General features: G+C 64.0%; 55 protein-coding genes, 1 tRNA gene and 3 pseudogenes (1 of these 59 running past the window's edge). 18 read left to right on the top strand and 41 right to left on the bottom strand.

Going from position 1 to position 55722, the window contains the following annotated elements; translation table 11 throughout:
• Positions 1 to 292: the 5' portion of a thioesterase family protein gene (locus FHX60_RS00530; protein ID WP_018006295.1), read on the bottom strand. 152 nt of this gene lie to the left of the window's left edge; only the first 292 of its 444 coding nucleotides appear in the window; the start codon lies at positions 290 to 292; the stop codon falls past the left edge of the window.
• A gap of 278 nt (positions 293 to 570) precedes the next feature.
• Between FHX60_RS00530 and FHX60_RS00525 the strand changes: the two genes are divergently transcribed.
• Complete coding sequence (locus tag FHX60_RS00525) at positions 571 to 1563, top strand: Bug family tripartite tricarboxylate transporter substrate binding protein (RefSeq protein WP_183282261.1); 993 nt, start codon at positions 571 to 573, stop codon at positions 1561 to 1563.
• A 23-nt stretch (positions 1564 to 1586) separates the two neighbouring features.
• Here FHX60_RS00525 and FHX60_RS00520 read toward each other — a convergent pair whose 3' ends face one another.
• Positions 1587 to 1931, bottom strand: a complete 345-nt coding sequence (locus FHX60_RS00520) for a LysR substrate-binding domain-containing protein (protein WP_375790527.1) — start codon at positions 1929 to 1931, stop codon at positions 1587 to 1589.
• 15 nt (positions 1932 to 1946) lie between these two features.
• On the opposite strand from FHX60_RS00520, the pseudogene FHX60_RS28050 reads away from it, so the two are divergent.
• Together FHX60_RS28050 and FHX60_RS27890 are read left to right on the top strand one after the other, a co-directional pair.
• Positions 1947 to 2051, top strand: a pseudogene (locus tag FHX60_RS28050) (TauD/TfdA family dioxygenase); the annotation flags it as partial.
• Positions 2052 to 2426: 375 nt separating this feature from the next.
• Entirely contained in the window at positions 2427 to 3788 is a 1362-nt protein-coding gene (locus tag FHX60_RS27890) for a methyl-accepting chemotaxis protein (protein WP_221209879.1), read from the top strand.
• Positions 3789 to 3803: 15 nt separating this feature from the next.
• On the opposite strand, the gene FHX60_RS00505 is transcribed toward FHX60_RS27890, so the two are convergent.
• Together FHX60_RS00505 and FHX60_RS00500 are read right to left on the bottom strand one after the other, a co-directional pair.
• A complete protein-coding gene (locus FHX60_RS00505; RefSeq protein ID WP_183282260.1) occupies positions 3804 to 4511 on the bottom strand; it encodes a FadR/GntR family transcriptional regulator in 708 nt (235 codons plus the stop codon).
• A gap of 103 nt (positions 4512 to 4614) precedes the next feature.
• The gene (locus FHX60_RS00500; protein WP_112776826.1) at positions 4615 to 5949 is read right to left on the bottom strand and encodes an MFS transporter; all 1335 of its coding nucleotides are present in this window, start codon (positions 5947 to 5949) and stop codon (positions 4615 to 4617) included.
• A 317-nt stretch (positions 5950 to 6266) separates the two neighbouring features.
• On the opposite strand from FHX60_RS00500, the gene FHX60_RS00495 reads away from it, so the two are divergent.
• Together FHX60_RS00495 and FHX60_RS27955 are read left to right on the top strand one after the other, a co-directional pair.
• The gene (locus FHX60_RS00495; protein ID WP_183282259.1) at positions 6267 to 6803 is read left to right on the top strand and encodes an ureidoglycolate lyase; all 537 of its coding nucleotides are present in this window, start codon (positions 6267 to 6269) and stop codon (positions 6801 to 6803) included.
• Positions 6739 to 7044 (top strand): annotated as a pseudogene (locus FHX60_RS27955) (hypothetical protein); the annotation flags it as partial. The gene FHX60_RS00495 and the pseudogene FHX60_RS27955, both read left to right, overlap by 65 nt.
• A 44-nt stretch (positions 7045 to 7088) precedes the next feature.
• Here the strand turns inward: FHX60_RS27955 and FHX60_RS00490 are convergent.
• Positions 7089 to 8636: a methyl-accepting chemotaxis protein gene (locus FHX60_RS00490; RefSeq protein WP_112776829.1), complete on the bottom strand. Its 1548-nt coding sequence runs from the start codon at positions 8634 to 8636 to the stop codon at positions 7089 to 7091.
• 165 nt (positions 8637 to 8801) lie between these two features.
• On the opposite strand from FHX60_RS00490, the gene FHX60_RS00485 reads away from it, so the two are divergent.
• Positions 8802 to 9320, top strand: coding sequence for a GNAT family N-acetyltransferase (locus tag FHX60_RS00485; protein ID WP_183282258.1), 519 nt, complete (start codon positions 8802 to 8804; stop codon positions 9318 to 9320).
• Between the two features lie 46 nt (positions 9321 to 9366).
• Here FHX60_RS00485 and FHX60_RS00480 read toward each other — a convergent pair whose 3' ends face one another.
• The 5 genes from FHX60_RS00480 to FHX60_RS00460 form a co-directional block, all read right to left on the bottom strand.
• A complete protein-coding gene (locus FHX60_RS00480) occupies positions 9367 to 10188 on the bottom strand; it encodes an enoyl-CoA hydratase/isomerase family protein (RefSeq protein WP_112776831.1) in 822 nt (273 codons plus the stop codon).
• Positions 10185 to 11447 (bottom strand): CaiB/BaiF CoA transferase family protein, encoded by a 1263-nt coding sequence (locus tag FHX60_RS00475; RefSeq protein ID WP_183282257.1) that lies wholly within the window; start codon positions 11445 to 11447, stop codon positions 10185 to 10187. Before FHX60_RS00475 ends, FHX60_RS00480 begins: the two co-directional genes overlap by 4 nt.
• A gap of 59 nt (positions 11448 to 11506) precedes the next feature.
• Positions 11507 to 12472 (bottom strand): Bug family tripartite tricarboxylate transporter substrate binding protein, encoded by a 966-nt coding sequence (locus FHX60_RS00470; protein ID WP_183282256.1) that lies wholly within the window; start codon positions 12470 to 12472, stop codon positions 11507 to 11509.
• A 61-nt stretch (positions 12473 to 12533) separates the two neighbouring features.
• On the bottom strand, positions 12534 to 13472 hold the full coding sequence (locus FHX60_RS00465; RefSeq protein ID WP_116600813.1) for a LysR family transcriptional regulator: 939 nt from the start codon (positions 13470 to 13472) through the stop codon (positions 12534 to 12536).
• A 919-nt stretch (positions 13473 to 14391) separates the two neighbouring features.
• Positions 14392 to 15906, bottom strand: coding sequence for an aminoacyl--tRNA ligase-related protein (locus tag FHX60_RS00460; RefSeq protein ID WP_183282255.1), 1515 nt, complete (start codon positions 15904 to 15906; stop codon positions 14392 to 14394).
• Positions 15907 to 16610: 704 nt separating this feature from the next.
• Between FHX60_RS00460 and FHX60_RS00455 the strand changes: the two genes are divergently transcribed.
• Positions 16611 to 16841 (top strand): OST-HTH/LOTUS domain-containing protein, encoded by a 231-nt coding sequence (locus tag FHX60_RS00455; protein ID WP_183282254.1) that lies wholly within the window; start codon positions 16611 to 16613, stop codon positions 16839 to 16841.
• A 100-nt stretch (positions 16842 to 16941) separates the two neighbouring features.
• Here FHX60_RS00455 and FHX60_RS00450 read toward each other — a convergent pair whose 3' ends face one another.
• The 6 genes from FHX60_RS00450 to FHX60_RS00425 all read right to left on the bottom strand — a co-directional run bounded on the left by FHX60_RS00450 (position 16942) and on the right by FHX60_RS00425 (position 19972).
• Entirely contained in the window at positions 16942 to 17616 is a 675-nt protein-coding gene (locus FHX60_RS00450; RefSeq protein WP_183282253.1) for an Imm52 family immunity protein, read from the bottom strand.
• A gap of 62 nt (positions 17617 to 17678) precedes the next feature.
• A complete protein-coding gene (locus FHX60_RS00445; protein WP_260163243.1) occupies positions 17679 to 18278 on the bottom strand; it encodes a restriction endonuclease fold toxin 5 domain-containing protein in 600 nt (199 codons plus the stop codon).
• Entirely contained in the window at positions 18278 to 18625 is a 348-nt protein-coding gene (locus FHX60_RS00440; RefSeq protein ID WP_183282251.1) for a hypothetical protein, read from the bottom strand. The genes FHX60_RS00445 and FHX60_RS00440 overlap by 1 nt, the downstream gene beginning before the upstream one ends.
• Positions 18609 to 19112, bottom strand: a complete 504-nt coding sequence (locus tag FHX60_RS00435) for a DUF4123 domain-containing protein (protein ID WP_183282250.1) — start codon at positions 19110 to 19112, stop codon at positions 18609 to 18611. The genes FHX60_RS00440 and FHX60_RS00435 overlap by 17 nt, the downstream gene beginning before the upstream one ends.
• 6 nt (positions 19113 to 19118) lie before the next feature.
• Positions 19119 to 19511 carry a PAAR domain-containing protein gene (locus tag FHX60_RS00430; RefSeq protein WP_183282249.1) on the bottom strand — a complete coding sequence of 131 codons (393 nt, stop codon included), beginning with the start codon at positions 19509 to 19511 and terminating at the stop codon, positions 19119 to 19121.
• 167 nt (positions 19512 to 19678) lie between these two features.
• On the bottom strand, positions 19679 to 19972 hold the full coding sequence (locus FHX60_RS00425) for a YciI family protein (RefSeq protein ID WP_183282248.1): 294 nt from the start codon (positions 19970 to 19972) through the stop codon (positions 19679 to 19681).
• Positions 19973 to 20246: 274 nt separating this feature from the next.
• Between FHX60_RS00425 and FHX60_RS00420 the strand changes: the two genes are divergently transcribed.
• Positions 20247 to 21965, top strand: a complete 1719-nt coding sequence (locus tag FHX60_RS00420) for an ATP-binding cassette domain-containing protein (protein WP_260163238.1) — start codon at positions 20247 to 20249, stop codon at positions 21963 to 21965.
• A gap of 715 nt (positions 21966 to 22680) precedes the next feature.
• Here FHX60_RS00420 and FHX60_RS00415 read toward each other — a convergent pair.
• Both FHX60_RS00415 and FHX60_RS00410 read right to left on the bottom strand, forming a co-directional pair.
• Complete coding sequence (locus FHX60_RS00415) at positions 22681 to 23859, bottom strand: MFS transporter (protein WP_183282246.1); 1179 nt, start codon at positions 23857 to 23859, stop codon at positions 22681 to 22683.
• A 126-nt stretch (positions 23860 to 23985) separates the two neighbouring features.
• Entirely contained in the window at positions 23986 to 24264 is a 279-nt protein-coding gene (locus FHX60_RS00410; RefSeq protein ID WP_183282245.1) for a hypothetical protein, read from the bottom strand.
• 357 nt (positions 24265 to 24621) lie between these two features.
• On the opposite strand from FHX60_RS00410, the gene FHX60_RS27950 reads away from it, so the two are divergent.
• Positions 24622 to 25140, top strand: a complete 519-nt coding sequence (locus FHX60_RS27950; RefSeq protein WP_183282817.1) for a GNAT family N-acetyltransferase — start codon at positions 24622 to 24624, stop codon at positions 25138 to 25140.
• Here FHX60_RS27950 and FHX60_RS27945 read toward each other — a convergent pair.
• Positions 25135 to 25341 (bottom strand): annotated as a pseudogene (locus FHX60_RS27945) (DNA-binding protein); the annotation flags it as partial. The gene FHX60_RS27950 and the pseudogene FHX60_RS27945 sit on opposite strands and share 6 nt — an antisense overlap.
• Before the next feature lie 39 nt (positions 25342 to 25380).
• On the opposite strand from FHX60_RS27945, the gene FHX60_RS00395 reads away from it, so the two are divergent.
• Positions 25381 to 26148 (top strand): NYN domain-containing protein, encoded by a 768-nt coding sequence (locus FHX60_RS00395; protein WP_183282244.1) that lies wholly within the window; start codon positions 25381 to 25383, stop codon positions 26146 to 26148.
• A 16-nt stretch (positions 26149 to 26164) separates the two neighbouring features.
• Here FHX60_RS00395 and FHX60_RS00390 read toward each other — a convergent pair whose 3' ends face one another.
• On the bottom strand, positions 26165 to 26374 hold the full coding sequence (locus FHX60_RS00390; protein ID WP_260163229.1) for an immunity 52 family protein: 210 nt from the start codon (positions 26372 to 26374) through the stop codon (positions 26165 to 26167).
• 537 nt (positions 26375 to 26911) lie between these two features.
• Between FHX60_RS00390 and FHX60_RS27940 the strand changes: the two genes are divergently transcribed.
• Positions 26912 to 27127: a SymE family type I addiction module toxin gene (locus tag FHX60_RS27940; protein ID WP_183282243.1), complete on the top strand. Its 216-nt coding sequence runs from the start codon at positions 26912 to 26914 to the stop codon at positions 27125 to 27127.
• A gap of 134 nt (positions 27128 to 27261) precedes the next feature.
• A complete protein-coding gene (locus FHX60_RS27935; protein ID WP_260163226.1) occupies positions 27262 to 27402 on the top strand; it encodes a SymE family type I addiction module toxin in 141 nt (46 codons plus the stop codon).
• Positions 27403 to 27541: 139 nt separating this feature from the next.
• On the opposite strand, the gene FHX60_RS00375 is transcribed toward FHX60_RS27935, so the two are convergent.
• The 10 genes from FHX60_RS00375 to FHX60_RS00330 form a co-directional block, all read right to left on the bottom strand.
• The gene (locus tag FHX60_RS00375; protein ID WP_221209878.1) at positions 27542 to 28402 is read right to left on the bottom strand and encodes a hypothetical protein; all 861 of its coding nucleotides are present in this window, start codon (positions 28400 to 28402) and stop codon (positions 27542 to 27544) included.
• Positions 28403 to 28426: 24 nt separating this feature from the next.
• Entirely contained in the window at positions 28427 to 29032 is a 606-nt protein-coding gene (locus FHX60_RS00370; RefSeq protein ID WP_183282242.1) for an SLATT domain-containing protein, read from the bottom strand.
• Positions 29029 to 30333 (bottom strand): SMODS domain-containing nucleotidyltransferase, encoded by a 1305-nt coding sequence (locus FHX60_RS27885; protein ID WP_183282241.1) that lies wholly within the window; start codon positions 30331 to 30333, stop codon positions 29029 to 29031. Before FHX60_RS27885 ends, FHX60_RS00370 begins: the two co-directional genes overlap by 4 nt.
• A 303-nt stretch (positions 30334 to 30636) precedes the next feature.
• Positions 30637 to 31836 carry a ribonucleotide-diphosphate reductase subunit beta gene (locus FHX60_RS00360; RefSeq protein WP_115688100.1) on the bottom strand — a complete coding sequence of 400 codons (1200 nt, stop codon included), beginning with the start codon at positions 31834 to 31836 and terminating at the stop codon, positions 30637 to 30639.
• Between the two features lie 161 nt (positions 31837 to 31997).
• Positions 31998 to 34937: a ribonucleoside-diphosphate reductase subunit alpha gene (locus FHX60_RS00355; RefSeq protein ID WP_183282240.1), complete on the bottom strand. Its 2940-nt coding sequence runs from the start codon at positions 34935 to 34937 to the stop codon at positions 31998 to 32000.
• Positions 34938 to 35443: 506 nt separating this feature from the next.
• Positions 35444 to 36052, bottom strand: a complete 609-nt coding sequence (gene ampD, locus FHX60_RS00350; protein ID WP_183282239.1) for a 1,6-anhydro-N-acetylmuramyl-L-alanine amidase AmpD — start codon at positions 36050 to 36052, stop codon at positions 35444 to 35446.
• Positions 36049 to 37680, bottom strand: a complete 1632-nt coding sequence (locus tag FHX60_RS00345; protein ID WP_183282238.1) for a sigma-54-dependent transcriptional regulator — start codon at positions 37678 to 37680, stop codon at positions 36049 to 36051. The genes ampD and FHX60_RS00345 overlap by 4 nt, the downstream gene beginning before the upstream one ends.
• 23 nt (positions 37681 to 37703) lie before the next feature.
• Positions 37704 to 39839 (bottom strand): sensor histidine kinase, encoded by a 2136-nt coding sequence (locus FHX60_RS00340; RefSeq protein WP_183282237.1) that lies wholly within the window; start codon positions 39837 to 39839, stop codon positions 37704 to 37706.
• Positions 39836 to 40159, bottom strand: a complete 324-nt coding sequence (locus FHX60_RS00335; RefSeq protein ID WP_183282236.1) for a PP0621 family protein — start codon at positions 40157 to 40159, stop codon at positions 39836 to 39838. Before FHX60_RS00335 ends, FHX60_RS00340 begins: the two co-directional genes overlap by 4 nt.
• Positions 40160 to 40165: 6 nt before the next feature.
• Entirely contained in the window at positions 40166 to 41113 is a 948-nt protein-coding gene (locus FHX60_RS00330; RefSeq protein WP_183282235.1) for a cytochrome C assembly family protein, read from the bottom strand.
• A gap of 141 nt (positions 41114 to 41254) precedes the next feature.
• On the opposite strand from FHX60_RS00330, the gene ffh reads away from it, so the two are divergent.
• The gene (gene ffh / locus FHX60_RS00325; RefSeq protein ID WP_092306270.1) at positions 41255 to 42649 is read left to right on the top strand and encodes a signal recognition particle protein; all 1395 of its coding nucleotides are present in this window, start codon (positions 41255 to 41257) and stop codon (positions 42647 to 42649) included.
• A gap of 53 nt (positions 42650 to 42702) precedes the next feature.
• Positions 42703 to 43245, top strand: a complete 543-nt coding sequence (locus FHX60_RS00320; protein ID WP_116309731.1) for a hypoxanthine-guanine phosphoribosyltransferase — start codon at positions 42703 to 42705, stop codon at positions 43243 to 43245.
• Positions 43246 to 43307: 62 nt separating this feature from the next.
• On the opposite strand, the gene FHX60_RS00315 is transcribed toward FHX60_RS00320, so the two are convergent.
• From FHX60_RS00315 to FHX60_RS00290, 6 genes are all read right to left on the bottom strand, one after another.
• A complete protein-coding gene (locus FHX60_RS00315; protein WP_112776867.1) occupies positions 43308 to 43931 on the bottom strand; it encodes a LysE family translocator in 624 nt (207 codons plus the stop codon).
• Between the two features lie 105 nt (positions 43932 to 44036).
• The gene (locus FHX60_RS00310) at positions 44037 to 44696 is read right to left on the bottom strand and encodes a LysE family translocator (protein WP_183282234.1); all 660 of its coding nucleotides are present in this window, start codon (positions 44694 to 44696) and stop codon (positions 44037 to 44039) included.
• A gap of 89 nt (positions 44697 to 44785) precedes the next feature.
• A complete protein-coding gene (locus FHX60_RS00305) occupies positions 44786 to 45616 on the bottom strand; it encodes an AraC family transcriptional regulator (protein ID WP_183282233.1) in 831 nt (276 codons plus the stop codon).
• Positions 45613 to 46509 carry a 2OG-Fe(II) oxygenase gene (locus tag FHX60_RS00300; RefSeq protein ID WP_183282232.1) on the bottom strand — a complete coding sequence of 299 codons (897 nt, stop codon included), beginning with the start codon at positions 46507 to 46509 and terminating at the stop codon, positions 45613 to 45615. Before FHX60_RS00300 ends, FHX60_RS00305 begins: the two co-directional genes overlap by 4 nt.
• The gene (locus FHX60_RS00295) at positions 46506 to 47279 is read right to left on the bottom strand and encodes a lytic transglycosylase domain-containing protein (RefSeq protein WP_112776871.1); all 774 of its coding nucleotides are present in this window, start codon (positions 47277 to 47279) and stop codon (positions 46506 to 46508) included. Before FHX60_RS00295 ends, FHX60_RS00300 begins: the two co-directional genes overlap by 4 nt.
• A gap of 5 nt (positions 47280 to 47284) precedes the next feature.
• Positions 47285 to 49006, bottom strand: a complete 1722-nt coding sequence (locus tag FHX60_RS00290; protein ID WP_092306256.1) for a proline--tRNA ligase — start codon at positions 49004 to 49006, stop codon at positions 47285 to 47287.
• Positions 49007 to 49199: 193 nt separating this feature from the next.
• On the opposite strand from FHX60_RS00290, the gene FHX60_RS00285 reads away from it, so the two are divergent.
• Positions 49200 to 49892: an RNA pyrophosphohydrolase gene (locus FHX60_RS00285; RefSeq protein ID WP_112776872.1), complete on the top strand. Its 693-nt coding sequence runs from the start codon at positions 49200 to 49202 to the stop codon at positions 49890 to 49892.
• Positions 49885 to 50466 carry a CNP1-like family protein gene (locus tag FHX60_RS00280; protein ID WP_112776873.1) on the top strand — a complete coding sequence of 194 codons (582 nt, stop codon included), beginning with the start codon at positions 49885 to 49887 and terminating at the stop codon, positions 50464 to 50466. Before FHX60_RS00285 ends, FHX60_RS00280 begins: the two co-directional genes overlap by 8 nt.
• A 70-nt stretch (positions 50467 to 50536) precedes the next feature.
• Here the strand turns inward: FHX60_RS00280 and proB are convergent, their stop codons facing one another.
• The 4 genes from proB to rplU all read right to left on the bottom strand — a co-directional run bounded on the left by proB (position 50537) and on the right by rplU (position 53573).
• Positions 50537 to 51655: a glutamate 5-kinase gene (gene proB / locus FHX60_RS00275; RefSeq protein WP_112776874.1), complete on the bottom strand. Its 1119-nt coding sequence runs from the start codon at positions 51653 to 51655 to the stop codon at positions 50537 to 50539.
• Positions 51656 to 51702: 47 nt separating this feature from the next.
• Positions 51703 to 52800, bottom strand: coding sequence for a GTPase ObgE (obgE, locus tag FHX60_RS00270; RefSeq protein ID WP_092306248.1), 1098 nt, complete (start codon positions 52798 to 52800; stop codon positions 51703 to 51705).
• Positions 52801 to 52961: 161 nt separating this feature from the next.
• A complete protein-coding gene (rpmA, locus tag FHX60_RS00265; protein ID WP_012353931.1) occupies positions 52962 to 53222 on the bottom strand; it encodes a 50S ribosomal protein L27 in 261 nt (86 codons plus the stop codon).
• Positions 53223 to 53261: 39 nt separating this feature from the next.
• Positions 53262 to 53573, bottom strand: a complete 312-nt coding sequence (gene rplU / locus FHX60_RS00260; protein WP_006576525.1) for a 50S ribosomal protein L21 — start codon at positions 53571 to 53573, stop codon at positions 53262 to 53264.
• Positions 53574 to 54061: 488 nt separating this feature from the next.
• Between rplU and ispB the strand changes: the two genes are divergently transcribed.
• Positions 54062 to 54991, top strand: coding sequence for an octaprenyl diphosphate synthase (gene ispB, locus FHX60_RS00255; protein WP_092306243.1), 930 nt, complete (start codon positions 54062 to 54064; stop codon positions 54989 to 54991).
• Positions 54992 to 55121: 130 nt separating this feature from the next.
• Positions 55122 to 55198: transfer RNA gene (locus FHX60_RS00250), tRNA-Pro, on the top strand.
• Between the two features lie 59 nt (positions 55199 to 55257).
• Here the strand turns inward: FHX60_RS00250 and FHX60_RS00245 are convergent.
• On the bottom strand, positions 55258 to 55569 hold the full coding sequence (locus tag FHX60_RS00245) for a helix-turn-helix domain-containing protein (protein ID WP_260163219.1): 312 nt from the start codon (positions 55567 to 55569) through the stop codon (positions 55258 to 55260).
• Between the last annotated feature and the right edge of the window lie 153 nt (positions 55570 to 55722).

The following is a 55722-nucleotide window of genomic DNA, read 5'->3' as shown; positions in this document are numbered from 1 at the left end:
CGCCGCCGTACTTGTTGAAGTCCATCACGCCCACCTCGAACAGCAGCTGGTCGCGCGCATGGGCCTCGTTGCGGTACATGGTGGCCAGGTCGGTGACGATGATCCCTACCCCTTCCTCGCGCACATCCTCGCTGCCGAATTCGAACAGGAACCGCGCCCGCGCCTCTGAAATCATTGAGATCATCGAATCATTGGCAAGGTGGTTGGCCGAATTGATGTCCGTCACGCGCACAGTGAGGTGCGTGGCGTAGCAAAGCTGGTCGGCGGGCAGGTCGAGTTTGAGGCGGGCCATGTTGGATCAAGCAGGAAATGGATCAAGCGCCGCACAGACCGGACTGACTGAACGCGCCGGCAGCGGCGGCGCCATCATAAGCGATGCCGTGGTTCGGATCGCGGCACGGCCGCATCCTCTTGCGCAAACCCGATCCGGGTAAGTACTCCCCACCGTTTTCGTCCATTCCGTCGATGCCGCAACGCGTCGTGGCCTCGTACGCTGCGCCTTGCCGTGGCCACTGGCGCACCGACGCCTGGCCGCATGCCGATACGACGTCAACCACTGGAGGACACACCATGCAAGCCGACCGCCGCAAGGCCCTGCACTGGCTGGGAGCCGGATCCCTGGCCGCCGCCGCTTCAACCCTGGGAATCGGATCGGCCCGGGCCCAGCAGTCCTGGCCGGCGCGTCCGGTGCGGCTGGTCGTGCCCTATCCGCCCGGCGGCGCCACCGACGTGCTGGCGCGCGCGCTGGGCGACCCGCTGGGCAAGCTGTGGCAGCGCCCGGTGATCGTCGAGAACCGTCCCGGCGTGGGCGGCATGATCGGCGCCGACGTGGTGGCCAAAGCGCAGCCGGACGGCTACACGCTGCTGCTGGGCCTGCCCAGCCTGGTGCAGACGCCCTATATGGTGGCCAAGCCGCCGTTCGACCCGCTGCGCGACCTCACCGCCATCGGCCAGCTGTGCACCACCAGCCTGGTGCTGACCGCCAGCAGCACCATGCCGCGCACGCTGCCGCAGATGGTGGCCCTGGCAAAGTCCCAGCCGGAAAAGTTCTCCTATGGCACCTATGGCATCGGCACCGGCGCCCATCTATACATGCAGGTCTTCCTCAAGGACGCCGGGGCCCAGCTCGTCCACGTGCCGTACAAGGGCGAAGCGCCGATCGCCACCGACCTGATCGGCGGCCAGATTTCGCTGGGCACGCTGTCGCCGATGACGGTGCGCCAGCATGCGCGCACCGGCAAGCTGCAGCCGCTGGCGGTGACCGGCAATACCCGCGCGCCGATGCTGCCCGACGTGCCGACCTTCCAGGAACTCGGCTTCAAGGGCCTGGACGGCCCGGCCTGGCTGGGCCTGTTCACCACGGCCGGCACGCCGCAGGCCATCGTCGACAAGATCGCGGCGGATGTGGAAACGGTGATGGCCGCGCCCGACATCCGCCAGCGGCTGGGGGATCTGGGCCTGATCGTCAAGACCACGCAGCCGGCGGCCTTCGCGGCGACGACACGTGCCGACCAGGCGTACTGGGGCAACGTGATCAAGGAAAACAATATCCGCCTCGACTGAGGTGCCGCGCCGCCGGCGCCTGTTCAGATGCCGGCTTGCGCGCACCAGCGCACCAGCGCATCGCGGAAATCCCGGCACAGCGGCGACAGGTAGGCGCTGGCTCGCCAGAACACGGCCAGCTCATACTGCCAGCACATGTCCTCGCCCTCGATGGTTTGCAGCCCCTGCCCCACCGCCTGTCGCAGCAGGCGCTGGGGCATGATGCCGAGCATGTCGGTGTTGCGCAGCAGGTCGGCAAACGACACCGATGAGCTGGTGCTTTCAACCGTCACGCGCGGTGGCGGCAGGCCACGGCTGGTGAAGCGCCCCTCAATGGCGAAGCGCTGACCGATGCGGAGCGCGCGCATATCGACCGGCTCTGCGACCAGTCCACCTATAGCTGGCCGTGGCGCGACGGCGATGTGATGGTGCTCGACAACCTGCAGGTCTGGCACGGCCGCAATCCTTACCAGGGCGCGCGCGACGTGCAGGTGGCGCTGATGGATTGAGCCGGCAGGGCCTGAGCCCGGCGCGATGGGCCCCCTATCGTAGCCGCTTGCGCAATCCCCGAACATCACTCAATTGCAGCAATTTGCCCGCGGTGTTGCGCGGCGGCGGCACGGCCCGCCGCGCGCCATGGGCGTCGATATAATCAGCCGCGCAATACCCAAGATAAAGACATTAAAACAATAACTTGCACGGACGGGGTGCAGCGTCTTCTCGAACCACGCTGCGGGGGAATTATGACCAGCGCTGACCACGCCCTGTCCGGACGCCTGTCCGCGACCATCCCTGCCCGCCGTGCCGCGGGCGGTTCCGTTTCCACCCCGGCCGCGCCGCACCCGCCATTGCTGCCAGGCGTGCACCGCCGCGCGGACCGGTTGATGACGGCGATGCTGTGGCTGCTGGGCCTGTTGTCGCTGGTGGTCGGCAATCACTATGGATCCACCGGCCTGACGCTGGCGCTGGGCCTGCCGATCGCGTTGCTCGGCACGCTGATGGCGGTCGCCCTGCCGGCCCGCCTGGCCACCCGGCTGGCGATGGCAGTGCTGATGATGGCCTTTGTGGCGCTGCTGATCCACCAGGCGCGCGGGCAGGTGGAATTCCACTTCCTGGTGTTCGTGTCGCTGTCGATGCTGCTGGCCTATCGCGACTTCCGCGTGATCCTGCTGGCGGCGCTGGTGATCGCGCTGCATCACCTGAGCTTCAACTTTTTCCAGCAATGGGGCTGGAACACCATCTGCTTCACCGATCCCAGCTTCAACATGGTGCTGTTCCATGCGGCCTTTGTCATCGCGCAGACCGCCGTGCTGTGCGTGATCGCCTGGCGGCTGGAACGCGACGCCCATTCCGCCGACGAACTGAGCGCGCTGGCCGCGGGCATCGGGCGCGAACCCGGCTACCTGACGCTGGCCGGCGACGGCACCGAGCCCGGCAGCGATTTCGCCCGCGCCTTTCGCAAGACCCTGGACACCGTGCGCCAGACCTTGCAGCAGGTGCGGGACACCGCCGGCACCGTGGCTGACGCCGCCGGCGAGATTCTCGACACCAGCGCCAGCGTGGCCCGCCGCACCGAGGCGCAGGCGCGCATCGTGGCCCAGACCATGCACGACATGCAGGCACTGACCCAGTCCGCCCGCGCCAGCGCGGACCAGGCCCGCGGCGCCTGCGAACTGGCCGGCGCCTCCAGCGCCGTGGTGGCGCGCGGCAGCGGCGAGATCCTGTCGGTGATCCAGACCATGGGCGAGATTGACGAGGCCTGCGGGCGCATCACCGAGATCATCGGCGTGATCGACAGCATTGCCTTCCAGACCAACATCCTGGCGCTGAACGCCGCCGTCGAAGCCGCGCGCGCCGGCGAGCACGGCAAGGGCTTCGCCGTGGTGGCCGGCGAGGTGCGGCAACTGGCGCATCGCTGCGGCGCCGCGGCGCGGGAAATCCGCGGGCTGATCAATACCTCGGTCGAGCGCGCCCACGCCGGCACGGAGCTGGTAGGCCATACCGGCGAGACCATGAATGAAGTGGTGGCCAGCATCGGCAGGCTGGCCGCGCTGGTGCAGGAACTGGCAACGCTGGGCGACCACCAGCGCAGCGGCATCGAGGGCATGGCGCAACGCGTTGCCGAGATCCAGGCGGCATTCGAAGAGAACGCCGAGCTGGTGGCCGGCGCGGCCGAAGCCGCGCGGGCACAACGGGTGCAGACCGAAGGGCTGAACCGGGCGGTGGGGGTGTTCCGGCTCGACTGAGGCCCGGCTGGGAGATCAATCTTCCTTTTCGTCGCCGGTGGGGAAATGCACGCCGGCCCGGCGCGCCGCCAGCATGATGTGGCGCTCCATCGCGCGTTGCGCCTGCTCCGGCTGGCGCGCGGCCAGCGCCTCGATGATGGCGCTGTGCTCGAGGAAGGTGGCGTTGCGCGCGCCGCGCCGGTAGTACGGCAGGCGCTGGCTTTCGCGCATCACCTCGGCGCTTTCGCGCAGGATCTCGCGGATGACCTGGTTGCCGGACACCGTGACGATCAGCGTGTGGAACTCATAATCCAGCTGCGAGGCTTCGTCATAGGCGTCGGCCTCGATCGCCTGCTGCATCGTGGCCGCGTTCTGGCGCAGCTGTTCGATCTCGCCGGCGGAGATGGCCAGCGCGGCCAGCCGCGCGGTCAGGCCTTCCAGCGCGAAGCGCAGCTGGTAGATATCGATCAGCGAATGCGTGGCGGCAAAGCGCCACGGCGGCGTGGCCGCCGCGCTGTCGCCGGCGGCAGTCACATAGACGCCCTTGCCCGGGCGCGACACCACCACGCCCATGCCCTGCAGGGTGGAGATCGCCTCGCGCAATGACGCGCGGCTGATGCCGACCTTCGCCGCCAGTTCCCGCTGCGCCGGCAGCAGCGTGCCTGCCGGGAACGTGCCGTCGCGCACCCATTGCTGGATAAGGCTGACGGCCTGGTTGGCGACGGAGGCGGAAGATCCAGTCATACGTGCGGGGGGACCAGTAAGAGTGAGGCGCAAGGGGCGACGCGCCATGGGCGCGGCGCCGGTTGCCGGAAATTCTAGCCGACAAACCCGCCCGCCCCGCCCCTTACTTGTTGACCAGCCTGGCCGGCACCGAGTACGTCAGCAGCGCGCCGCACAGCAGCACCGCCGCCAGCACGTACATCGCGGCGTCGGTGCTCTGGGTGGCATCCTTGATCAGCCCGATCATGTAAGGGCTGATAAAGCCGGCAAGGTTGGCGAACGAGTTGATCAGCGCAATGCCCGCGGCGGCGCCCACGCCCGACAGGATCGCGGTGGGCAGGCTCCAGAACAGCGGCGACGTGGCCAGGCTGCCGCCGGCGGCCAGCGCCAGCGCGGCGAGCGACAGCGCGGTGTTGTGGCTGAACAGGGCGCTCAGCACCAGGCCCGTGGCCGCGCAGCAGAACGGCACGATCAGGTGCCAGCGGCGTTCGCGCATGCGGTCCGAGCTGCGGCTGACCAGGATCATCGAACACACCGCCACGCCGAACGGGATTGCGGTCAGCAAACCCACGTCCAGCACGCTTTTCACGCCGGTCTGCTTGATCAGCGTGGGCAGCCAGAAGGTCAGCCCGTACTGGCCCATCACCGTGCAGAAGCAGATCATCGTCATTTTCAGCACGCGCGGGTCCGTCACCACGGTACGCAGCGACATATGGGCGGTCTTGTGCGCATTCTCGGCGGCGATATTGCGCGCCAGCAGCGCCTTCTCGTCCGCCGTCAGCCAGCGCGCGGACTCGATGTTGTTGTCCAGGTACCAGAGCACCGCCACGCCCACCAGCAGCGACGGCACCGCCTCGATCACGAACATCCACTGCCAGCCGCGCAGGCCGTTGACCCCGTGCATGGCCTCCATCACCCAGCCCGACAGCGGCCCGCCGAAGATGCCCGAGATCGGGATCGCGGCCATGAACAGCGCCACCATGCGCGCGCGCCGGTGCGAGGGGAACCAGTAGGTCAGGTACAGGATCATGCCGGGATAGAAGCCGGCCTCGGCCGCGCCCAGCAGGAAGCGCAGCACGTAGAACTGCGTGCTGGTCTGCACGAACATCATCGCCGCGGAGATCAGGCTCCACAGGATCATGATGCGCGAGATCGTGGCCTTGGCGCCGATGCGGTGCATCAGCAGGTTGCTGGGCACCTCGAAAAAGAAATAGCCGATAAAGAACAAGCCCGCGCCAAGGCCGTACACCGCCTCGCTGAACTGCAGGTCGGCCAGCATGTTCAGCTTGGCAAAGCCCACGTTGACCCGGTCCAGATAGGCCACCACGTAGCACAGCATCAGGAACGGCAGCAGCCGCCAGGCCACCTTGCGGTACACCGCGTCCTCCCGGGCCTGGGCCTGCGCCTGCGGCACAGCCATGCCATCGGGCCCGGCATGGGCGGTTTCAGTCGGAATCATGGAAGTCTCCCTTGGTTTATTCGCGTCATCGACAAGCTGCAGTCTGATCGCCGCCGGTCGTTAGTCATACCGGTCTGACCAGTAGATGCTGAATGGTAGGGAGGCGCCTGGCCGGTGTCAAGGCGGCGTCAACATGGGGAAAGCCCGGGTTTAACGCGGTTTAACGCGGTTACACGCACGGCCGCCGGTTGCAACGCTTGTGCTGCGCCACGACTTGCTGCAGAATCCGCCTCAACTGGTCAGACCAGTCAAGCCATGCGAAATCGCACGCCGGCATCGGGCCGCTTGCCGCGATTTTCAGTTCAGGAGACTTAGTGATGGAATCCACGCTTGCGCGCAGGGCATCCCCCCGGTTGCGCCTGCATCCGCAGCCGCTGAGCGCGGCCGCCTTTGCGCCCTTCGGCGACGTCATCGAGGCACGCCCCGCCGGCGACCCCAACGCCTTTCCGATCAACGGCGGCATGGTCATGCGCCACCATGACCTGGCCACGGTGGAACTGGGGGGCGGCCGGGCGCTGATCAACCTGTTCGAGGCCCGGCCCTACGCATTCCCGATGGAAATCACCATGCTGGAGCGCCATCCGCTCGGCAGCCAGGCGTTCATCCCGCTTTCGGACCGCCCTTTCCTGGTCGTGGTGGCGCCGCCCGGCGACACGCTGGAGGCCGAGTCGGTCTGTGCGTTCATTACCAACGGCAGGCAAGGCGTCAACTACCGCGCCGGCGTCTGGCATCACATGCTGCTGGCCGTGGACGCGCCCTCATCCTTCGCTGTGGTGGATCGCGGCGGCGATGGCAACAACTGCGAAGAGCGCTGCCTGGCGCAGCCGCTCTTGCTTGAACTGTCAGGTGCCTGACGACGCAAGGCAACGGTCCGGAACCCGCCCTGTGCTGCCTCAGGCAACCAGCTTGCGGATCCGGCGCTCCGAGGCGGCACCAGATCTGGTGGGACTGACGGACATTGCGGACACCGTTGGCATGTCTCGCCAGAACATGCGCAAGCTGATGCTGGGCCATCCGGCTTCGTTTCCGCCGCCGGTGCACGAGGGCGCAAGTTCTCTCTGGCATTTGCGGGAAGTGCTCTCGTGGTCAAACGCTCCGGCGTCGGCAACAAAGTGCGGCGCGGACGTGCACCTCCCCCCTCACGCCACCGCCATCGCCGCCCCGCCCAACCGGAACACCGCCACCGCCTCGCGCAGCGCACGCGCCTGCTCCGCCATCGATTGCGTGGCCGCCGAAGCCTGCTCGACCAGCGCCGCGTTCTGCTGCGTGACCTCGTCGAGCTGGCCGACCGCCGTGTTGACCTGCTCGATGCCCTGGCGCTGCTCGCCCGACGCGGCGGCAATCTCGTTCACGATGCGCGAGACCTGCGCCATCGCCGCCGTCATCTCTTCGATCGTGCCGCCGGCGCTGCCCACCAGCGCGTGGCCGGCCGCGACGCGCTCGACCGCCACGTCGATCAGCGCCTTGATTTCGCGCGAAGCCACCGCGCTGCGCTGCGCGAGCGTGCGCACCTCGTTGGCGACCACGGCGAATCCGCGTCCCTGTTCGCCGGCACGCGCGGCCTCGACCGCCGCGTTTAGCGCCAGCAGGTTGGTCTGGAAGGCGATGCCTTCGATCACGCCGACGATATCGCCCACCTTGGCCGAGCGCTCGGCGATCTCCTGCATGGTGGCGACGACATTGCCCATCACATCGGCGCTGCGCCCGGCGATATCGCGAGCCAGCGCTGTCTGCTGCGAGACCTGCTCGATGTTCTCGGCGTTGGCGCGTACGGTCAGCGTCAGTTCATCCATGCTCGCGGCGGTCTGCTCCAGCGACGCGGCCTGCTGCTCGGTGCGCGCCGACAGGTCGAAGTTGCCGTTCGCGATCTGCGCGCTGGCCGCCGCCACGCCTTCGGCATTGCGCCGGACCAGGCCGACGACATCGGACAGGCTGTGCTGCATGTCGTGCAGCGCCTGCATCAGCGCGGCGATCTCGTCCTTGCCGCGCGTATCGATCGGCGTCGAAAGATCCCCCCTGGCGACGGTCTGCGCCACATTCAGCGCACGAGACAGCGGTCGCGTCAGCGCGCGGCTGAACACCATCGCGCCGGCCAGTCCGCAGACGAATGCGGCAAACATCAGCGCATAGCTAAGCGTTGCAGCGCGGCTCGCGGTCGCAGCCGTCTGCGCCGACACGGCCGCGGCGTCCGCCGCAATGAGTCGTGCGGCTTCCTGCAGCAGCCGCGCCGGCTCGCGATCGACGCCGGCCACGACGCGGTCGCCCGCGGCAGGGTCAAAGTCCGCCGCCTTGAAGGCCTCGAAGCCGCGCCGATAGCCCTCGCCCATGGCGGCATGCGCGCTGGCGAACTGCGCGGCCAGCTCCTTCGACTTGCCATCGGGCAGGCGCCCGGCCAGCACCGCGCCGCGCTCGCGGATCGCCGCCTCGCGCGCCGCGAAGGCGGCCCAGTGCTTGTCCAGCCGCGCCGTCTCGCGACCGCGCAGGATCGTGTTCTTCCACTCCTGGATCTGTTCCTTGAAATCGACGAGCATCGCCGTGACCAACCGCTCCTCCTCGACCCGCTCGAGCACGACATGGTTGTAGTCGTCGAGCGAGCGGTTCAGGGTACTCAGGCCGTACAGCGCGCCGGCGAACATGACAATAAGCGCCGCGGCGAAGGCGAGCGGGAGTTTGACTGCGATCTTCATTACGGATTTCCGATGGGCATGGGGACACGCCAGCGCAGGGGCTGGTATGGCATGGCTCTTATCGGCAACGGGATCCGTAAATTGAGTTACCGCTAGTCGAAGAACCGGCAGGCGTACACTGCGGCGTAACAGGTTCGCACCTGTTTGACCGACCCAGCCCCGCCCATGCCCACGTTCTCCCTGCCGATCCAATCCGACCGCCTGACCCTGTCGCCCTTCTGCGAGAACGACGCGGCCGAGGCCTGGCCCTGCATCACCCCCACGCTCGCCCGCTACATGGAATGGGACCCCGCCCCGTCGCCCGAGGCGTTTCGCGAGGTCTGGCAGGCATGGCTGCCGGCCATGGAGGAAGGGACCGACTTCGTCTTTGCCGTGCGTCGGACCGGCGATGGACATTTCCTCGGCCTGGCGGGCCTGCATCATGCCGACACGCCGGCACCCGAGTTCGGCATCTGGATCCGCGAGGACGCCCACGGGCACGGCTATGGCAAGGAAGCGGTGCTGGCGGTGGCAGCCTGGGCGACGGCCACCTTGCGCCCGGCACGGTTTGTGTATCCGGCCGCGGAGCAGAACTGGGCGAGCCGCCGGATTGCCGAAGCGATGGGCGGCGTGGTGGTGGACCGGCAGCCGGCGCCCAAGTTTGTGCGGGTGGTTTATTCAGTCCCGGTGCAGTCGCAGGCTTGACCGAGCGGCAACTGCGACGGGGCGCGCGCCGCCCCGTAAAGCGGAATCAACGCCCCTGCCACTCCGGCGCACGCTTGCCGACGAACGCGTCCACCCCCTCCCGGAAGTCGTCGCTGCCATAACACTGTCGCACGAGATCATCGGTATCGGCCACCGCCGCCACGGTCTGGCGGCGCAACGACTCCTTGATGACCGTCTGCGTGACCGGCGCGAGCGCGCCGAGCCGCTCGCACAGCTTGGCGACTTCGGCTTCCAGCGCTTCGGGCGCATGCACCCCCTCGAGGAAGCCGCACGCCAGCGCCGCGTCGGCATCGAGCACCTGCGCCAGCAACAGCATGCGCCGCACCGGTTGCAACCCCCACGCCGCGCGCAGCTTGGCCAGGTTCAACGCGGATAGCGTATTGCCCAGCGTCCTGGCAATCGGCACGCCGAAGCGGGCCTTCGGCGTTGCCAGGCGGAAATCGCAGGCGGTGGCAATGGCCAGGCCACCGCCCACCGCCCAGCCCTCGATGACCGCGACCGCAGGCATCGGCAGCTGCTCGACCAGCGCGATGCCCTCGTCGATGCGCGCTTCGTACGCGACCCCGTCATCGCCGCCGCTGAACTGCTGGAACTGCGCGATGTCGGTCCCGGCAACAAAGGCCTCTCCGCCCGCGCCGCGCAGCACCACCACGCGCGCCCCGGCGGTACCCTCCGCGGCGAGCGTGCGGCAATGCGCGGCAAGCTGCCCGTACATCGCCCACGTCATCGCATTGCGCGCGGCCGGGCGGTCGAAAGTGAGCGTCGCGATCCGGCCCTGGCGCGTCAGCGTGACCTGTCCTTCGCCGGGCGGCGTGCCTGCGCCGGTTGCTGCCTGCGGGGCGCTCATGCGCCGAATGCGCCGGCCGCGGCCAGCGACTGCTGTTCGTTTTGCGACAGACCCAGCTCGGCGAGGATCTCGGCGGTGTGCTGGCCTAGCAGCGGCGGCGGGCGCCGCACCTGCTGCGGCGTACCGCCCATCTTCACCGCGAAGCCGATATTGGGCACCTTGCCTTCGATCGGATGATCGATCTCGATGCGCATCTGCCGGTGCTTGCCGTGCTCGCTGTCGAACGCCTGCGGGTAGGTCAGGATCGGCCCGGCCGGGATGCCGACCTCGAGCAGCTGCTCGATCCAGTAGTCGGCGCTCTGCTTGATAAAGCTCTCTTCCAGCGCGCCGATCAGTGCCTGGCGGTTGGCCAGGCGCAGCGCGACGGTGGCAAAGCGCTCGTCCGCAAGCAGGTCGGGCCGGTCGAGCGTACGGCACAGCAACTGCCACAGCTTCTGGTTGGTCGCGCCCATTACGAAGTAGCCATCCGCCGCCTTCATCGCCTGGTACGGCGCGCTCATGCGGTTGGCCGTGCCGAGCGGCTCGGGTTCGCGCCCGGTGCCCCAGTATTCGCAGGTGTCCCACACCGAGAACGCCAGCGCGGAATCGAACAGCGAGGCATCGACATACTGCCCCTTGCCGGTCTCCTTGGCGCCGATATAGGCGGAGAGCATGCCGTAGGTCGCGAACAGCGCGCAGCCGATATCGGCCACCGGCACTCCCGCCTTCACCGGCGCGCCGCCCGGGTAGCCGGTGACGCTCATCACGCCGGACATCGCCTGCGCCATCAGGTCGAAACCCGGCCGCGCGGCCCACGGCCCGCTCTGGCCGAAGCCCGAGATGCTGCAGTAGACCAGCTTCGGGTTGATCCGGCTGAGGGTCTCGTAGTCGATGCCGAGGCGCTTCATCACGCCTGGGCGGTAGTTCTCGACCAGGATGTCGGCGGTTTGCGCCAGCCGGTACAGCACCTCGCGGCCGGACTCGGTCTTCAGGTCCAGCGTAACGCTGCGCTTGTTACGGTTCATGTTCAGGAAGCCCATGCTGTCCGGGCCCTTCATCTTGAACCCCATCGAGCCGCGCGTCTGGTCGCCGCCATCCGGCGGTTCGATCTTGATCACGTCGGCGCCGAGGTCGGCCAGCAGCATGCAGGCGTAAGGGCCGGCCATGACCTGGCTGACGTCGAGCACACGCACGCCGGCCAGCGGCAGGGGCGCCGCGTTGGCCTGGGCGGCCTGGTTGACCTGGTTGGCGCGGGCGCCGGAGTCGCGGAAATCAGTCATCGGTTGCGTCCTGGGAAATTGGTTCGTGCTGCGTGCATCGGTGCGTCGGCGCTCGGCCATCAACTCTCCGCCTTCACGCCGGCGTCCTTGATCACCTTGGCCCACTTGGTCGATTCCGCGGTGATATAGGCGGCGAACTGCTGGTTCGATCCGCCCGAGTCCTCGGCGCCAAAGCTCTTCAGCCGCTCCGCCACGTCCGGCATGACCAGCACGCGGTTGACGTCTTCGTTCAGGCGCTGCGCCAGCGCCGGCGGCATGCCCTTCGGGCCCACCAGCCCGTACCACGACGCCGCGTCCAGGCCCGGGAAGCCCGACTCCGCCAGCGTCGGCACGCCCGGATGGCTGGGCGCGCGCTTCAGGCGCGTCTGCGCAATCGCGATCACCTTGCCCTGCTGGATAAAGGGCGTGGCCGCGGTCATGGTGTCGAAGGCATAGTCGATCTGGCCGCCGAGCAGGTCCGCCACCAGCGGGCCCGAGCCCTTGTACGGCACGTGCACCACGTCGATCTTGGCCTGCATCCGGAACAGTTCCAGCGCCAGGTGCTGCGCCGAGCCGATGCCAGACGAGCCAAATGAAATCTTGCCCGGGTTCTTGCGGCACAGCGCCACGATGTCCGCAACCGTGCGCACCTTCTGTTCCGGACGGCAGGTCAGCATATTCGGCGTGACCCCGACCATCGAGATCGGCGTAAAGTCCGCGCGCGGGTCGTACCTGACGTCCAGCAGCGCCGGCGCGATCGCGTGGCTGTTGACATGCGCCATCAGCAGCGTGGTGCCGTCGGGCGGCTGCTTGGCCACATATGCCGCGGCAATGGCGCCGGTGGCGCCCGGCTTGTTCTCCACCACCACGCTGGTGTTCCACATGACGCCCAGCTTCTGCCCGATCACGCGCGCCAGCACGTCCGTGCCGCCGCCGGGGGCAAAGCCCACCACGATGCGCACCGGCCCCGCCACATTTGCCGCGCGCGCCAGGCCCGGCACCGCCAGTCCGGCCGCCGCCGCCAGAAGAAATTGTCTGCGCCGCATTGCGTGTCTCCTCTCATCGTTATGGAGCCATCTTCCGCAATGCCCCCGCCCAGGGCTATCGCTATTTTCGGGATTCAGGTTTCGCGTTTTGCGCAAGCACCTGCAGCACGCTCAACGCCGCCGACGACAGCGCCCCCTCCGGCCGATGGCACAGCACAAAATGCCGCACCGCCCACTCCCCCGCGATCGGCAGGCGGACAAAGCGGCTGCCGCCCGCCACCTCGCGCGCGATCGCCTCCGGCATCACTCCGCCCCCCAGGTTCTGCGCCACCAGCGCCGCGATGCTGTCGAACCCGCTCACTCGCATGCGCATGCGCAGCAGCCGCCCCGCCTCCTCCGCCAGCCGCTCCAGCCCGACCGAGATCGCCGAGCTCTCGCCCAGCACGATCAGGTCGCAATCCAGCACGTCCTCCGTCGTCACCTTCTTGCGCTTCGCCAGCGCATGACCGCGCGCCACCACCAGCACCAGCCGGTCGCTGCGATACGGCGCGGTCGGCAGGTCGACCACGCCCAGGCTGCCCTCATAAATGCCGATGTCCACCGTGCCGCGGCGCAGCGACTGCTGGACTTCCTGGCTGTTCATTTCCTGCAGGTCGATGCGGACGCCCGGGCATTCGGTGGCGCAGCGCAGGATGTCGAACGGCAGGAACTGGATCACGGCCGACTTTGGCGCCGCCACCCGCACCACGCCCAGGTCTCCGCCGAGGAACGAAGCGGCGTCGTCCTGCATGCGCTGGACGGTGTGGGTGATGCCGCGGGCATGGGCCAGCAGGGCTCGTCCGGCTTCGGTGCAAGCCATGCCGTGAGGCAGCCGCTCGAACAGGGCGACACCGAGCTGGGATTCGAGCTCGAGGATGCGGCGGGAGGCGGCGGCGGGGGCCAGATGCAGGCGCTCGGCGCCGCGGGTGATGCTGCCCTGGTCGGCAACGGCGATGAAGAGCTGGATGGTGGTGAGGTCGAAATGGAGGCGGGGATTGCGTGAGGGGGCGGGGGACGTCACGGTGGATTGCGCTTTAGGCGTTTCGTTACAGGGGGACGAGTTGCCAACGGAAATGGATGTAGCCCTTACGGCCGCCCTGGAGTCAGGCACCGTATGACACCCCGATTTTCGCGTTGAGAAGCACGGTGTGCAATTGCGGGTTTCCCGCGCCAAACAGCCTGGAGGGAAGGGTTATTCGAAATACTCACTGAAAGGCTCGAAAGGCAAGTTGCAAGCAACTCATGATGCGTTGCAGATCAAGATGTGTGATCCACGATTCCACCGGCTCATGAAGGAGCACTTGACCGACGAGGGTCGCCACTACGGATATTTCCAGGCAGTGCTCAGCCACTTCGGAGTACGTGCTGAAGATCGGCAGCGTCAGGCAGCCAGCCGATCGCCACATCTCTCTTACAGTATTTGTTTCAGCATGAACAGGAATCCGTGTTCGATCCCCAATTGCTTGAATCTGTTGGACTCGGCCGCAATGAGGCAATTGAAGTCCAGCGTCAAACGCCACAAAGTAGAAGTGCCATGCTGCGTGAGGAGCGTGCGAGGCAGCGCATTCATATCAATCCAAAGGATAGAACGCAGGATGAGAAAAATTGGTGTTTCCCTGTCGCGTGCGCGACTAGTAAAGCGTGCGAATGAAGTAGTTCGCAAGAGCATTGCCACGCTCGAACTGATAGGCGTAGTTATGAGAATCGCCAGCTTTGGCGTAGTCAGCTGGTCGGGTTCAAATAGCCCATTCCTAGTCGTTTGGCTGGTCAACACAGTCGACGCCACATTGCTCACATGGTGCGCGATGCTCAAGAGGGACAAAGCCTACACGTTCCTCAATAGCTTCTGGTTGCTTGTTGGGACTATCGGCATGATCCGTGTATGGGTTAGCGTCACGTGACCACACTTGGACTATTCGCTAAGGCGCTTGATTTGCACCTCAGTACGCTTTAGCGATCACAACCTTGCTCGGTGTCGGCTTGCCGGTGAAGATGCACTTCGCGTTTGTACGGTCCAATGCCAGTGGAACACATCGGATGGTTGCACCAAGCTCGGCGAGGATAATCTGAACCTTCTCAGACGATTCAGCCTCAATGTCCATCGGGCAGACTGCCCAACCGAACGGCGCCCGCGTCCCAATGGCATCTTGCAGCGCGTCGAGCGTATCAGCCTTACGCATCAGCGAGGACTGCAAGGCTCTTGCACGCGAAAGCAAGGTTGACTGAATACTGGTGAGCAGGCGCGGCACTTGTTCGCCGAGATCGGGCAACGCGATGCTTTCGGCCTGGAATCCCTCGCTTAGACGACTGACGATGGAGACCGTGTTGCGCTCTATCTCTCGCTTGCCGACCTGCAGGATCAGCGGGACACCATCCTTGACCGCCTGCCAGAACATGGCGCCAGGGCGTCCTTCGACTGCAAGCACCTCGACGCGCACGCACAAGCCGGCCCAGCACAGCCCCTGCAGTGCTGGTTTCAGCCGAGAGGCGATGAACTCTTGCACCTGCCCCAAGTCGTGTGGGTTCGAGGCGATCGCGATGATGCGTACCTGTGCAGGTGCCACTCGCGGTGGCAGGACCAGTCCATTGTCATCGGAATGCATCATGATCATGCCGCCGATCATCCGGGTCGACATGCCCCATGAGGTCGTCCACGCGTGCTGCCTGGCCTGCCGCGCATCCATGAACGTGATGTTGTAGGCAAGGGCGAAGTTCTGACCCAGGAAGTGCGCTGTGCCCGCCTGCAGGGCCTTGCCATCCTGCAGGATGGCCTCGATGCAATAGGTGCATATGGCCCCGGGAAACCGCTCGAGCGGCGTCTTCTCGCCCTTTATCACCGGAAGGGCCATCACATCCTCTGCAAAATCCGCGTAGAGATCAAGGATGCGGCGGGCCTCGGCGTTCGCATCGCCGGCATCGGCATGCGCGGTGTGTCCTTCTTGCCAAAGAAATTCTGAGGTGCGCAGGAATACTCGCGTACGCAGTTCCCACCGCATGACGTTGCACCACTGATTGATCAGCAGCGGTAAATCGCGGTATGACGAGATCCATCTGGCGAAAGCCTCACCAATGATAGCCTCGCTAGTTGGGCGTATTACGAATGGTTCGTCCAGACGCGCGTCCGGTGACGGCACCAGGTGAGCGCCGTCAGACACCAGCCGATGGTGCGTGACGACCGCACACTCCTTGGCGAAGCCGCTGACATGAGCTGCCTCTCGCTCCAGGTACGACAGCGGAATCAGCAGAGGAAAGTAAACGTTCTTGTGGCCCGTAGCCTTCAGTGCAACGTCAAGAGCTTGCTGCATCAACTCCCAGACGCCATATCCCCAAGGCAAAATTGTCATGCACCCGCGGACCGGAGCGTGCTCGGCCAGCTTGGCGGCCCTGACGACTTGTTGATACCATTCGGCGAAATTTTCCGCTCGAGTAGGAGAAATAGCCATCGTCGGTTTCATGATGCTCAATCCCGTTCCGATTGATTCAAGACTCCGATATTCACGGAAATGGCAGGCTCCAGTCAATCGCAGGCGAGATTAGAAACTAGGAAATTCCTGATGACGGTGAATTCGAGCCGAAACTAACAGAGTAGTTCCGGCGCTCAAGCCGGTGTAAAAATCGCTTAACATAAATTATCCGGTTCAGTGCTTGTATATAGCGCTGCGCCCATTTTTATTACTCTCCGGCCACTTAAAAAGTAGTGAATCGGATTTGAGTTTCCCGAAAGCGACGGAAATATCAACCGGTTACTTTGGCGCTAACATGCTGCTGAGGAAACGCGTCGCCCTGCCCGTTAGCATGCCGCTTAATACTGGTTATGCCGAACTCCACTGCTGTAGCACCACGAATGGTCTCGCTGCGAAATGTGATCGGCCGCGATATCACGCCAACGCTGCATTCATTCGACAGCCGGCCCAGCCATTTGCGAACCTTCTGTTCGTGCGTGCCTCCATCCGTACTCTGACGACGTCATCGAGGCTGCAGCCTGCTTGGGCCAGCGCACGGCAATGCAAAGACGCCACAAGCCCTTCGCAATGCCAGTGACCAGTTCTTTGAATGGGTACCGGCGGCCACTTCGGCGGCGGAGACCGCCGCCGAAGTGCCAACGCAAGCGAAGTCTGAGCCCCCGAAGCCAGCCATACCCAAACGGCGCCCAAGGTTCGTGGTGAATGCCATCAGCCTCCTTGCGAGCAACACGTCAGAAGGGCGCGTCCATCTCAGCGCGCTGGGACAGTACCTCAACTCTTCTCCTGCCACCTACGGTCACTCTGGCTTGGTGGATATGTTGAAAACGTATGACCTGCTGGCGCTCAAGCGGGAGACAGGTGGTCACTACACCGTGGGACTGCAGAAGCCGGATTTAGCGAAGCAACGGGTTAACGACGATGGCTAGAGGTCGGCGTACCGGGGAAGGAGGTCTTCGTCGACAAGCCGCCCCCACTCCTTCAAAGTAGGACGGCACGATCATCTGGCATTTCCGTCCCTGCCACCCTCTACAGATCGATGTATCTCGGCAGCAAATCCTGATCAACAAGCCGAACTTCAATGGCATTGGCCGACCTGACGTGCTCCGGGTCAGTTCCTGAGAAGTGCCCGTCGGTTAAGCTCACGACAATCGTTCCCATCTGCTTGTTGTTCTCGTCCAGCACGCCGACCAGGGCACGCGCTTCCGGGACGTGCTGATCCGTGAGGATGGTGGGCAGATAGATCATCCAGCCCACCCCGGGGCGATCTGGGAAGACACGTTCATACTTCTGTGTATCGATGGTTGCGACTAGCGGGTGCCAGATCTTTACCGCCTCAGTCAAGACCTTGCAGACCGTGGTCCAAGAACCCAATCGACTCGCTGGAGGCTTAGACCCTAAGGTAAGACTCAATGCCGACGCTGCACCGTCAGCGCGATCAAAGTAGTAAGAAATGGATGCACCTTGCGATTTCGCCAGTTGCCCATTCCATATGACAAACGTTTTTATGACATCCTCCCCTTCCTGCTCTTGGGCCAGGACCGACAGTGCGGCCGTGGTGGGGCCTTGGCTGTCGAAGACCAAGTATCGGTAAGAGTCGTCTTTCGTGTTCCCTGCCAACAACCACGCGGATTCAGCGAGCAGCGCGTCTTGTGTCCCCAGGAATCGCGTCAGCTTCTGCACCAAGGACAGATGGTCTTTCAAAGTGAGTCGTGGGTCCTGTGAGAACCTGAACCGCAGCTTCAATTCATGTGACATAACCAGTATCAGGGGAAGTAGACCACCTCAATTAGGGGCGCTGCATCCCTGATCGCCTCTCGCATGTACGCGAATGAGATGGGCTCCATGAAATGCCACCGCAATCGCGTTGGTGGCATCGGTTGTGCTGCATGCTGCTGCCGTACAGCACTTGCAGTCATTAGCGCGAAGACCTTTCTTTGGAACGGGTAACGAAATTCCCCATCCTCATCAAAGAACTGGTCGTAAGTCGACTTCGCCTCTTTCAGGAGACACTGTCCGGATGCAAACCCATCGAACCGGACGCCGTTGAAGCTCCATTCGCACAAAAAGCCGGAAGGTGCTTCCGGCATACCAGAGACACGGCGCTGATACGCGATCGCGTCCGCACTCCACCCTGATGTCGGCTGAAGCGCAATCGCACCCTGATCAGGCGGACATTCTTCGCACCTTTCTTTTTCCTTTGACGGCGACTCAGCACGAGAGATCGGAGTGGTTCTCGAGTTCTCGGCTTCCTCCGTCCGTTGACGCGCCACTTCCGCTGCCGCGCCGGCTGCCGCCGCTGCCCCGAGCCACTGAACCACTCTCGAAGCAACCAACCGGATAGCAGGGATTGCAAGCGCCGCCATCAACCGTTCTCCTTGAAGACGAGCTTCATCACTGCTGACAGGTCGTCCAGTCGTTGTTCTGGCGTTGCGCCCGGCTTCAAGAGATACGCGCGGATCTGATGATCCGTTGCCATTTGCGGCGCATCGGCGCAGAGATAGAGCAACTTCACGATGTGTTGCGTTGAGAGCAGACCTGACTCCGCCGCCAGGCTATAACCCGCTTGCATTCGGCCGGAGATTTGCTCCCTGCCTAGCCTTTGCAACAGCTCCGGGCGATGAGCCAGAAACTGTTCGCAAACCGCGCCGACAAAGTTCTGCACCTCTGTGCGTCGCAGCGCCTGCCATTGCGCTTCACTGAGCGTCAGCATGCTGCCTCCCTATACAGACTCTGATGCCCTTGTCCAGCAAATGCCATTCATGGACATGACGGAAGAATTCCGTTCGTTGGTCACCTGCCATCAATTGAAAGAGGGATGCCAGCACACGTGGGTCCCAGAACCGCAAGAGCGCCGTTCTTCCGTCGGGCAGCTTGATGTCGAGTCGCAATTGCAGCAGTTGTGTGAGCCCGGTGAGATCGGCCTCAGCGATAAGCCAAGTGACGGCCGGCGCCGCCGTCTCCAGTGAGATCAAATCGCGCAGGACCGTTTCAGTCACCTGCGCCGCGTCAATCAGCCAAGGGCCTGCGTGCGCCAGCGCGTCATCCGCTGTACCGGAGAACAAGGCGACTATCCCCCCAGGCACATGTTCAAGCTGGCGCTCGCGATGCTGCTGATACAGCGCCCCATCCACCAGGGCATACAGGTTCAGCGTCTGCAAGCCCGTACGGAGTTGGCCGTATCGATCGAGGACATCCATCGTCAGCTACCCTCGGACGACGGTTGCTGCGCCTGCCATAGCCGCCTTCATCAGACAGTCCAGGCAGAGGCCAGACCCCGTTACCGCAGCTGCCCCTGCCGGTTCAAAGTCGGCGGCGACTGGCGCCTCTATGTCGCTTGCCAGCGTGGTGTCCTGGCTGGCCAACAACCTGGCACCGCAGGCGGTGCGGTCCATATGCCTGGCGTAGGGAACGCCATTGGGCGCAGTGATAATTCCGTTCCCTGCGAGGATCGGGAAAGTGCCCTTGCACTTGGGACAAATCGTCATGTCCCCTGCACGTGCCATGGCGCGATTGCCGATGATGCTGGTGGCATCGCCGGTAATGACCGTCCCTCCGTGCGTCGTCCGGTCGCCAACGCAAATGAGTCCGGAGATCAACTGACCCCTCCACCTTCGCTATGTTCGAGAAAGCCGCCTGACTGCCATGGCATGCTTGCTCAAGGTAGTTGGCGTAAGGGGGTCATCACAACAGACCTAATCTGCAAAGATATGCGTCTGTTTCTGCAAGGGTGAGGGAAAGGGCTGCATCAGGGCGAAGCCCTCAGTCAAAAGGTCACCGCTTCATCGAAGGCGCGGTGCCAGCTGTGGATCTCCACACGCTCACGTAGGCCTTGCGTCCAGAATGGATCCGTTTGAATGAGGGTCTCAACCTCCGCATGATCCCCGGCCCGGACAATCCAAGGCCCGCCAACCGCTCCCTGGTTCGGCGCTTCGCGCAGTGAGCCAGCGAGCAGGATCGCGTCGCGATGCAGAGCCAGCCAATCGAGATGGGCGTGCAGAAGGGCATTGCGCAGGGTGAGCTGGTCGGGCTTGTCGTGGAAGCGGACCGCAAAAATCATGGTGTTCCTCACCGGTGGAATGGCAACGATTTTGGTGGATCAGCCGCGAAGCATCGGCGCAAAAGCGCAGAACTTTCGCTGCGCCGCAAGCCCGCCCGTTGCTTGATGTCCGGCGAAGCGAAACCGCCAGAACTTTCTATTTGAATCTTCTGAATGCTCTGACGACCATTGCGTTGCAGCATACCTAACCTGTAAGCAGATGGGCCCGCTCGACACGGCACAACCAATCTGGTCCGTAGACCCCGCAAGACTTTGATGCCCGAAGGTGATGGCGATGAGGTTTCTTCTGGAGTTGTACAAGGATTGGATCTTCGCCTACCGCATCACGGTCAGGAAGTATCCATCCTTACCCATCCACTTCGGCGCAGCAACGCTATTTGTAGCGCTGTGCGCGGCTTTGTCGACGCTGGTCCCCTATCTCTTGCGGGAGGCCACCGATGCGCTGTCTGGAGATGCCTCGCATAGCGCTACGGGCGTTCCGCTGCTCCTGGCAGCCGCGTACGGACTGATCTGGACTGCCGCGCGCGCTTTCGATTGGCTGAAAGCCATACTTTCCGCGGCCGTTCTCGCGAGATGTGACGCTGCCTTCCATGACGCCATCTTTGCCCGACTGGTCAGGGTCGACTACCCGCGCCTGACTGCGGAAGACCCGGGCAAACTGGTCTCCGTCATCGCCCGAAGCCGCGCAGCCTTCAGTGCCATCACCTTTTCGATGTTCTGGACAATCGGACCGATGGTGCTGCAGTTGATGCTGTCCAGCCTCGTTCTGTGGCAACTGATCGGCGGCACCTTCGCGCTGGGATTTGCCGTCTCCATGATGCTTCTCTTTGCCGCGACATGGTTCCTCGCGGACAAGAGCAAGGGCGCCCATGAAGAGATTTTCAGCGGTGCCGACATGTTGTCGAGCCATCTTGTTGAGAAGCTCGGCTTCATGCTCGACATCAAACTCAACAACGCGTACGCCAGGGAAGATGCCGCGTTGCACCGCACGCTTGAGGTCTATATCGGCAAAGTGACCCATGGAAACACCCGGCTCGCCCTTTTGCTTGTGGCACAAGCCATTTGCACCGGCCTCTTGCTCACGCTGTTCACGGTGACTACCGCGTACGGCGTCATCCATTCAACATTCCGCGCCGGCGATTTCGTCATGATTGCCAGCTATATCGTGACGCTGGCAATCCCTTTCACGTATCTCGCGGGATCCCTGTCCGATTTGCGCCGCAACCATCTTGCACTGCGCGAGAGTTTCGGCCTTCTGGAACTGCCAATCGAGCGCACCGAATCCAGCGTGCACATCGACCGCACGGCGAATGAAGTCTGTCGCATCGAGAACGCAGTGGTGATCCAAGGCGGGAAGCAGATTCTGCAAGGCGTGAATATCACTGTCAGGCAGGGGGAGCTTGTCGCGCTCGTCGGGCCATCGGGTGCAGGCAAATCGAGTCTGGTCCACTTGATGCTCGGGCTCGCCTGCCCAGCGGCTGGCACTGTCTACCTGTTTGGCGTGGACGTCAGCAAGCTGGCCGTCAGCGATATCGCACGCGAGATCGCGGTAGCACCCCAAGCGCCGATGATTCTCACGGGCTCACTCAGGGAAAATCTGATCTACGGCTGCAGCAACGTGCCAGCCGACCATGCCCTGCATGAACTCGTAGCCTTGCTCGAATTGCAGGAGATTGCCGCGGACGGAAAAGGCGATATCCTGGATCGCCCGCTCGGCATTCAAGGCCGGGCGCTATCGGGAGGTGAGCGCCAGCGCGTCGCGCTGGGCCGTGCGCTCGCGCGCCGCCCAGCCGTAATCATTCTGGATGAGCCCACCTCATCGATCGATCCGGATCGCGAGGCGCGAATCTTTGCACGTGTCCGGCAGCGGGTACCAACGCTGATCGTGGTGACGCATCGCCATTCGCTGATCAAGACGGCAGAGCGCGTATATCGCGTTGCGAACGGCACCGTCCGGGAGCATTGTCCGGGCGTTGCGAATGCCGCGGGGTGACGCGGCAGTCGACCCGTTCCCAACGATCATCGCAGTGCCTGCTGCTCCTGCTTCAGGAGGTTCCCAGCAAAGAAGTCAGGGTCGATCAAGAGGAAATTTCCTCGACCACGCTCGGAAATCGCCCGATTGATTCCGTGCCCAATGCCTAGTTCCATGTCTTTGGAGGCATCCCAGCCATATTTTTCGTAACCAAAGATGGCCTCAGTTGAAAAGCACGATGCTTCACGCAGCAAACCGTGCAGACCCTTGTGTTACGGCGAATTTCGATTTGGCTTTTCCGGTTGTGAGTCGTCTTACCGTCTCTGCCGTCGCGGCCAGGCTTGGGCTGAGTGCCATGCCTATCCGCTAGCCATGGGGCCGGCCTTGCCCCATTTGGAAGGAGGTTCGCAATGTCCGAACTACACGGCCAATCTGGCGTACCAGCAGGTACGCTTATCACGATGTCGGAGCTGCATCGTCTGGCAATCTTCCTTGGCTGTCGTTACGACGTTGACGCTCGCCATGAAGCAAATGGCCATTGGGTGGTTATTTTCACAATCGCCGATCGTCGCTACGGCCTCAGTACAGTGCGGGGCCAGTTGCGGCGCTGGCGCCGGCTCGAGCCTCTTCTGACGTTCTTGAGCACGCATTGTCAGCACCACGACGCAATGCGCTTGCATACTGGTACTGGCTCATGGACCTTCTCTCGGTCGGCTGCGCCGGACAATTGACAAGGTCAATGCACGCGCCGCAGCGTCACAGCCGCGACAAGCGCGGAAATCGTACAGACCACCGCGACAGGCAGTGCCGAATCGTTGTAGGCAATACCCGCCAGGAACGCGACAGCGCCGCCGGTCAAGGTCTGCAGTCCGCCCAGCATGCCAGCGGCAAATGCCCGGTACTCGGCAGCGACATTCATCATCCATGCATTGGCGACGGGGACAACCAGGCAGTAACCCAGTTGGGCAGCGGCCAATGCCGCCAGGAACAGGTGAAGCGCGCGCACTTCCGTGATGGAGAGCAGCATTAGCCCAAGTGCCGAAAGGCATTGGAAGAAGATGCCGGCGGCAACCAGGCTGCGCTCCGACACGCGTGCCATCAGCGCCCCGGAGCAGAGATAGCCGATCACGCCGACCCCTGCAAAGCCGGCAAAAACGATCCCTATTGCAGTAACTGGCAAGCTAAAACGGCTTGCCAACAGGAATGGTTTGGCCACCAGTAAGGTGGTATAGCTGCCCTGCGTCGCGCACAGCAGAATCAGCGGAATCCTGGCCGTCATGCAAAGACTAGCCAACTCACCCCATGACATCGCCTGCCCGGATGGCCGGGCATCGCGAGTGGTCGGGGCGGCCGGCGGAGGAAACATTGCGAATAGCAGCGGCACCGCGAGCAGAGGCAAGCAGAACCCTGCAAACATTGCGCGCCACCCCCACGCAGCAGCGACCCATCCGCCAGCCAACGGCGCAACGATGCTGGTTGCTTGCAATGCGGCCTGGCCATAGGCAAATAGCCTCTTGTATCGCTCATGGGTCAAGAGGTCACGCATGAGGGCGCGGGTTCCGACTGCGCCTATTGCATTGACCGCAAACATTGCCAGCAGAGCGACGGCATAGGCCAGGTAGCTTTGTGCGGCCGCACTTAACAAGGCCAGCAAGCAGGTCGCCGCGGCGCTCACGGTTACTGTGCGCAGCCGGCCAATGTGATCGACCAGCCATGGCGCACAGATAAAGACAGCGGCCCCCACCATCAAGGTTGCCGAGAAAAAGGCTTGAAATCTCGCCTGGCTGACGCCAAGGTCGGCGCTGATCAAAGGAAGCGCGGGGCTGATCACATCGAATAGCGCCGCCACCAGTATTGTTCGGAAGACGAGGCACACATAGACGATTGTTGCTGCTGATCTCAGGCGGGCTGTCATTTGCGCTCACGGAAAATCATCGCCGCTGCTAACGGCATCGCTCTTTCTTCTTGGCCTCATATTGCAATATGAGCAGCGCCATGGCATGCAGAATCGTCTCGACATGCCATGGCTGATCGCCGCATCTCAAGCAGCTAAAGCCTCAAGCTTGTCGACGCGACAAAGTTTTCGTGACCTTCGTTTTTCGCTGCCGGCGCACCAAATCTCAATGATGTCCTTGTGCTCCGGATAGCGATGGGAGAAATAGTTGGAAAATTCCTCCCACTGGTTCTGATTGAGCATTTCATGCAACCTGTCGAAATCCTCCTTTGGAAATGGAAGGTCCATGTGCATTCTGAATGCCGACTCCTTTTCAGGGGTAGCATGGTCACAGAATACCTCGGCATTATATTGATATTGTCCCATCTTTAGTCTCTCCTGACGGTCAAAGTGAGCAGCACTATTGCCGCTCACCCTTAGCGTATGAGTGGATTTATGGAACGCCAAGTTATTGCGGCGAATATATTTCTATCCTAATTTCTAGGTCTTAAGTAACAGACGATGTCTCGGAATGACATAGGAAGACGGATACGGAAGAGCGCGGAGCAAAACGCATGCATGCGATCCGAGATTGACGATTGCTAGTGCGTGGGCCCGATGGCTATTGAAAATTGCTGACCCATCCAGAACGAAAGACGTTTAGCAGCCATCTTTGGAAATTTCTTATTTCCCCAAGCTAACCCACGAACTACCCTGTACGTTGGCCAAAAGCGAAGAACCATCATGTCCTGCCGAGCACGAAGTCCCCTATCAGAGACTGCCCAGCACGTTGATTCCATTTGGGAAAGAGAATGCTCTGAGGTCGAATACGGAACGTCGTGCGAACTGCCTGTACGGCGTTTCACTAGTGGTGACTTGAAACTGCTAGCCCCACTGACTTACGCCGCCTTCGCAGATACGGTAGATAGTGCGCCGCTGGAGCAATGGACGAGCAAGATCTCCGCTATCGTCAACGGCCGGTACGGGGCTTTTTTGCCAACGGCCTCCTTCGTTGCTGAGGCCCCCTCAGGTCAATTGACAGGCGTGGTACTCGCTACTGACTTTCCGCTCTATCAGGCTCCTGTCATCGCATTGATCGCTGTCGTCCCTTCCGCACAAGGTAGGGGCATGGGCTCCTACTTGCTGCTCCGGTGCATCGATGCTCTTGCTGCCGAGGGATTTGCTGTGTGCCGGGCCAGGATCTCGCTCGGCAATGAGGCTTCGCAGCGGCTGTTTCGGAAGAATGCCTTTAAGCTTCGCTAGCACCAAATTGCGCACATTCTGACGGGACATGCCGACGGCATCGGCGATATCGGTGAGCCCCACCAGATCGGGAACCGCTTCGATCAGCACAGCGGACGGCACGGCGCGGGAGGCATTGGGAAGGGCGCTCACTCGAGCCTTGGCAATTGCGGGTTTCCCGTGTCTCGGACAACCGCCGCCAAACGTTTCGGAATCTGCCATTATCATCGCGACATCCTCAGCCACTCTACGAAAAAACAGATGAGCGCAACCGTCCCTGCTTCCGAGTCTCGCGTTGCTGTATTGGTTGACTGCGATAACACGACGCCAGAGATACTGGACTACGCCCTCCGCGTCGTCGCCCAATTCGGGCGGGTGGTCCTGCGTCGAGGTTATGGCAACCAGAATACGTTGGGCAAGACATGGCAGGACGCGCTGGTGCGCCAGGCATTTACGCCATGCCTCCAGTATCAATACGCTGCCGGCAAGAACACCGCCGACATTGCACTAGCGCTGGATGCGCTGGAAGCTATGTTCGACCACCGCGCTGACAAGTTCTGCCTGGTCACCAGCGACTCTGACTTTGCCTATCTCTGCCGCAAGCTGCGGGAGCGTGGCGCGACGGTGTGCATCGTCGGGGAAGCAAAGACGCCACAAGCCCTTCGCAACGCCAGCGACCAGTTCTTTGAATGGGTACCGGCGGCCACAGCGGCGACGGAGACTGCCGCCGAAGTGCCAGGGCCAGCGAAGTCTGAGGCCCCGAAGCCAGCCATACCCAAACGGCGCCCAAGGTTCGTGGTGGATGCCATCAGCTTGCTTGCGAGCAATACGTCAGAAGGGCGCGTTCATCTCAGCGCGCTGGGACAGTACCTCAAGCGCACCGATCCGAGCTTTTCTCCTGCCACCTACGGTCACTCTGGCCTAGTGGATATGTTGAAGACGTATGACCTGCTGGCGCTCAAGCGGGAGACGGGTGGTCACTACACCGTGGGACTGGCGGAAGCCGGATTAAGCGAAACAACTGGTTGATGACGATGGCTAGAGGTCAGCGTATCGGGGGAAGGAGGTCTTGGTCGACAAGCCGCACCTCAATACTGTTCGCCAGCCTTACGTGATCAGGAAGCAAGTCCGAGAACACTTGATCGACGACACTGATGATGATGATCCCGACTTGCCACTGCTCTCTCACGACCAGAACGAGAGCACCCGCTTCCGGCACCTCACGTTGTGTGATTGAGCCCGGCAGATAGATCATGTTTCCGACGCCCCGGATGATCGCGAAACACCTTCTTCGTCATATACGACTGAGCGTGCGCGGTAATTGGCAAGGGTGACCAGATGACGGCGGCTTGTTAAGGGCGCGCCGATCGAGGCCGACGCCGAGGTGCGGTTCGATAGCAGTGCCGATGTCGCATGACCGCGGATCGGGCAAAAAAGGGGGGTGCAGCTCTAATGAGGCACGACAGAACGTGTTGACTGCCGCGTCGTCGGTCGATCCGACAGATAGCGAGGACTACGACTTCATCAAGGTGTGTGTTGCGAACTTAGACTCGTCTCATTCACCGGCGTGCAGGCGACGCGTAGGCTTGCCCATGGTGCTGAACACACCCCCGCAGCGTTGCCACGTCCGACAGTCGTGGCGTGTCTTCCATAGCATTCTGCTAAGGCCGGGCAGCGCGCATCGATACAAGACCCGAAAGGGGAAACATGCGGGCCGATCTGCGGGCGGTGTTCAAGTGCCCGGCCGCCCAGCTTGCAAGGGCGAATCCAAGTTTCGAATCAGGAGTTCGCTATGCGGAAGACATCTTCCACTGCGCACGTGCGCACATTCACGACCAGCTACAGGCATTTCCACGTCAAGCCAACGGAAGGTAACCGCTATAGTGGGATGCGAAGCGTTCCATGGATTCGATTGGGTGGGATATGGTTGGAACGGGCGGGCTTCAAGATCGGGCAGTCGCTCAAGGTTGAAGTACGGAACAAGGTTGTCGTAATTTCCTCGGAGTAGCTGCCGTGGGAAGGGATTCGTAGGTGTCTTGCTGCGCATCCCCAAAATCCTTGTCGGGACGAGACTAAGGGGACCTAGACTAAGGGGACGGAACGATTTCTGACCTAGATCTTGAAATAGATCTGTCCCCTTCCTTGCTTTCTCTGGTCTCTGGTCTGCGGACAAATCCGTGGATTCAGTTGCGGGGCGGGTGGTTGGAAAAGGCCGGATTTAGCGTCGGGCAATCGCGGAAGGTAAAGGTACAGCGCGGGCCTGTTGTTATTTGGGTGGGTTAGCGCAACGAGCGTGTTGCAGCGCACTGACCGCCGTTCATCCCTGTCGCGAGCGCGAATCATTGGACGCGGCGGAACTTCCCAAGAAAAATCAACAGGGAGCCTCGGATCCCTCGACCCCGGCTCCTCTAAACGACATACGCTATGCCTCCGCAGGTTGCGCTATCGCCTTTATCGACCGATGGATTCGCGACATCAAACGTCGAAAATGCGTATGATCAGCCTTATCTTCACACCGCATCATCACTTCCTCCGTTTCCCTTGCTAAGATGTCCAGCCTTTCCATACGCTCCGGTGCGGGCAGATTTTTGGCGTTCTGCAGCTTATCTAGGTTGGTTGCAATACGCTCATACTCGATAGCGGAGATCGACCCTCGTCGAGGGCTCGAGAGCCTGTCATAGGCTGCCATCTCCACAAGCTTTCGGATCTCTCGCATTTCCGCCTGCATTACACCAAATGCAAGCTCACCCTTATTACCCCCTTTTAGATCGGGGATCTTCGCAGATTCATTGAGAGCTAAGAGCTTCACAATTGAGTTGACATTTCCCGCCTCCAACCCAGCAGCCACTGTCGCCTCAATCGCGTCCTTCAACTCCCCTTGACTGTGCAGGACATCGTGGTATTTCATATCCCTTGAATACTCGAGATATCGGAGCGGCGCAATATCGAATATCTTCGGCGTCCCAGATTCCTGTATTAGCACCACAGGCCTATCGAAAGCCTGCCTTATACCGAGTTCAAATAAAACATTTGGATTTCTGCTACTGAGATCACATATCGCAACCGGCGCCTCGATAAGCTTCTTCAGAATATCCAGATGAATAAGATTCGTCGCCTTAACATCATCAGCCCGAACCGCCTGATATCCGGCCATCTCGCATGACGGCGCTATTATATTCTCATAAACATGCTTGAAATGCCCCGCAGGATATCCATCGACATCTGCGATCGGCATTATAATAAAGCAATCTTTAAAAACCCCCGCTTCCGCCATAGCAATCACCCGTTTTTCTTATAAAGAAAAATACTACCACAAGCCGCGAATACAGGAATATTCGATATTCCGCAATAACACAGCAACGACGCCCACAAAGGCAACCGCAACGAAGACAGCAAAGCTGAGCGGAACCTTATCGCGGAGCAACCCAAAGTTCTTTTGTTCGTTTACCCAGTCAATTTGGTGTTGCCAGAAGAATTTATAGTGGGCATACCAATCACTGAAGAGAATCTGCTTGCTTATGCAAGCAGCATAGTACGCCCCTTCCAACTCCGATAACTTCTCAACGTAGGCTGAAAGATCCGACTCGGACGTGGATTGCACTTGCCTATACAGATCACGGAGGCGATTGTACAACGTCGTTAGCTTAACACCGGCCTGCTCATATGAAGATTTTCGAGCATCATAGAAAGATATATAAAGAGCAATGATACCGAGGACAACAAATGTCGCCGACAAAAATTTGTGCGATAGCGCATCAAATGCCAAAGCATATACACCGAACGCCGTCGAGATGAAGCCAATGAGGCCTGGCATTTTCTCGACAATATCATATGTCGCAAAATGCTTCTTCGCACCAAAGCCAACATTATATCCAGTGGCAGCAATATTTTTAAGCAGACCGTCCTTGTTCATGCTGAAACTCGGCCCGCAATAGGCACATGAATTCTGTTCTTGGCCACGACCACACCGCACTTTACGGCATAACATTCCACGACGTGATCACCCGCAAAATCCGTGCGCTCCGAAATTGTGAGCCGCCCTGTATCTCGAAAAATCTGCCCTCTCACACAATTGCGCCGCTTTGCCTCGCCCCCTCGGTTCAAGACCTTCCAATACAAATCGAAATTTCCGGGAACATCGTGCCCTTCAACGTAGAAGCGCAGTCCTTTTTGCACCTGCAATGGAAGTCGTCCACGCAAAAATTCCCGAAGCCTATATTCTCGGAACCCATTCTGAGAAACATCGCAATTAATTTCGATGGAGAATCGAATATCGATGGGGTACAGATCCTCAACGAATTGCTCGGTACTGGAATACTCAAATTTTTCAATAGCAATAGATGTAACGCCACGCTTATCTGAAATCGGATAGGCGTTCCCAAATACCTTGCGCCAACGATCCCTACGCTTGCCCTCATCCGTCTCTTCTATTGCATCAAGACATAGTTTGTGTGCGTTCTTTGCTGCAGTCTGAAACTTGCTCTTGACCTTGACTCGCTGCCCACTACCTAGTGCAGCATGGTATTCCTGGGCCGGCAAGTCGGCGATGTATTCAAAAAAATCACGACTCATCCAATCGTAGTAAAGATAGCTTTTATCGTCGAACGCTGCCGTACACTTCAGGAAATTATGGGCAAGTGTGTCAATCAGGAGGCCACCCATTCCCACACCGTGCTTGTTTTTCCAAGCTCGAATCATTTTGCAGAGGCGCCGGAGATTGTCATTCTTCTCCGCATTAAACTCGGACATTGCCCGAATTTCATCACGCGGCTTAGTTATTTTCCAACTGCCACCTGAGTAAGTATCCGGATACTTGAAACTCCCGTCATCTTGTTCAAATACAGGTTGAACCTCGATATGAAAATCCTTGTACAGGACCCTGATAACCAGGCGGTCAACATAAACCTCTGTCTGTGGATATCGGGCCTTGATAGCCTCCTTAGTTCGCGTCAGCAACCTCGACTGGCCGCCAACACGATAATCGTCCCAGCAACGCTTGGGGACAAAATAAAGCATATCGAGATCAGAAATTCCCTTGATAGCAGTACCACGACCATAGGAGCCAACCTGCAAACTGTTCGCCGTCTTGGAATCGGTATCGCGGAACTCCTTATTCAGAGCCGCCGTAATCTCCCCATATCGCAGACTGATCTGCTCTGCATTATCAACCGCAAGGTTGGAAAGAAATCCCCGAAAATCTTCAGCTATACCCACAGCGAAACCTCACCAGAAGGCTACCCAAACTCGCAACCAAGTAAGAATTTGATTAAAGCGGTACAGAGAAAGCGATGACTCAAACTCCAAATCTTCCCATGTAACACGATCCGAACGAAGGCGATATGGGGATCAGCGCTACTTTGCGATCGACCGCCGAAATCTCAGAGAAAATTTTCGAATAAGATCGCCGGCGCCATTTCGAATCGAGCGGCCTATAAAATCTAGAAATGCAGCCGACCAAGGTCCAAAACTAGATGGGGCGCGCTTTCGCGCACCCCATTCCACATTGTTGCAGTTTATTCAATCCCAGCTCAACGCCCCACCCGTCTGATACTCAATAACCCGAGTCTCAAAGAAGTTCCGCTCCTTCTTAAGATCGATCATCTCGCTCATCCACGGGAACGGATTCTCCTCATTCGGGAACAGCTGATCCAAGCCAATCTGCTGGCACCGACGATTGCAAATAAACCGCAGGTAAGACTTAAACATCGGCGCATTCAGCCCCAGCACCCCACGCGGCATGGTGTCCTCAGCGTAGCGGTATTCAAGATCAACAGCCTTCTTGAACAACTCCGTAATCTCAGCCTTAAACTCCGCCGTCCAAAGATGCGGATTCTCCAGCTTGATCTGATTAATCAGGTCGATACCAAAATTGCAGTGCAGCGACTCATCCCGCAGGATGTACTGATACTGCTCCGCCGCCCCCGTCATCTTGTTCTGCCGCCCCATCGCCAGGATCTGCGTGAAGCCCACATAGAAGAACAGCCCTTCCATGATGCAGGCGAACACGATCAGCGACTTGAGCAGCTTCTGGTCGTTTTCCGGCGTGCCGGTCTTGAACGACGGGTCGGTCAGCGTGTCGATGAACGGGATCAGGAACTCGTCCTTGTCGCGGATCGACTGCACTTCGTGGTAGGCGTTGAAGATTTCGGCTTCGTTCAGGCCCAGCGATTCAACGATGTACTGGTAGGCGTGCGTGTGGATGGCCTCTTCAAAGGCCTGGCGCAGCAGGTACTGGCGGCATTCCGGCGCGGTGATCTGGCGGTAGGTGCCCAGCACGATGTTGTTGGCGGCCAGCGAGTCGGCGGTGACGAAGAAGCCGAGGTTGCGCTTGATGATGCGGCGCTCGTCTTCGGTCAGGCCATTGGGGTCTTTCCACGTCGCGATGTCGCGCGACATGTTGATTTCCTGCGGCATCCAGTGGTTGGCGCAGCCGGCCAGGTACTTTTCCCACGCCCACTTGTACTTGAACGGGACGAGCTGGTTGACGTCGGTCGAGCCGTTGATGACGCGCTTGTCGGCGGCGTTGACGCGGCGGTTGCTTTGCGCGGCGGCGGCGTTGGGGTTGTTGCCCAGGATGCCGGCTTGCGTGGCGCTCGGCGGCAGGACGCCTTGCTGGTCAGCGGTGGCAGCCGCGGGGTTGGAAACTGCAGCGGGTTGCAGGGCAGGCTGCGGTGCGGCCTGCGGGGTGGCTTGAACGTCGTCGTCCCAGCTCAGCATGATGTTGTTTCTCCGTGATTCGATTGGGGGGCGCGGTGGTCAATGATGACGGCTCACGTTGTGGTGGCGCCGGCCCTCTCCCCCGGCCCCTCTCCCGCATGCGGGAGAGGGGAGCAAACCCCGGGGGTGGTTGGTTACTACGCTATGTCGCTACTGCGGGATTACTGGCAGGCTTCGCACTCTTCAAAGCCGGGGTCGCCCGGGCGCATCGTGCAGACGGCGCCTTCCGCTTCCGGCATGGCCGGAGCCGAAGCAGCCGCCGCATCCAGTGCCGAACCACCATCACTACCCGACGACACCGCATTCAGCGAGCCGCGCGACACGGTGGACTTCTCCACGTGGGTGGCAGCCATGGTGCGCAGGTAGTACGTGGTCTTCAGGCCGCGCAGCCAGGCCAGCTTGTAGGTGTCGTCCAGCTTCTTGCCCGAGGCGCCGGCCATGTAGATGTTCAGGGATTGGGCCTGGTCGATCCACTTCTGGCGGCGGCTGGCGGCTTCGACCAGCCAGGTGGGCTCGACTTCGAACGCGGTGGCGTAGATGTCGCGCAGGTCTTGCGGAATGCGGTCGATGCGCGACAGCGAGCCGTCGAAGTACTTCAAATCGGCGACCATCACCTCGTCCCACAGGCCGCGTTCCTTCAGGTCGCGCACCAGGTAGTCATTGACCACGGTGAACTCGCCCGACAGGTTGGACTTGACGTACAGGTTCTGGAAGGTCGGCTCGATGCAGGCGGACACGCCGATGATGTTCGAGATCGTGGCCGTCGGCGCGATGGCGATGCAGTTCGAGTTGCGCATGCCGTGCTGCTTGATGCGGGCGCGCAGGCTGTCCCAGTCCATGGTGCTGGACAGGTCCACTTCCAGGTAGCCGCCGCGCTCTTCGGCCAGCAGCTTGAGCGAGTCCTGCGGCAGGATGCCGCGGTCCCACAGCGAGCCGGTGTAGGTCTCGTAGCGGCCACGCTCTTCGGCCAGCTCGGTGGAGGCCTGGTAGGCGTAGTAGCACACGGCTTCCATCGAGGTGTCGGCGAACTTCACCGCGGCTTCGCTGGCGTACGGGGTGCGCAGCACGTGCAGGCAGTCCTGGAAGCCCATGATGCCCATGCCGACCGGACGGTGGCGCATGTTGGAATTGCGGGCCTTCTCGACAGCGTAGTAGTTGATGTCGATGACGTTATCCAGCATCCGCATGGCGGTGCGGATGGTCTTCTGCAGCTTGGCGTGGTCGAGCGCGTACGAACCGTCGGCCTGCTTGGCCAGGTGGGCGACCAGGTTGACCGAACCCAGGTTGCAGACGGCGATTTCGCTGTCGTTGGTGTTCAGCGTGATTTCCGTGCACAGGTTGGAGCTGTGGACGACGCCGACGTGCTGCTGCGGGCTGCGGATGTTGCACGGATCCTTGAAGGTGATCCACGGGTGGCCGGTCTCGAACAGCATGCCCAGCATCTTGCGCCACAGTTGCAGCGCGGGCAGCTTCTTGAACAGCTTCAGTTCGCCGCTGGCGGCCTTGGCTTCATAGCCCAGGTAAGCCTTTTCGAATTCCTTGCCGACCTTGTCGTGCAGGTCCGGGCAGGTGGCGGGCGAGAACAGGGTCCACTCGCCGCCTTCCATCACGCGCTTCATGAACAGGTCCGGGATCCAGTTGGCCGTGTTCATGTCGTGGGTGCGGCGGCGGTCGTCGCCGGTGTTCTTGCGCAGCTCCAGGAACTCCTCGATGTCCAGGTGCCACGTTTCCAGGTAGGCGCAGACCGCGCCCTTGCGCTTGCCGCCCTGGTTCACGGCCACGGCGGTGTCGTTCACCACCTTCAGGAACGGGACCACGCCCTGCGACTTGCCGTTGGTGCCCTTGATGTGCGAGCCGAGCGCGCGCACGTTGGTCCAGTCATTGCCGAGGCCGCCGGCGAACTTGGACAGCAGCGCGTTTTCCTTCAGCGCTTCATAGATGCCTTCCAGGTCGTCCGAGACGGTGGTCAGGTAGCACGACGACAGCTGCGAGCGGCGGGTGCCGGAGTTGAACAGCGTCGGCGTGGACGACATGAAGTCGAACGACGACAGCAGCTGGTAGAACTCGATGGCGCGCGCTTCGCGGTCCTTCTCGTTCAGCGCCAGGCCCATGGCCACGCGCATGAAGAAGGCCTGCGGCATTTCGATGCGGGTTTCATCGATATGCAGGAAGTAGCGGTCGTACAGGGTCTGCAGGCCCAGGTAGTTGAACTGGAAGTCGCGGCCGGCGTCCAGCGCGGCGCCCAGGCGGGCCAGGTCGAAGGTGGCCAGCTTCTCGTCCAGCAGCTCGGCGGCGATGCCGCGCGCGATGAACTTGGGGAAGTACTCGGCGTAGCGCGTGGCCATCTCGGCCTGGGTCACTTCGGTGCCCAGGATTTCCTTGCGGATGGTGTGCAGCAGGATACGGGCGGTGACCTGGCTGTAGTCCGGGTCCTTTTCGATCAGGGTACGCGCGGCCAGGATGGCGGAGTCGTACACCTGCGTCATCGGCACGCCTTCGTACAGGTTCTTCAGGGTTTCCTTCAGGATCGGCTCGGCGCTGACCGCATCGCCCAGGCCGGAGCAGGCGTTGTCGATCAGGGCGTGCAGCGCGACGATGTCCAGCGGCTTGGTCACGCCGGCGTCGGTCACGTTGATGCTGATGCCGCCTTCCTGCACGCGGGCCACGGCTTCGGCGCTGGCGCTGGCACGCTCGGCCTTGCGCTTCTCGCGGTACAGCACGTAGGCGCGGGCCACTTCATGCTCGCCCGAGCGCATCAGCGACAGCTCAACCTGGTCCTGCACGTCTTCGATATGAATGGCGCCACCGCTCGGGCGGCTGCGCACCAGCGCGCGCACCACGTTGTTGGTCAGCTGCTCGACGATCTCGCGCACGCGCGCGCTGGCGGCGCCCTGCCCGCCATTGACGGCGAGGAAGGCCTTGGTCATGGCGACGGCGATCTTGGACGGCTCGAACGCCACCACGGCACCGTTGCGACGAATGATCTTGTGATCCGGGTAATTCGTGGTCGCGGCGTTGGGGGTCTGCTGCGTGGTCGAGGCCTGGCTGGCAACGCCGGCGGCGGCGCCACCCGTGGTGATTTCGTTCTGGGCCGTTTGCATGAGAACTCCTGTTTTTACCCTGGAAATAAGAGACGAAAGAGTCCCTGGCGAAATGCGGCGAAAAGAACGTCCCTCCCGGCTCGCAAGCGGGTACGGACAGACTGCCTTTACGTGAACATTTCGCCAGGGACTCTTGTGATTCGCTGGCCTTGCGGGGAGGTTTGCAGTCGATACGCGAATTTCGCGGCTGCTGCCTCGCTCTTGGGGCCGGCTTCCCTGTTTGACTACTAGATATAGTGTGTGATGCGGAAAACTGGGCTAAGTATAGTGAAAGGAATCCGAATGACCAGTCTTGACAACCGCTATTTCGGGCACGCCGGCTGCTGTGCGGCAGCGCCACATGCCCGCAAGCCTAGTACTCGCAAGGGTTTCGGGAAGACCGTTCGCAACTGCACATTTCACAAAAATTTTTTTGATTGTTGCGAGGTTGCGATAGCCCCACACCGACGTGGGGCATGTGCGCCGGTATGCCGCGCCCAAGGGCGGGGAATGACGTTAGGAATCCGTCACGTGCCTCCCGCGCCGGGGCACTGGTAGGGCAGCATGCCCGGCGCCACGCCGGCCTGCCTGGCAAACCGCGCCCAGTCGAAATGCGGGCCCGGATCGGTCTTGCGGCCCGGCGCGATGTCGCTGTGGCCGGCAATCGCACGCACCGGGTAGGCGGCCATCAGCGCGGGCACCAGCGCCGCCACGGTGTCGTACTGGGCCAGGGTGAACGGCAGGTCGTCGCAGCCTTCGATCTCGATGCCGATCGAAAAATCGTTGCAGCGCGCGCGTCCGAAGAAGTCTGACTGCCCGGCATGCCAGGCCCGCTGCGTGCACGGCACGAACTGCACCAGCTCGCCCGTGCGCGTGACCAGGAAGTGCGCGGACACCTGGACCTGGTGGATGGTGGCAAAGAACGGGTGCTTGTCGGGATCGAGCCGGTTCTGGAAGAACGCCTCGATGTCGCCGCTGCCGAACTGGCCGGGCGGCAGGCTGATGTTGTGCAGCACCACCAGGTCCACCGGCATGCCGTCCGGGCGCGCATCGAAATTGGGCGACGGCACGCGGCGCGCGGCCGGTACCCAGCCGTCGGCACCCGGCAGATAGGACGAAGACGCGGGCGCGGTCATGGCGTGCCCTCGCCTTCCACCGCGCCGCGGTCGGCGGCGTCCATGGCTTCGCGGATGCCCAGCTGCTGGATCCGGTAGCGCAGCTGGCGCAGGTTCAGGCCGAGCAGCGGCGCGGCGGCGGTGCGGTTGAAGTTGGTCTGCGCCAGCGCCTGCAGGATCAGCTCGCGCTCGACGGCTTCCAGCCTGGCGGGCAGGTCGATCGGGAAGACGATGCCGCGGCAGGCGCGCTCGGCGGGGTCGCCGGCGGGTTCGGGCGCGGCGTGGGCGGGCACGGCCGGCGGTGGCGGCTCGGCCTGAACCGGCGCAGGCGCGGCGACGGCCGGCACGGCAGCAGCCCCTGCCGTGCCCCAGGGCGCGTAAGGATAAGGCGTCATCGGCTGCGGCACCATCGCCGGCGCCGGGACAGGCATCAGCCCGGCGCGCCCGGCGCCGGCGTCCAGCTGACCCAGGTCGGCCAGCTCGATGTCCTCGCTCTCGGCAAACGCGTAGGCGCGCTCGAGCAGGTTTTCCAGCTCGCGCACATTGCCGGGGAACGGATAGGCCACCAGCCGCTGCAGCGCCGCCGGCGACAGCCGCTTGGGATGCGCATCGCCGTAGCGCACCGCCAGGTGGTCCAGGATGGCGCGCGCCAGCACCGGAATGTCTTCGCCGCGCTCGCGCAGCGTGGGCATGCGCAGCGCCAGCACGTTCAGGCGGTAATACAGGTCTTGCCGGAACTGCCCCGCCGCCACCATCGCGGCCAGGTCCTTGTGGCTGGCGCACATCACGCGCACGTCGACGGCGTCTTCGCGGCTGGCGCCGATCTTGCGCACGCGGCGCTCTTGCAGCGCGCGCAGCAGCTTGACCTGCATCGGCAGCGGCAGGTCGGCCACCTCGTCGAGCAGCAGCGTGCCGCCGTTGGCGGCCTGGAAGAAGCCGCCGCGTTCCGCGTCGGCGCCGGTGAACGCCCCTTTGACGTAGCCGAAGAACTCGGACTCCATCAGGTTCTCGGGGATGGCGCCGCAGTTGACGGCGACGAACGGATGCGCGGCGCGCGCGCTGGTGGCGTGGATGGCGCGCGCGGCGCGCTCCTTGCCGCTGCCGGATTCGCCGCTGATCACCACCGGCGCCATGCTGCGCGCCAGCCGCGACAGCGAGCGGCGCACCTCCTGCATCGCCGCGGAATGGCCCGGCAGCAGCGCGGCGGCGCGGTCGGCGGCCTGATCCGCCGCCGTGGCGGCATCGGCATCGGCGCTGTCGCGCGGCTGGCGGCCCAGCGCGTTCAGCACCAGGCTGCGCAGCTGCTCCAGCGACACCGGCTTGGCGATGTAGTCGAAAGCGCCGGCCTTGAGCGCTTCCACGGCGTTGTCGGCGCTGCCGTAGGCGGTGATCACCGCCACCGGGATGCGCTCGGGCGCGGCCGACAGCTGGCGCACGATCTCGATGCCCAGTCCGTCGCCCAGGCGCATGTCGGTAAGCACCAGGCTGTAGCGACCCTGCGCCAGCTTGTCGCGCGCCTCGGCCAGCGAGCCGGCCAGCACCACGTCATGGCCCATGCGGCGGATGGAGATGTCCAGCAGTTCGCGCAGGTCGGCCTCGTCGTCGATGACGAGGATGGGATCGGGCGCGCGGGACATTCGGGGTGGCATTGTGATGGCGGAATGAGGACGGGTCAGACGGCGGCCGCCGCGGCGGCTTCGGCGCTCTCGATGCGCAGCGTCAGCACGAAGGCCTTGGCCGGCAGTGTATCGCGCGCGGTGGGGGCCAGCATGCCGGTGCGCTCGATCAGCGCCGGCAGCGAGATGGCGCCGTAGCGCACCTGCGCGTCATTGGCGCCGCACAGCTCGCGTGCCATGAACAGGCCCAGCCCGGTGCCCTGGGCGTTGCTGGTGAAGAACGGCTCGAACAGGCTGCGCTGGTGTTCGCGCGCCACCTCGGCGCCGTCGTTCCAGACGATCAGCTCGGCATGGTGCTGGTCCAGCGCGTGCGCCAGCAACCGGATCGAGCCGGGCAGCCGGCTGCAGTAGCGCCAGGCGTTGTCGAGCAGGTTGCCCAGCACCTGCTGCAGCTGCGAGGCGTCGAACACCACCGGCTGGGCCACGTCGACAGTCAGGCGGATGGCATTGGCGTTGATGTCGGCGCGTCCCGCCGGGCGGGTCTCGCCGGCGCGCGGGCGGCGCTGGCGCATTTCGGCGCGCCAGCGCTCGACGATCTCGGGCAGCGCCTGCGCCAGGTGCACGGTGCTGCGGCCGGTGCGCGGGCGGCGCGACATCTGCAGCACGTCCGACACCACCTGGTCCAGCCGGCGCACGTTGTCGTGGATGATGCGCAGCAGGCGGGCGTCGATATCGACATCGGCCCCGCCCGGCTCCTGCGCGGCCGGATCGTGCCGGCCGGAATCGCCGAGCAGCTCGCTGGCCTGGCTGATCGCCGCCAGCGGGTTGCGGATCTGGTGCGCGATGCTGGCCACCAGCCGGCCCATGGCGGCCAGCTTTTCCTGCTGCACCTGCTCGGCGATGCGTTCCCAGCTTTCGATATGGACCAGCACGGTGTCGCGCATCTCGCTGCGCAGCAGCGCCTCGTCTTCCTGCGACCAGGCCATGGCCTCGTTCTGGGCAATGGCCAGGCGCAGGCGACCGGCAGCTTCGGGCGACAGTTCATTCCACGCGGCGGTGTCGAGCGCGGCCGGCACGGTGCGGCCATGCGCCATGGTCGAGCGCAGCCCGGCCAGGCCCGGCAGCACGAAGCGCAGCCGCAGCCGGGTGTGCTGCATGGTGCCATCGGCCAGCGCGGCGCCGGAGGCCATCGGCAGCAGTTGCAGGATGCGCGGCACGTCGTCCTTGCTGCGCAGCCAGTCGCGCAGCATTTCCATCAGCGGCTGCAGGCGCGGGATGCGGCGCAGGTCGAACAATACGGTATCGCCGCCGCCCTGCCCGGCTTCGGCACCGGGCGCGCCGCCGAGCTTGCGCGAGTAGATGCGCTCATGCGGCTGCACCCCCAGCAGCACCACCGCGGCGGGATTGGCGGCCACCACCGCGCCGTTGGCGCGCACCAGCATCACGCCGTCCTGCATGTCGTTGACCATCAGCCGGTTGACCAGCTGCTGCAGGCGCAGCTCCTGCTCGCGCGCCAGCGCCAGGCGCTCCTGCGCGAGCTGGCGGTTGGCCAGCATATACATCAGCAGCGCGGCGATCATGAACACCAGGCCGAACAGGCCCGAGCCCAGCAGCCCGGCATCGGCCTGGCGCAGCAGGATGGTGTGCATGAACGGCCCGCTCATCACCACCAGCGCCGAGATCGCCGCGGCAAACAGCGCGAACAGCAGGCTGGTCAGCGCACCGGCCTCCAGCGCCGGCAGCAGGAAGATCATGGCCAGGCCCTCGGCATGCCCGCCGCGCCCCAGCACGCTGAAGACCAGCGCCAGCAGCGCCAGGTCGGCCAGCACCTGCACCCGCACGCGCAGATGGAAATGCCGGCGCCACAGCGTGCCCGCCAGCATCGCCAGGGCAATGCCAAGGTAAGGGACGGCGACGGCCATGGCCGCCGCATGCTCGATGCCGCCCATGGCTTCCAGGCCAAAGGGCAAGGCGGGGATCGCGGCAGTGAGGGTGGAAGCGGTGCCGGTGGCCGGCTCGCCGCGCCGCATCAGCGCAAAGCCGACCAGCAGCAGGCCGACGGCGACGCGGGTCCAGCAGAAATAGCGCAGCAGGCGCCAGTGGAAGTCAGGCGGCTCGGGCTGGCGCCACAGCTGCGCCAGGCCGCGCCAGGCGTTCAGCCGCTGCCAGGCCGACGGCGCCGGCTGGGTCATGGGCGCGGGCCGCTGCTGCCGTCGCCACTGCCGTCGCCGCTGCCGTTGCTGCCATCGGTGCGGCTTTCATCAGGCAGGTGGCTGCGCCGGCAGTAGTGCAGGCCGCGCCAGGCAATGGCGTCGCCCTGCGGCAGGTGCACGCCGCACTGGGCGCACTGGACCATGCGCTCGGCGGTGGCGTCGGGCGTGCCGGCGGCCGCGTGTTCGCTGGCCTCACGGGCCTGGCGGGCGCGATGCTCGGCCAGGCGGGCCTCGGCGCGGGCGCGCAGCCACCAGAAGACGCCCAGCACCACGGCCAGCAGGATCAGGATACGTGCCATGGAAAATCAGAGCCGGTGCAGGACGACTTCAATCACGAAACGGCTGCCGACATAGGCCAGCAGCAGGATGCCGAACGAGGCGATGACCCAGCGCAGCGCCACCTTGCCGCGCCAGCCGCGGAAGATGCGCCCGGCCAGGATGCCGCCGAACATGGCCCACGAGATCAGCGCGAACACGGTCTTGTGATCCAGCCGGAAGGCGCGCCCGAACAGTTCTTCGGAGAACAGCAGGCCCGAGCCGATGGTCAGCGTCAGCAGCACGAAGCCGGCGCCGATCAGCCGGAACAGCAGCTTCTCCAGCGTCAGCAACGGCGGCAGCAGATCCAGCCAGCGCCCCAGCCACTGGCTGGGCTGCTGTTGGGTCATCCGTGTCGGCGCATGCCGGAACCCGTGCAGGCGCCGCTCGGCCAGCAGCATCAAGAAGGCGTGGAACGCGGCCAGCGTGAACAGCCCGTAGGCCACGTTGGCGATGATGAAATGCAGCTTGAACAGCGGCCGCGCCGCGTAGCCCAGGATCTGCGAGCCGGGAAACGCCAGCGGCATCAGGCTGGCCACCAGCGCAACCGGGATCACGATCAGCCCCAGCCCCGCCAGCGAAAAGAAGAAACTCTCGATCCAGTAGATGCCCACCCCCAGCCACAGCATGGCCGACAGGGCGAAGGCAAAGCCGAACATCATGCGCTCGGCCGGGAAGATGGTTTCGTGCAGCAGCATGCCGTGGCTGGCCAGCGCCGCCAGCATTAGCACGTGCCACCAGGCCGGACGCCCTTCGCCGTGCGCGCCGCCGGACGGGGGAATGGGCCCGCCGCCCGCCACCAGCACGGCCGCGGCCGAAGCGCTGGCCGGTCCGGCCGGGCCGGCAGCCGCCGCCACGCGCGGATGGCGTGTGGCCCAGCCGTGCCAGGCCAGGCCGCAATAGAGAAGTGCCGTCAGGGCATACAGTACAATGACCATTTACGCAGTTTACCTTAGTGCCCACGGCCGGTGGCGGCCCGCTTGAACCGGTGTGGCCGGTGTTCCAGGCCCGCCCCGTGTGCCGGACTGCCTCCGATTTCAGCCCCGAGCCCTGCTCCGACTTCTCCCCCGATTCCTGCCATGCTGGACAATCTCACTCAACGCCTGGCGCGTGTGGTCAAGACCATGCGCGGCGAGGCGCGCCTGACCGAGGCCAACACCGCCGAGATGCTGCGCGAAGTGCGCCTTGCCATGCTCGAAGCCGACGTGGCGCTGCCGGTCGTGCGCGAATTCGTCGCCCGCGTCAAGGAAAAGGCCATGGGCGAAGAGGTGGTCAGCAGCCTCACGCCGGGCCAGGCCCTGGTCGGCGTGGTCCAGCGCGAGCTGACCGCGGTGATCGGCGGCGCCGACGCCGCCAGCGGCAACAACAAGGAATCCGAGCTGAACCTGGCAGTGCAGCCGCCCGCCATCATCCTGATGGCCGGCCTGCAGGGCGCGGGCAAGACCACCACCGCCGGCAAGCTGGCCAAGTGGCTCAAGGAAAACAAAAAGAAGAAGGTGCTGACGGTCTCGTGCGACGTCTACCGCCCCGCCGCCATCGCCCAGCTCAAGACCGTGTCCGAGCAGGTCGGCGCGGAATTCTTCCCGTCGCAGCCGGACCAGAAACCGGTGGACATCGCCCGCGCGGCGGTCGACTGGGCGCGCAAGCATTACCACGACGTGCTGATCGTCGACACGGCCGGCCGGCTGGGTATCGACGAGGCGATGATGCAGGAAATCGCCGCGCTGCACGCCGAGCTGAAGCCCGCCGAAACCCTGTTCGTGGTCGACGCCATGCTGGGCCAGGACGCCGTCAATACCGCCAAGGCCTTCAATGACACCCTGCCGCTGACCGGCGTGGTGCTGACCAAGCTGGACGGCGATGCGCGCGGCGGCGCGGCGCTGTCGGTGCGCCATATCACCGGCCGCCCGATCAAGTTTGTCGGCGTCGGCGAAAAGCTGGATGGCCTGGAGCCCTTCTACCCGGACCGCATGGCCCAGCGCATCCTGGGCATGGGCGACATCCTGGCGCTGGTCGAGGAAGCCCAGCGCGGCGTCGACATGGAAGCGGCCGAGAAGCTGGCCAAGAAGATCAAGAAGACCGGCGACTTCGACCTCGAGGACTTCAAGGCCCAGATCGGCCAGATGAAGAAGATGGGCGGCCTGGGCAGCCTGGTCGACAAGCTGCCGGCGCAGTTCGCCCAGCAGGCGCAGGGCGCCAACATGGACCAGGCCGAGAAGCAGGTGGCGCGCATGGAGGGCATCATCAACAGCATGACGCCGGCCGAGCGCGCCAAGCCGGACCTGATCAAGGCCAGCCGCAAGCGCCGCATCGCCGCGGGCGCCGGCGTGCCGGTGCAGGAAGTCAACCGCCTGCTCAACCAGTTCGACCAGATGCAATCCATGATGAAGAAGCTCAAGGGCGGCGGCATGATGAAGATGATGCGCCAGATGGGCGCGATGAAGGGCGGCATGAAGGGCCTCTTCAACCGCTGAAGCCCGCTGCCGCAAGCCGAACCGCCTCCCCGCAAAAGAACAGGAAAGACATCATGATGAGCGCCGAACAGGCCCGCGAGCTGTGGGCCAATTCCGAAGAAATCGTCTCCGCCGCGGAAGTCCAGGCCTCGCTGGACCGCATGGCCGCGGACATCACCGCCAGGATGGGCAATGACTTCCCGCTGGTGCTGTCGGTGATGGGCGGCGCGGTGGTCTTCACCGGCATGCTGCTGCCCAAGCTGGCGTTTCCGCTGGAGTTCGACTACATCCACCTCTCGCGCTACAACAACAAGACCGTCGGCGGCGAGATGCAATGGCGCGTGGCGCCGCGCGAATCGGTCAAGGACCGCGTGGTGCTGGTGCTCGACGACATCCTCGATGAAGGCGAGACCATGGCGGCCATCCGCCAGCGCATCATGGACATGGGCGCCAAGGAATTCCACGCCGCGGTGCTGTGCGAGAAGACGCTGAGCAAACCCAAGCCGATGCACCCGGATTTCTGCGGCTTTGCGGTGCCGGACCGCTATGTCTTTGGATGCGGGATGGATGCGAAGGGGTATTGGCGGAATCTGGATTCGATCCGGGCGCTGGTTTGAGTCGTCTGAAGGACTGACCGTTTTCTCCCCTCTCCCGCAAGCGGGAGAGGGGAGCCAACACATCACGCCTGGTGCGTCCCCAGGATCGGCCACAGCGACGCCAGCAGCAGCACCGCCATCCCGATATTGAACGCCCGCAGCACCTTGGGCCGGGCCAGCCAGCGCCGTAGCGCCGACCCGCACAACGCCCACATCGCCACGCTGGGCAGGTTCACCACCCCGAAGATCCCCGACAGCAGCAGCACGTTGAGCCACAGGTTGCCGTGCAGCACATAAGTACTGCACGCGCCTACCGCCATCACCCACGCCTTGGGATTCACCCACTGGAATGCCGCGGCGGCCCAGAAGCCCATCGGCCGCGCCACCTGCTGGTCCTGCACGCCGCCGGCCGTGGCCAGTTTCCAGGCCAGCCAGACCAGGTAGACCGTCGCCACCACCCGCAGCACCTGCCAGGTCCACGGGAACGCATGGAACAGCGACCCCAGCCCCAGCCCGACCAGCCCCACCATCAGCGCGAAACCGATACTGACGCCGAGCAGGTGCGGCACCGTGCGCAGGAAGCCGAAGTTCACGCCCGAGGCGAGCAGCATCGTGTTGTTCGGACCGGGCGTGATCGACGACACCAGGGCGAAGCCGGCAAAGGCGGCAAAGACACCGGTGCCGGCGGCGAATTGGGACACTTCCATGACTGACTCCAGGGGGCGTTCATGTGCTTTCGGGAAATCAGTCTACGGCCACCTAACGGTACAGTACCGGTACACTTCAACGGAAATACGCCGATACAGGGCCGCTCAACGAAGCGCGTGCCAGGCGACACCCAGCGCCAGCAGCCACAGGACAGCGCCGGTCAGGCGCTCGACCCATCGCACCGAGCGCCCGAAGCGCGCGGCCATGGCCGGATGGCCGATGCCGTAGGCCACCAGCAGGTCCCAGCCGAGCACGACGGCGAACATCCACATCCCATAGGCCAGCTGCACCGCCGCCGGCGTGCGGCTGGCGGCCAGCACCGAGAACAGGCTGGCGTAGAACAGCCCGTTCTTCGGGTTCAGCACGGCGGACAGGAAGCCGCTGCCAAGCTGGCCGAGCCATGCCGCGGGCGCGGGCTTTGCGGCGGCGGGCGCCGGCATCGACAGTTCGCCCGACGCGCGCAGCAGGCGCCAGCCCAGCCACGCCAGGTAGGCACAGCCTGCCCACTGCAACGCCGCGAACAGTTGCGGCGAGTCCCGCATCGCGGCCACGCCCGCCAGCGCCAGGCCGATAAAGACGCCATTGCCCAGCGCAATGCCCAGGCAGACGGCGCTGGCGCGCCGCGGCCCGTGCAGCAGCGCGCTGCGCACCACCAGGAAAAAATCCGGCCCCGGGCTCAGCAGTGCCAGCGCATGCGCGCCGGCGACCATGGCGAATTGCTGCCACGGCAATGCCCCGGGGGCGAGATCGAAAGCCATGTCCATGCCGACCCTCCGTGAAGAGTCCGCAGTGTCGTGCGCGCCGGGGTGGCAGTCTTGAAGAAAGTTGCGGTAGCGGCGCGAGGCGCCGTGCCTCAGGCGGCGCGCTGGTAGCCGCGAGGTGTCATGGCCACGCGCTGCTTGAAAGCGCGCTGGAAATGACTCTGGTCGGCAAAGCCCAGCGCCAGGGCGACCTCGGCCAGCGCCGCACCTTGCCGCAGCAGGCGGCGCCCATGCTGGATGCGCAGGTCAAGCTGGTACGCGTGCGGCGTCATGCCGGTCTCGGCGCGGAAGGCCCGGACCAGGTGGTAGCGGCTCAGCCCGCAGGCGCGCGCCAGTTCCGCCAGCGGCAGCCGCTCGGCATGGCGCGCCTGCAGCAGTTCGCACAATTGCGCCACCCGGGCGGAGACCGCAGCGGGCGGCGGCAGTGTTTTGGTGGCGGCGCCGGTGTCGAGGGCGGCATGCAGGTCGCCGACGAAGGCCACCAGCGCGGCCTCTTTCTCGACGCTGTCCGCGGGCGAGAACAGCGTGCGGTTCAACGCGCAGACCAGCCGGTAGACGTGTGAGGACGCCAGCACGCGTGCCGGCAGCCAGGCCCGGGCCGCGCTGTCCTCGTCCAGCACGGCCGCCACCCACGCCGGGTCGAAATGCAGCATCTGGTAGCTCCAGCGTCCGTCCGGCACCGGGTTGCAGGCATGGACCTGGTGCGCGGGAATCACCACCACCGCGCCCGCCCCGAGCACGGCGCTCTCGTCGCCGCAGGCAAAGCGGCTGGTGCCGCCGTCGACGGCGCCGACCGACAGGGTGGGATGGGTATGCGGCAGGTAGCTGGCGCTGCTGTGGCTGGCGCGCCGGCTTTCGGCAAACGGCAGCGCGGGGTCCGCCCACCAGCAGCCGGGTGCCGGTGCGGCCGCGGGACGGCTCACGCCGCGCTGCGGTACGGCCGTTCGCGCAGCCATTTGGTGGCGATCCACTTTTCGCCGGCGGCCACCGGCAGGCCCGCATGCAGGGTGCGGTCATCCAGCGTGCCGTCGGGCAGCAGGTAGCTGAAGTAGACCGCGTTGCCCTTGACCGGCGCCACTTCCAGGCCCACGCGCGGGAACGCGGTGGCGCCGCCGGCCTCGGGGGAATTCAGGTAGATCACGAGCGTGGCGATGCGCTGGCCGCCGACGGACAGCTGCCGCGCTTCGCCGGGCCGCTGCGGGTTGAAGTAATCGAAGTGCGGCTGGTACTCGCCGCCCGGCTTGTAATTCAGGATCTGCAACCCCTCGCCGTGTTCGGCCGGCACCCCGGTGACCGCGGCGATGCGGGCCTCGATGCGCGCGATCAGGGCGTGCTCGGCCACCTGGAACATCGCGCCCATGCTGGTGCGGGCGTCGATCAGGTTCTCGTCGCCGGTGTCGGGATTGACCACCGGCGAGCGTGCCAGGCGGCCGCGCGACAGCGCCACCAGGGCATCGCACTCGTCGTCGCTCAGCAGCTGCTGGAACAGCTGTACGTGAGGCGACGCCAGCCGGAACAGGATGGGCACCCGGCGGTCGCCGCCATCGGCGGCGTAGACCGCGGGCGAGCTGGAAGCGGCGGTCTCGGCCTGGGGCTGGGCCGGCCGGGCCGGCACGGCGGCCTCGGTGCCTTGCGCAAACGCCGCGGCCACGCAACGGCGCGCGAAAGCGTCGTCGTAGCCCGAGCGCAGCATCGACAGCACCAGCGCATCGGCCGCAAAGCCCTGGGCGATATGCCGGGCCAGCCATTGTTCGAGTTCGGGCGAGGATTCGGTGTAGCCGGCCTTGCCGCCGGCAACGGATGCTTCGCGGATCATGACGGATTGGCTGCGACGCGTTGCGACGAGAACGGGTTGCGGGCAGGCGGCTCCGCCACCGGCGCGCGCGGGCGCGACGGCGCGATCTCGGGATCGCCGGCCACGGTGACGGTGGCTTCGGAATACTGCCAGCGCTTCCACGCCGCCAGCACCGCGTTGGGATACTCCGGGCGGCCGCGGCTGCCGTTGTAGCGGCCCAGCGCCAGGTACAGGTCGCCCTGCTCGCGGTCCAGGTAGTAGCGCAGGATGGTGCAGCCGTAGCGCAGGTTGCTCTGCAGGTGGAACAGCTTGCGCGCATCGCTGTCGCCGATGGTGCGCACCCAGAACGGCATCACCTGCATCAGCCCGCGCGCGCCGGCCGAGCTGATCGCGTACTTGCGGAAGTTGCTTTCGACCTGGATCAGGCCCAGCACCAGCGCGGGCTCCAGGCCGGCGCGCTTGGCCTCGTAGTAGGCCACCTCGATCAGCTCGACCCGCACCTGCGGCTCGGGGATGCGCGAGGCCAGCCGCGCCGACATCTCGCCCAGCCACTTCAGGTAGGCCAGGCGCTCGCCGCCGGAGGCGAACACCGGCCGCAGCGGCCGGTCATCGGCAATGGCCGCGGCCAGCGCACCGCGCACGGAGTCGGCCAGGTCTTCTTCCTTCTGCGCGCCGGCGTGCGCCGCCGGGGCCGCCAGCGCCAGCAGGAATGCCAGCAGCGATACCAGCAGCGCGCCCGCCAGGCGGCGGGCGGCAACAGCGGCGGCGGTCAGGCCGCGGACGGCGCGCATGAGGCTCAGTCTGCCAGCAGGCTGCGCACGTGGCCGACCACCTCGGCCACGCTGACGGCGGTGGCCTGCGCGTCGCGCCGGCCCTGGTACTCGACCTTGCCTTCCTTCAGGCCGCGGTCGCCCACCACCACGCGGTGCGGCACGCCGATCAGCTCCCAGTCGGCAAACATCACGCCGGGGCGCTCGCCGCGGTCGTCGAGGATCACGTCCACGCCGGCGGCGAGCAGCTCGGCATGGATGCGGTCGGCCTCGGCCTTGACGGCCTCGGAGCGGTCGTAGCCCACCGGGCAGATCACCACCGCGAACGGGGCGATCGCGGCCGGCCAGATGATGCCGCGCTCATCGAAATTCTGCTCGATCGCCGCGCCCAAAATACGGGTGATGCCGATGCCGTAGCAGCCCATCTGCATCGGCTGGGTCTTGCCGTTCTCGTCCAGGAAGGTGGCGCTCATCGATTCCGAGTAGCGCGTGCCCAGCATGAACACGTGGCCCACCTCGATGCCGCGGCAGATCTCCAGCGTGCCCTGGCCGTCCGGCGAGGCGTCGCCCGCCACCACGTTGCGCAGGTCGGCCACGATCGGCTCGGGCAGGTCGCGGCCCCAGTTGACGCCGGTGTAGTGGTAGTCGCGGTAGTTGGCGCCGCAGACAAAGTCGCTCATGTTGGCGACGGTGCGGTCGGCAACCACCTTGACCGGCTTCTTCATGTCGATCGGGCCCAGGTAGCCGGGGGGCGAGCCGAAGGCTTCGACGATCTCGTTCTCGGTGGCGAAGCGGAAGTCGGCCAGCCCCGGCACCTTGGAGGCCTTGACCTCGTTCAGCTCGTGGTCGGCGCGGATCAGCAGCAGCCAGATCTGGGTACCGGCCTCGCCGTCGGTGGCCAGCACGATCGACTTGACGTTGGTCTCCAGCGGCAGGTTCAGGAATTCGGCCACCTGCTCGCACTTGACCTTCTCCGGGGTGAAGGTCTTGACCAGGTCCTGCTTGGGTGCGGCGCGCTCGGCCAGCAGCGGCAGCGCCTCGGCGGCCTCCATGTTGGCGGCGTAGGCCGAGGTCGGGCAGTAGACGATGGCGTCTTCGCCGGTTTCGGCGATCACGTGGAACTCATGCGAGCCCGAGCCGCCGATGGCGCCGTTGTCGGCCGCCACGGCGCGGAATTCCAGCCCGAAGCGGCGGAAGATGCGCACGTAGGCGTCGTACATGTTCTCGTACGACTTGCGCAGGCCGTCGGTGTCGCGGTCGAAGGAATAGGCGTCCTTCATGGTGAACTCGCGCCCGCGCATGATGCCGAAGCGCGGCCGGCGCTCGTCGCGGAACTTGGTCTGGATCTGGTAGAAATTGAGCGGCAGCTGCTTGTAGCTGCGGATATCGCTGCGGGCGATGTCGGTCACCACCTCTTCGGAGGTGGGCTGGACCGCGAAGTCGCGCTCATGGCGGTCCTTCAGGCGCAGCAGTTCTGGCCCCATCTTGTCCCAGCGGCCGGTCTCCTGCCACAGTTCGGCCGGCTGGATCACCGGCATCGACAGTTCCACCGCGCCGGCGCGGTTCATTTCCTCGCGCACGATGTTCTCCACCTTGCGGATCACGCGCAGCCCGACCGGCATGTAGGTGTAGATGCCGGCGCCCAGCTTCTTGATCATGCCGGCGCGCATCATCAGCTTGTGCGAAACGATTTCCGCGTCGGCGGGCGCTTCCTTGAGGGTGGAAATGAAGAATTGCGAGGCTTTCATCCGTAATTTCTCTCTGGGCCGCCGCGGTCGGAAAAATCCGTCCCGGCACAATCCGGGGAGCTGGCGGCGCTGAATTATGCGCACGCGCCTGAAACTGCCCTTCCGCTCGGGGAAAACCACCATCCCCCGGTCCGGGCCCGGCTGCGCGCTTCCTTTATAATCAGCGTAATTCTAAAGGATTCGAGGTGCAGTCATGCTCGATCGTGAAGGCTTTCGCCCGAACGTCGGCATCATCCTCCTCAACGCAAGAAACGAGGTTTTCTGGGGCAAGCGAATCGGCGAACACTCCTGGCAGTTTCCACAGGGCGGCATCAAGTACGGCGAAACGCCGGAACAGGCCATGTACCGCGAACTGCATGAGGAAATCGGCCTGCTTCCGGAGCACGTCAGGATCGTCGGTCGCACGCGCGACTGGCTGCGTTACGAGGTGCCGGACAAGTTCATCCGCCGCGAGATCCGCGGCCACTACAAGGGCCAGAAACAAATCTGGTTCCTGCTGCGCATGGCCGGCAGGGACTGCGACATCCACCTGCGCGCCACCGAGCACCCGGAGTTCGATGCCTGGCGCTGGAGCCATTACTGGGTGCCGCTGGAAGCCGTGATCGAGTTCAAGCGCGATGTCTACCAGATGGCGCTGACGGAATTGTCACGCTTCCTGAACCGCCACCCGCGCGTGCCGCTCAGCCCCTATGGCACACATGGGGCGCATGGCGCCCATGGTGCCCACGGCGTGCACGGGCGCCACGGCGGGCCGCGCGGCCAGGCACTGAGCCGGGCGCAGGCCGCGCAGCAGGCCGACGCCGACGGCAATGCCGAAGCCCCGGCCACGGCCGACTACGTTTCGCCGGCGACGCCGGTATCCACCTCACGGAGCACTGATGACTAGTTTGACCGGCGTGGGCCGCCGCGGCGGCCTGGGCGCTGCCGGATTGCTGCTTGCCGCGGCCAGCCTGGCGCTGGCTGGCTGCAAGACCACCGGCAAGGAGATGGCCGAGGAAGAAAGCACCTGGAACAACCCGTTCGCGCCCAAGACCTTCGAGGAAGCCAAGGCCATGCTGCCGCCATTGCCGCAGGAGGCCAACCTGATTCCGTTCTCGGTGGCCGGCACCGGCACGCTGTCGTTCGCGGTGGACAGCAAGTCGATCTCGGTGGGCAAGGACAACGTGGTGCGCTATACCACCGTCACCACCAGCCAGAGCGGGGCCCGCAACGTGACCTTCGAAGGCATGCGCTGCGACGTGTTCGAGCGCAAGCTGTACGCGACCCTGCCCCCCGGCGCCACCGAGTGGGTGCCCAACACCAGCGACTACGGCGAGACCTGGCACCGCATGCAAGCCGGGGTCCGCAACGCCTACGCTGCCACGCTCGCGATCGATTTCTTCTGCGAGGGCCGCACCGTGGCCGGCAAGCCCGCGGACATGGTGCGCGAGCTGCAGTCGCGCGCGCCAAACAAGCGCTGAAGCGCCCCGCGCACCGGCATAAAAAAACGGCGGAACTGCCAGGCAGTTCCGCCGTTTTTGCTTGCGTCGCTCAGACCAGCACCAGGTTGTCGCGATGGATCAGTTCGGGCTCGTTCAGGTGGCCGAGCACGGCTTCGATCTCGGACGACGGCTTGCGCGCGATCAGCCGCGACTCTGCGCTGGAATAATTGGTGATGCCGCGCGCCACCTCCTTGCCCTGCCCGTCCACGCAGGCGATCACCTCGCCGCGGGCGAATTCGCCCTGCACCTCGACCACGCCGATCGGCAGCAGCGACTTGCCGCCGCTGGTCAGCTTCTCGACCGCGCCGTTGTCGATCACCACGCGGCCGCGCAGCTGCAGGTGGTCGGCCATCCATTGCTTGCGCGCCGTCAGCCGGCCGGTCGGCGCCAGCAGCTGGGTGCCGATGGCCTCGCCGGCCGCCAGGCGCTCCAGCACGTTGGCTTCGCGGCCCGAGGCGATGGTGGTGTGCGCGCCGGACTTGGCCGCGCGCTTGGCCGCCAGGATCTTGGTCAGCATGCCGCCGCGCCCGATCGAGGTGCCTGCGCCGCCGGCCATGGCCTCCAGCTCGGGCGTGCCGGCCAGCGCCTCGTCGACGAACCGGGCGGCCGGATCCTTGCGCGGATCGGCGGTGTACAGGCCGCGCTGGTCGGTCAGGATCACCAGTGCGTCGCCTTCGATCAGGTTGGTGACCAGCGCGCCGAGCGTATCGTTGTCGCCGAACTTGATTTCGTCGGTGACCACGGTGTCGTTCTCGTTGATGATCGGCACCACGCCCAGCGACAGCAGCGTCAGCAGCGTGGAGCGGGCGTTCAGGTAGCGCTCGCGGTCGGCCAGGTCGGCGTGGGTCAGCAGCACCTGCGCGGTGCGGATGCCATAGCGGCCGAACTGGCTCTCGTAGACCTGCGCCAGCCCCATCTGCCCAACGGCGGCGGCCGCCTGCAGCTCATGGATTTCCTTCGGGCGGCGCACCCAGCCGAGCCGCTGCATGCCTTCGGCAATGGCGCCGGAACTGACCAGCACCACTTCCTTGCCGGCCACGCGCAGCTTGGCGATCTGGGCCGCCCAGCGGGCGATGGCGTCGTGGTCCAGCCCCTTGCCGTCGTTGGTGACCAGGCTGGAGCCCACTTTGACGACGATGCGCTTTGCCTGCGCGATGACCGATTGCATGGTGGAAATCCTGTCTCCGGAGATCGTTCGGAACCGCTGATTCTTGTTTATGCCTCGCGCTGGTCCTGGTCGACGTTATGCAGGCGGTCGTCCAGGCGGATGTCCGGCTCTGCCAGCGCCGCGGCCTCTTCGGCCTTGATCGCCTGCAGGTGGTCCTTGATCGCGTAGATCAGCTCGCGGCAGCCTTCGCCGGTCAGCGCCGAGATCTGGAACACCGGGCCCTTCCACTTGTAGCGCTTGAGGAAGTCCTTCACGCGCGCGGCGCGCTCGTCCTCGGGCACCATGTCGAGCTTGTTCAGCACCAGCCAGCGCGGCTTTTCATACAGGGTCTCATCGTACTTCTTCAGCTCGTTGACGATGGCCTTGGCCTCGGCGACCGGGTCGACCGCCTCGTCGAACGGTGCCAGGTCGACGATATGCAGCAGCAGCCCGGTGCGCTGCAGGTGGCGCAGGAACTGGTGGCCCAGGCCCGCGCCTTCGGCCGCGCCTTCGATCAGGCCGGGAATGTCGGCGACCACGAACGATTGCTCATGGTCCACGCGCACCACGCCCAGGTTGGGATGCAGCGTGGTGAACGGATAGTCCGCCACCTTGGGGCGCGCGTTGGAGATATGCGAGATAAAGGTCGACTTGCCGGCGTTGGGCATGCCCAGCAGGCCGACGTCGGCCAGCACCTTCAGCTCGAGCTTGAGCATGCGGCGCTCGCCCGGCTTGCCGTCGACCTGCTGGCGCGGCGCGCGGTTGGTACTGGACTTGAAGTGCAGGTTGCCCCAGCCGCCCATGCCGCCTTCGGCCAGGCACACGCGCTGGCCGTGCTCGGTCAGGTCGGCGATCACTTCGCCGGTGTCCATGTCGGTGATCAGCGTGCCCACCGGCATGCGCAGCGTGATGTCTTCACCGGCGGCGCCATAGCAATCGGAGCCGCGGCCGTTCTCGCCGTTCTTCGCCACATGCTTCTTGGCGTAGCGGAAATCGATCAGCGTATTGATATTGCGGTCCGCCACGGCGAACACGCTGCCGCCCCGGCCGCCGTCGCCACCATCCGGGCCGCCGAAGGGCACAAACTTCTCGCGCCGGAACGAGGCGCTGCCATTGCCGCCGTTGCCGGCGATGGCTTCGATTCGGGCTTCGTCGATGAACTTCATGATGGGTTTTCCGTGATGGATTGGCGGGTCCGCGGGACCGGCGGGCTCGGTGCGAACGTGCGGCAATACGCCGCATCATCCGGACTGGCCATTGTTATTGTCGCCAGAAAAGAAAAAGCCCCGCAAGCGTTGCGGGGCCTTTCATCCTGCAAAGGCTGTTATCAGGCCGCCGGGACGACGCTGACTTGCTGCTTCTTGGCAGGGCCCTTGACGGCGAACTGCACGTGGCCGTCGATCAGGGCGAACAGCGTGTGGTCCTTGCCCACGCCGACGTTGTCGCCGGCATGCACGCGGGTACCGCGCTGGCGCACGATGATGCCGCCGGCGTTGATGGCCTGGCCACCAAACACCTTCACGCCCAGACGCTTCGATTCGGAATCACGGCCGTTCCGCGTGGAACCGCCGCCTTTTTTCTGTGCCATGTCTTACTCCTGTCGCTTTACCGGATTACGCTCGATCGATCAGGCAACGATCGCTTCGATGCGCAGTTCGGTGTAATTCTGACGATGGCCCTGACGCTTCTGGTAGTGCTTGCGACGGCGCATCTTGAAGATCTTCACCTTGTCGTGACGACCCTGGGAGATAACGGTAGCCTTGACGGAAGCCCCGCTCACCAGCGGCGTACCAAACTTGATTTGGTCGCCGGCGCCCACTGCGAGCACCTGGTCGAGCGTGATTTCTGCGCCAATGTCTGCCGGTATCTGTTCTACTTTCAGTTTTTCGCCAGCAGCAACCTTGTATTGCTTGCCGCCGGTTTTTACGACCGCGTACATTGTCGAACCTCTCGGATGTGAATAAAACGCCGAAACCGCGCGATGCGGCCCGGTTATCTCCCGCCGGCAAGGACCCGCAAGGCGAGCGACTACCGGAGGAAACCGGGAATTGTAAACGAGATCGTGGAAAACCGCAAAGAAAACAGGCACATAGCCTGTGAGCGGCGCGCCCGGCACAATCGCAGCGGCTGGGCTCAGGTCAGATCGGCGAGAAGAAACCCCGCCAGTGCGGCAAACGCCACCCACCAGGCGGTGCGGCGCAGTTGGCGGCGAGGTAGGGGCTTGTCCATGGCCGCAATTATAGTGGCGCCCGCCACCGGCACCGCTGCGCGCATACCCTGACATCGCCCGGCCCAGCAGCCCGCCAAACAATGCGGGGCATGCGTAGAACGGCGCCTGCATCGCATATAATCGACCGGTTTTGCGTAACGGTGATCATCTTGCCCCAGCCTTCCGCCACTGCCTTGCTTGCCCCGGTCGCTGCAGACATGCGCGCGGTCGATGCTGTTATCCGCCAGCGGCTGTCCTCCGAAGTCCCGCTGATCGAACAGATCGGCGAATACATCATCGGTGCCGGCGGCAAGCGCCTGCGCCCGGTGATCCTGCTGCTGACGGCGCGCGCGCTGGGTTATGACGGCAACCGCCACCATGAGCTGGCCGCCGTCGTGGAATTCATCCACACCGCCACCCTGCTGCACGACGATGTCGTCGACGAGTCAGAGCTGCGCCGCGGGCGCGACACCGCCAACGCCGTCTTCGGCAACGCGGCCAGCGTGCTGGTGGGCGACTTCCTCTATTCGCGCGCGTTCCAGATGATGGTCGATGCCGGCAGCATGCGCATCATGGAGATCCTGTCGAACGCGACCAACGTGATCGCCGAGGGCGAGGTGCTGCAGCTGCTGAACATGCACGACCCCGACGTCACCGTCGAGCGTTACCTGCAGGTGATCCGCTACAAGACCGCCAAGCTGTTCGAGGCCGCCGCGCAACTGGGCGCGGTGCTGTCCGGCGCCGACGCGCAGATGGAAGAAGCCGCCGCCGAATACGGCCGCCGCATCGGCACCGCGTTCCAGCTGATCGACGACATGCTGGACTACACCGCCAGCGCCGAGCAGATGGGCAAGAACGCCGGCGACGACCTGCGCGAAGGCAAACCCACCCTGCCGCTGCTGCACCTGCTGGAACACGGCACCGCGGAGCAGCGCCAGCTGGCCCGCGACGCGATCGTGCAGGGCGGCACCGAGCATTTCGACGCGGTCTTTGCCGCGATCCACGCCAGCGGCGCGCTCGAGGTCACCTTCGAGGCCGCACGGCGCGAGGCCGAAGCCGCCGAGCAGGCGGCCCGGCAGTTCCCGCCGTCCGAGCTGAAGGAAACGCTGATCCAGCTCTGCGCGTTCTCGCTGCAGCGGCAGTCCTGAGCCGGGACAAGCGCTGGGACAGGCGGCGGGCTGCGTGGCGTTTTCCTCCGCCCTCTTCCATTCCCAAAAAAACGCTGCTAAACTTACGTTCTTTGCTGCTGACGCTAAAGCGTCTGCCAGCAAACCAAATCGGGGTGTAGCTTAGCCTGGTAGAGCGCTACGTTCGGGACGTAGAGGCCGGAGGTTCGAATCCTCTCACCCCGACCAGATTTAAAAAGCCGAATCAACGAAAGTTGGTTCGGCTTTTTGTCTTTCTACACTTCTCCTCAGCCCTTGATGGCTTTGCGCTGTCGCTTGAATGCTTTCAGCTCCGCTACGGAGAAAAGCTGGCTGCGCCCGACTTCCGCACGCGGAGCCACCTTGCCATCGCGCACCAGCCGGCGGAAGGTAGCAATCGAGATTTCGAGGTATTGGGCAGCCTCTGCCGCAGTGAAATCCTCCTCCGCCAGGTGGCCGAAGACTTCCTCGTGCGAGAAATTCTCATCACCAAAGGCCTGCCGCCCGATCAGTGTGAAGAACCTGACGCGCTCCCGCGGGGGCAGCTCGCCGAGGGCATGCAGCAGATCTTCAGCGGTCATCGTGTCCATTCCTTTCAGCCCCCAGGTATTTCTTGAGCTCGTCATAGAAGTTCTCATGCGAGCCGACCTTATAGAAATCGATCCATAGCACCTCAAGTGCCACGCCTTGCACGTTGAACGCCTGCGGCAGCGGCCGGTAGGCGAGCGAAAGGC

It is taken from the genome of Cupriavidus alkaliphilus, assembly GCF_014191175.1.
In the GTDB taxonomy this organism is placed as follows: domain Bacteria; phylum Pseudomonadota; class Gammaproteobacteria; order Burkholderiales; family Burkholderiaceae; genus Cupriavidus; species Cupriavidus alkaliphilus.
Note: the sequence above shows the minus strand (reverse complement) of the source record. Positions and strands in the feature narration are given on the sequence as shown.

Coding starts and splice junctions, on each gene's coding strand:
- FHX60_RS00525 (WP_183282261.1), top strand. CDS start 571: ATGCAAGCCGACCGCCGCAAGGCCCTGCACTGGCTGGGAGCCGGATCC.
- FHX60_RS27890 (WP_221209879.1), top strand. CDS start 2,427: ATGACGGCGATGCTGTGGCTGCTGGGCCTGTTGTCGCTGGTGGTCGGC.
- FHX60_RS00505 (WP_183282260.1), bottom strand. CDS start 4,511: ATGACTGGATCTTCCGCCTCCGTCGCCAACCAGGCCGTCAGCCTTATC.
- FHX60_RS00500 (WP_112776826.1), bottom strand. CDS start 5,949: ATGATTCCGACTGAAACCGCCCATGCCGGGCCCGATGGCATGGCTGTG.
- FHX60_RS00495 (WP_183282259.1), top strand. CDS start 6,267: ATGGAATCCACGCTTGCGCGCAGGGCATCCCCCCGGTTGCGCCTGCAT.
- FHX60_RS00490 (WP_112776829.1), bottom strand. CDS start 8,636: ATGAAGATCGCAGTCAAACTCCCGCTCGCCTTCGCCGCGGCGCTTATT.
- FHX60_RS00485 (WP_183282258.1), top strand. CDS start 8,802: ATGCCCACGTTCTCCCTGCCGATCCAATCCGACCGCCTGACCCTGTCG.
- FHX60_RS00480 (WP_112776831.1), bottom strand. CDS start 10,188: ATGAGCGCCCCGCAGGCAGCAACCGGCGCAGGCACGCCGCCCGGCGAA.
- FHX60_RS00475 (WP_183282257.1), bottom strand. CDS start 11,447: ATGACTGATTTCCGCGACTCCGGCGCCCGCGCCAACCAGGTCAACCAG.
- FHX60_RS00470 (WP_183282256.1), bottom strand. CDS start 12,472: ATGCGGCGCAGACAATTTCTTCTGGCGGCGGCGGCCGGACTGGCGGTG.
- FHX60_RS00460 (WP_183282255.1), bottom strand. CDS start 15,906: ATGAAACCGACGATGGCTATTTCTCCTACTCGAGCGGAAAATTTCGCC.
- FHX60_RS00445 (WP_260163243.1), bottom strand. CDS start 18,278: ATGGCGGCGCTTGCAATCCCTGCTATCCGGTTGGTTGCTTCGAGAGTG.
- FHX60_RS00440 (WP_183282251.1), bottom strand. CDS start 18,625: ATGCTGACGCTCAGTGAAGCGCAATGGCAGGCGCTGCGACGCACAGAG.
- FHX60_RS00435 (WP_183282250.1), bottom strand. CDS start 19,112: ATGGATGTCCTCGATCGATACGGCCAACTCCGTACGGGCTTGCAGACG.
- FHX60_RS00425 (WP_183282248.1), bottom strand. CDS start 19,972: ATGATTTTTGCGGTCCGCTTCCACGACAAGCCCGACCAGCTCACCCTG.
- FHX60_RS00420 (WP_260163238.1), top strand. CDS start 20,247: ATGAGGTTTCTTCTGGAGTTGTACAAGGATTGGATCTTCGCCTACCGC.
- FHX60_RS00415 (WP_183282246.1), bottom strand. CDS start 23,859: ATGACAGCCCGCCTGAGATCAGCAGCAACAATCGTCTATGTGTGCCTC.
- FHX60_RS00410 (WP_183282245.1), bottom strand. CDS start 24,264: ATGGGACAATATCAATATAATGCCGAGGTATTCTGTGACCATGCTACC.
- FHX60_RS27950 (WP_183282817.1), top strand. CDS start 24,622: ATGTCCTGCCGAGCACGAAGTCCCCTATCAGAGACTGCCCAGCACGTT.
- FHX60_RS00395 (WP_183282244.1), top strand. CDS start 25,381: ATGAGCGCAACCGTCCCTGCTTCCGAGTCTCGCGTTGCTGTATTGGTT.
- FHX60_RS00390 (WP_260163229.1), bottom strand. CDS start 26,374: ATGATCTATCTGCCGGGCTCAATCACACAACGTGAGGTGCCGGAAGCG.
- FHX60_RS27940 (WP_183282243.1), top strand. CDS start 26,912: ATGCGGAAGACATCTTCCACTGCGCACGTGCGCACATTCACGACCAGC.
- FHX60_RS00370 (WP_183282242.1), bottom strand. CDS start 29,032: ATGAACAAGGACGGTCTGCTTAAAAATATTGCTGCCACTGGATATAAT.
- FHX60_RS00360 (WP_115688100.1), bottom strand. CDS start 31,836: ATGCTGAGCTGGGACGACGACGTTCAAGCCACCCCGCAGGCCGCACCG.
- FHX60_RS00355 (WP_183282240.1), bottom strand. CDS start 34,937: ATGCAAACGGCCCAGAACGAAATCACCACGGGTGGCGCCGCCGCCGGC.
- ampD (WP_183282239.1), bottom strand. CDS start 36,052: ATGACCGCGCCCGCGTCTTCGTCCTATCTGCCGGGTGCCGACGGCTGG.
- FHX60_RS00345 (WP_183282238.1), bottom strand. CDS start 37,680: ATGCCACCCCGAATGTCCCGCGCGCCCGATCCCATCCTCGTCATCGAC.
- FHX60_RS00340 (WP_183282237.1), bottom strand. CDS start 39,839: ATGACCCAGCCGGCGCCGTCGGCCTGGCAGCGGCTGAACGCCTGGCGC.
- FHX60_RS00335 (WP_183282236.1), bottom strand. CDS start 40,159: ATGGCACGTATCCTGATCCTGCTGGCCGTGGTGCTGGGCGTCTTCTGG.
- FHX60_RS00330 (WP_183282235.1), bottom strand. CDS start 41,113: ATGGTCATTGTACTGTATGCCCTGACGGCACTTCTCTATTGCGGCCTG.
- ffh (WP_092306270.1), top strand. CDS start 41,255: ATGCTGGACAATCTCACTCAACGCCTGGCGCGTGTGGTCAAGACCATG.
- FHX60_RS00320 (WP_116309731.1), top strand. CDS start 42,703: ATGATGAGCGCCGAACAGGCCCGCGAGCTGTGGGCCAATTCCGAAGAA.
- FHX60_RS00315 (WP_112776867.1), bottom strand. CDS start 43,931: ATGGAAGTGTCCCAATTCGCCGCCGGCACCGGTGTCTTTGCCGCCTTT.
- FHX60_RS00310 (WP_183282234.1), bottom strand. CDS start 44,696: ATGGACATGGCTTTCGATCTCGCCCCCGGGGCATTGCCGTGGCAGCAA.
- FHX60_RS00300 (WP_183282232.1), bottom strand. CDS start 46,509: ATGATCCGCGAAGCATCCGTTGCCGGCGGCAAGGCCGGCTACACCGAA.
- FHX60_RS00295 (WP_112776871.1), bottom strand. CDS start 47,279: ATGCGCGCCGTCCGCGGCCTGACCGCCGCCGCTGTTGCCGCCCGCCGC.
- FHX60_RS00290 (WP_092306256.1), bottom strand. CDS start 49,006: ATGAAAGCCTCGCAATTCTTCATTTCCACCCTCAAGGAAGCGCCCGCC.
- FHX60_RS00285 (WP_112776872.1), top strand. CDS start 49,200: ATGCTCGATCGTGAAGGCTTTCGCCCGAACGTCGGCATCATCCTCCTC.
- FHX60_RS00280 (WP_112776873.1), top strand. CDS start 49,885: ATGACTAGTTTGACCGGCGTGGGCCGCCGCGGCGGCCTGGGCGCTGCC.
- proB (WP_112776874.1), bottom strand. CDS start 51,655: ATGCAATCGGTCATCGCGCAGGCAAAGCGCATCGTCGTCAAAGTGGGC.
- obgE (WP_092306248.1), bottom strand. CDS start 52,800: ATGAAGTTCATCGACGAAGCCCGAATCGAAGCCATCGCCGGCAACGGC.
- rpmA (WP_012353931.1), bottom strand. CDS start 53,222: ATGGCACAGAAAAAAGGCGGCGGTTCCACGCGGAACGGCCGTGATTCC.
- rplU (WP_006576525.1), bottom strand. CDS start 53,573: ATGTACGCGGTCGTAAAAACCGGCGGCAAGCAATACAAGGTTGCTGCT.
- ispB (WP_092306243.1), top strand. CDS start 54,062: ATGCGCGCGGTCGATGCTGTTATCCGCCAGCGGCTGTCCTCCGAAGTC.
- FHX60_RS00245 (WP_260163219.1), bottom strand. CDS start 55,569: ATGACCGCTGAAGATCTGCTGCATGCCCTCGGCGAGCTGCCCCCGCGG.